This window comes from Aliiglaciecola lipolytica (assembly GCF_018860635.1).
Taxonomy (GTDB): domain Bacteria; phylum Pseudomonadota; class Gammaproteobacteria; order Enterobacterales; family Alteromonadaceae; genus Aliiglaciecola; species Aliiglaciecola lipolytica_A.
Window position 1 is genome coordinate 313 of record NZ_JAHKPT010000028.1, and the last position, 47334, is coordinate 47646.

The following is a 47334-nucleotide window of genomic DNA, read 5'->3' on the forward strand; positions in this document are numbered from 1 at the left end:
GTTTCTCTTGTAGGCGGTTGCTTTAGCCCCGCGCTATCATCCGACCTAAATATTTCCATGGGATAAATCCCATGCTACATTGTTATGTTTGCGAACATACTTTAAAAGGAAACCTACTATGCGATCCGCTTACCTAATCGGCTTGTTTCTTACGCTTTTTGCAACACAGCTGTTTGCCTTAGACCGAACTTTAATCGCGGAATCCCCTGAAGATGTAACTCCCTTATTAAATGGCCAAACTATTCCCAATGTGACACTGCGCACTGCGACTGGTGCGCCGGTTAGTTTGCAGGCGATGATTATGCAAAAACCGACGATTATATTGTTCTATCGTGGGGGATGGTGTCCCTATTGCAGCCGTCAATTAGCAGAGCTCAAAGATATCGAGCAACCTTTGGTTGATTTAGGTTATCAAATATTAGCAATATCGCCCGAATCACCAACACGTTTACAAGAGCAAAAACTAGAAACTGAATTTGCCGTGCAGTTGTTATCAGACGAAAGTTTACAGGCCATCAAAGGGGTTGGAATTGGTTTTTATGTACCTGCGGAAACAAAATCTAGATACAAAGAGAAAAACAACATAGTGTTAACCGAAGATGCGGACAGTGAACGGGCGGTATTGCCGGCTCCTTCAGTGTTTATTACCGACAAAACAGGCTTAATCAAATTCAACTATGTTAATCCAAACTTTAAAGTAAGACCTTCTGCAGAGCTGCTTTTACAAGCAGCCAAACTAAGTTTGTAATTACTTACTTAAGTTGTGAGCCCTTTCAAACAATTAAAATTGAACAGGGCTCAGTTATTCTCTAATTTGAACTTTTGACACTGAATGTCTCTTCGTTGAGGATCCGAACTTCACGTTGAGGGAATGGTATTTCAATGCCATTTTCTCTAAGGGTTTCAAAGATTATTAACATCAAATCCCCGCCAACGCGATTTTTGCCATCATCAATGCCCTCCATCCAGAATTCCACAAACATGTTTACCCCAGAGTCCCCGAAACTATCAATTTCACAATCTGGGCGTTCTTCAAATGGTACGTCCGGGCCGCTGATGACAGAAGGGTGTTCGGCCACCGCCACTTTAATAAACTCTACCATCGAGCGTATGTCTGTTGCGTATGGCACTGAAAAATCTACTCGATAACGCTGCTTAGGATCTTTATGAGTCCAATTGACCATTAAATTGGAAATGAATTTTTCATTGGGTACCAGAATGTCTTTGCCGTCGTAGGTTTCTAGAACCGTGTATCGCATTCTGAACTCACGGACGAATCCTTTACTGCCGTCATCCATTTCCACAAAATCGCCAACGGTTAACGAGCGATCTAGCAAAATGATAATGCCTGAAATAAAGTTCGAAGCGATGGATTGTAAACCTAAACCCAACCCTACACCGACGGCGCCACCAAACACGGCAAGCGCAGTTAGATTAATGCCCATCACATTTAACAATAACAGTGCAATAATGCAAAATACCGCGACCTCAAAGAGTTTCGAAAAAACTTCTCTAGTACGAATATCTATCGATTCTTGTTTACGAATGATGTCTTTGCCAAAGCTATTAGATGCGCGTCCAAGCCAAAATAGCACTGCACCGAAAATCAGCACTCTTACCACGCCGTATGCGGTGATATTAACGTTACCTAAGGTAAGAGATATGTCTTCCAGTGCAACAATAACAGTGCTAAGTGAGCCGGTTAAATGCAGCAGTAAAATCGGTAATCCCACCCACTTGAATAGTTTCGCGGCGATAGTATTTACAACCAACACGCGAATCATTGAGTAATAGAAAAGTAAAACCGCAATGGTCAAGGCTGTATCCAAAAGCCATGTTGAAAAGCCTGCATTGTGGACTGTTTCGATAATCACTTTTAAGGTAATCAATGCAATCAATGGATAAACCAAATAACCCACTCGATAGGCGAGTTTACGCATAGGGTGAGCGCTTGAGTCTGGTTCGTAGTGAGTTAGTCCTACCGCATTTCGTATTTTGCGAGCCAACCAAAAAGCCAATAAGTAGACAAACAGCACTATGGAAACTTGAGCATAAGTATTTGGGTTGGTTAAAGTGCTAAGAATAACTAACCATAATTGATCAGCTTGGGTGGAAATGGTTTCTAGGTTCATATCAATTCACATTTTCAAATTTCTAAACTTACTATGAACCAATACCGTCAATTCGTATAGTTGGTTCGGAATAATTGCACTAAGTATAGACTTGGTTTTTATCCAATTTCAGGTCGGTGTTCATGTTAAAAGCAATCTTAAGCGTGAAACTTCGTGTATTTTAGATAGGTTAAAAGCCTTTAAATATCAGCGGGCAGGGGCTTTGTCCAAGGTTTTGTATTTTTAGCCTTCAGAATAGTTGTATTCTGCTGGCTGTAAGGCAAAATAACAGGTTGTTTCGTTCTGAATAAAAAGGCTCAGATGCAATCTCTGGCAATAACAAAATTAACCGAATTAAAAGGTGTAGGCAGCAAAGTTGCTGAAAAGCTCGAAAAAATTGGGTTAGTTACCATTCAGGACATGCTGTTCCATTTGCCCCTTCGTTACGAAGATCGCACGCGTATCTACCCCATTGGCGATTTGCAGCCCTTTTTGCACACAAGCATTGAAGGGGAAGTAATGTCTTGTGATGTGCAATTTGGCCGAAAACGGATGTTGGTGGTGCGAGTAAGTGACAATACTGGCACCCTTACCTTACGCTTTTTCCATTTCTCGGCAGCACAAAAAAACAGTTTAGAAAAAGGCACCACGATTCGTGCTTTCGGCGAAGTGCGGGCAGGCAAATTCGGCTTAGAAATGATGCATCCTGAATATCGCGTTAAACGTGATGAATCCGTCAGCGAGTTGGAAGAATCACTTACTCCAGTGTATCCCACCACCGAAGGCGTAAAGCAAATCACTCTACGCAATCTTAGTGAGCAAGCTTTAACTAAACTGAAACAGGGTGGTCTAGCGGAACTGTTGCCTGATAATCTTTACGTGGCACAAATTAGCCTAGTCGATGCGCTATCGCTCGTCCATAGGCCGCCTCCCGATGTCGCCTTGTCGCTATTAGAGGAAGGCAAACATCCAGCTCAGCAACGCTTGATCATCGAAGAACTACTAGCTCACCATTTAAGCGTTTTAAAGGTTCGCCAACAAAGTAAGCGCCAACAAACTTTTTCGATTCCGATTTCTACAGCGTTAATCGACCAGTTTTTAGGAAACTTACCCTTTACTCCAACCAACGCACAATCCCGTGTGGTAGATGAAATTCAGCATGATATGCAACAAGACTCGCCAATGATGCGGTTAGTCCAGGGAGATGTGGGCTCTGGTAAAACATTGGTGGCGGCAATGGCAGCTTTGTCTGCTATAGGTGCAGGTTTCCAAGTGGTAATGATGGCACCCACTGAGCTGCTGGCAGAACAACATGCCAATAACTTTAGTGATTGGCTTTCACCGCTTAATATTCGAATTGGTTGGCTGGCCGGTAAGTTAAAAGGTAAAGCCAGAGAATCGGTATTAACTGAACTGAAAAATGGTCAGATTGATATGCTCATAGGTACTCATGCGGTTTTCCAAGAAGCGGTTGAGTATCATAAACTTGCCTTAGTTATTGTCGATGAACAACATAGATTTGGTGTGCACCAGCGTTTGGCGTTACGAGAGAAAGGCGAGCTACAGGGGGCGTTTCCCCATCAACTGATTATGACCGCAACCCCTATTCCACGAACCTTAGCGATGACAGCGTATGCGGATCTTGATACCTCGATAATTGATGAGCTACCCCCAGGGCGCACGCCAATCACCACAGTTGTGTTACCCGATACGCGGCGAGGTGAAGTGATTGAAAGAGTGCGCAACGCTGCAGTTAACCAGAAGCGTCAAACTTATTGGGTCTGTACTCTTATTGATGAGTCAGAAGTGTTGCAGTGTCAGGCCGCAGAAGACACAGCTATTGCCCTGCATACCGCTTTACCCGAATTAAAGGTAGGACTGGTTCATGGCCGCCTGAAATCGCAAGAAAAACAGCAAATCATGGAGCAATTTAAGCAAGGTGAATTGGACTTATTAGTGGCCACAACCGTAATAGAAGTGGGGGTCGATGTACCTAATGCTAGTTTAATGATTATTGAAAACCCCGAGCGGCTTGGCTTAGCACAATTACACCAGTTGCGAGGGCGAGTAGGGCGGGGCTCAGTGGAAAGTCATTGTGTGTTGATGTATCAAAGTCCATTGTCGAAAACCGCGAGCAAACGGTTAAAAGTGTTGCGTGAATCCCATGATGGTTTTTATATTGCGCAACAAGACCTTGAAATACGAGGGCCGGGGGAGTTGCTTGGTACTAAGCAAACTGGATTGGCGGATCTCAGAATTGCTGATTTAATTAGAGATGCCGAACTCATCCCTCAAGTTCAAAATATTGCTTCTCATATGTGGCAACATTATCCGTCAAAATCTCAAGCCATCATTAATCGCTGGCTAGGACATAAAGAGCGTTATGGCCATGCTTAAGCTAATATTAACTGAACCGGAAAATCCACAATTACAGGAACAAGCTGTTATTTGGCAAACAAACTGGGGATTGGAAATTGATAATCAGCAAACTCAGGGATTAGCGCTAGTATTAGATCAACACTATTTGGCCCTTAAACAGTTGGATGAACCCAAATTGGGCGCGGTGTTTGTAGACTTTGCATCTGATGTATTGACCTTCAGACGACAACAAACCAGTGTTAAAAAAGAATCCATAGCAAAGGCTGTGGGCATCAAAGGAAATGTTTTTCCGCGGATTTTAGATGCAACCGCTGGTTTAGGCCGAGATGCATTTATATTGGCAAGCTTTGGTTGCCACGTAGATATGATTGAACGATCCAAAGAAGTAGCTGCCTTATTAGAAGATGGTTTGCAGCGAGCTAAATCTCAACCACTGGTGAGTGATTGGCTACCGCAACGAATGACTCTTTTGCGCGGCACAGCGACGGAAATTATGGCGAGTTGGCAAAATACACAACCGGATGTGGTGTATTTGGACCCTATGTTTCCCCATCGCAAAAAATCGGCGCTAGTGAAAAAAGAAATGCGCTTGTTCCAAACGTTGCTGGGAGTCGATGAAGATGCGGATGACTTACTCGAACCTGCGCTAAAATTAGCAAAACAACGAGTTGTGGTAAAAAGGCCAGATACGGCTCCTTACCTAAATGATAAACAACCTAATATGTCGATTAAAGGCAAAAAGCTTCGCTTTGATGTCTATTTGACCAACCTATAGAATTAATTGGAGAACATTATGATTAGTAAAGGCAGTGAGTTACCAGAAGCAAATGTCACAGCAAGAATTAATGGTGAAATGAAAACATTCACAACCACAGACCTTTTCGCTGACAAAAAGGTTGTTTTGTTTGCTGTGCCTGGTGCATTCACACCAACTTGTTCACAAGCACATTTACCTGGTTATGTGACACTAGCCGATAAAATCAAAGCCAAAGGCGTCGACACTATTATTTGTTTATCAGTAAACGATGCCTTCGTGATGGAAGCTTGGGGTAAACAACACAATGCCGACGAGATTTTAATGTTAGCCGATGGCGATGGTAATTTTACCAGTGCAATCGGTATGAACATCGACACCGGCACATTTGGTGGCGTCCGTTCGTGTCGTTATAGCATGTTGGTCGAAGATGGCGTTATCAAAGTAGCAAATATTGAAGAACCAGGCACATTCGAAGTTAGTGATGCCGAGACAATGTTGAAGTCTCTGTAGGCCGGTGCTTTAACCCCGCGGTTCGGTATTTTTCCACGGCCTAAAGGCCGTGCAACAGGTGGACGTTCTTGCAGGCGGGTGCTTTAGCCCCGCGGTTCGGTATTTTTCCACGGCCTAAAGGCCGTGCTACGAGAATGTTTTTTGTAGGCGGGTGTTTTAACCCCGCGGTAGGTGGACGTTCTTGTAGGCGGGTGCTTTAACCCCGCGGTTCGGTATTTTTCCATGGCCTGAAGGCCATGCTACGGGAATGTTCTTGTAGGCGGGTGCTTTAGCCCCACGGTAGGTGGACGTTTTTGTAGGCGGGTGCTTTAGCGCCGCGCTCTAGCATTAAGCTTTCATGGCCTGAAGGCCATGCTACAGGTGGTTGTTCTTGTAGGCGGGTGTTTTAACCCCGCGCTCTAGCATTAAGCTTTCATGGCCTAAAGACCATGCTACGGGGGTATTGTCCTCTGCCGGATAAATCCCGTGCCACACCTTCTTGGAAACGATATAATGCCCCTCAACAATTTGCGTAGATATTTCTAATCGCTCAAATTTCATCACACACAAAAACAGAGTATATATTGAAACAACTTGATGTCATTGTCATCGGCGCGGGTGCTGCCGGTTTATTTTGTGCAGCTGAGGCCGCTAAGCGCGGTCGGAAGGTACAGGTACTGGATCACGCTAAACGTATTGGTGGCAAAATATTGATGTCAGGGGGGGGGCGTTGTAACTTCACAAACATGTATGCCAGCCCCGAAAACTTTCTTTCAGACAATCCCCATTATTGTAAATCAGCCCTAAGTCGTTACACCCAATGGGACTTCATTGGGTTGGTCGCTGAATACGGAATCGCTTATCACGAGAAAACTCTCGGGCAATTATTTTGTGATGATTCTGCCAAAGATATCCTCAATATGCTATTGCAAGAATGCGATAAGGCAGGGGCTGGGGTGACTAATCAATGTGAAATTCTCGATATTGATAAAACATCCGATGGATTTACTTTGCAAACCAGCAAAGGTGAATATAGGTGCGAGTCGCTGGTGGTGGCCACCGGTGGCTTATCTATGCCGAAATTAGGCGCATCACCATTCGGCTTCAAAATAGCTGAACAGTTTGGTTTAAGCGTAAAACCAACGCGGGCTGGACTGGTTCCTTTCACGTTACACGAGCAAGACAAAAGCGTATTAGCCGAGTTAAGTGGCATTTCTTTAGACGCGCGAGCAAGCTGCAATAATACTAGTTTTAACGAAAATATCTTATTCACCCATCGCGGTTTAAGCGGCCCAGCGGTGTTACAAATTTCATCGTTTTGGCATCCAGGTCAAGAGGTTGAGTTTGATTTGTTTCCCAACGGCGATTTACTCGAAGAATTGAACCAAAGCCAGCAACAGTCACCAGATAGTTTGTTAGCGACCGCGTTATCTAAGCACTTTCCAAAACGCTACGTACAGACGGCGTTACCCTATTTGGGATTACAAAATAAACCCCTTAAACAATTCCAAGGTAAGCAGCTTGAGCAAGTTTCCGCAGCCTTCCATCAATGGCAATTAAAACCCAATGGCACAGAGGGCTATCGAACAGCAGAAGTCACTTTGGGCGGCGTCGATACTAATCAACTATCGTCGAAAACCATGATGGCAAACGACATCGATGGCCTATTTTTTATCGGTGAAGTGGTCGATGTCACCGGTTGGCTTGGCGGCTATAATTTCCAATGGGCCTGGAGCAGCGCTTGGGTTGCTGGGCAAAATGTTTAAATTGTGGGCAGACAATAAAGTTTGTCCATAGACAATAAAGTTTGTCCACACTACTTAATATATACAATAAAGTTTGTCCTTTCATCTGGCTTACTCTATTCTACGATTAGTCATTAATTATTTAGCCGTGGCTTTTTTATGGCAAGACGCAAGTTAGAAACATTTCCTGACTACAATCGAGCATTGAAAAACAAATATGGGATTGGTGAGGGTGAATTTTATAAACCGTGGCTAAGAGTTCAAGATGTAACATCTAAAGGTGTGCGTTCTCAGATTCCAGGTATTAAATCGAAGCGAAAGCATCATTTCATGTCGTTGATCGAAACTGAGTTGTTTTATTTAGCTGAATTTAGTGATTCGGTTGTCGATATTAGGGAGCAATTCCCTCTTCTCCCCATTAATTTATCAATAAAAATTGCTAAATCATTAGATATTAAACATCCGGCACATCCTGTAAGTAAAGAACCCATAGTAATCACTACCGATTTATTACTGACTCGAAAAATTAATAACGCAATCGTTTATGAAGCATTTTCAGTTAAACCTGAGGGTGACTCAGGTGATCTTCGGGTTATTGAAAAAATTGAAATAGAGCGCCTTTGGTGGGAACTATTGGGTGTTAAGTTCCACTATTACACTGGTAGCCAAGATACTGCTATTCAAAGTAAAAACATCAAATGGGCGACTCACAGTATACGTTCAGATATACCAACCTTTTCAGATAACTATATATCGGCAGGTTTACAGCTTATTCCGATAGGCAAGGTGTTTATTAAAGATATTTGCAATGACTTTATGAAGCATTTGGAGATTAAACCTGAAAATGCGTTAGAGCTATTAAGAAGCTTAATTGGTTATAAATATATAAGCGTCAATTTATCTAACCAATTAGAGCGTGATGATATTATTGAAATTTATTCGAAAGCTGATTTTAATCAAGGTGTCGCGCTTGGAAATTCTTAGGAATAGCATTTGGGACATAAAAAGCTTTGATGGTGTCGAGTCTGGCTTATGGCGAATATTGTTAGCAGACGAAGCCCATAATTTTACTATCATGTATCCTATTAATGATTCTAAAAAGGAAAAACGGCCTATTTTGGTCGATTTCGATGCCTTCAAACATGCCATAAGTGAGCATTACATTTTCAAAGGCAGTTTCAAATTACCTGTATATATGTTGAAGGATGACTCAGAAATTAGTGAGCAACATATTAAAATCAGGGATGAAAACTATGCGTTAATCAAAGAGTTAGTTGATGATCAAGATCTTCTTATTAAGCTGTCTACGGTTAGGCGAGTAAATAGTGTTGGTCGCCACGCTGACAAGGTGGGTGCAGGTGTGAGAAAGATCCACCGATTACTCAAACAATTTTACAAGTATGGGCAAACCCGAAATGCTCTTCTACCTGCGTATAGTGCCTGTGGAGGACTTGGTAAAACAAAGATTGTGAAGACTACACCTTTAGGTTCGCCCAAAAAAGCAAGAACGCTAACGGTAGAGAGAACAAATAATTTCATCGTAACAGATGTTGATAAGAGTAAGTTCCGTAAGATTCTCAAAAAACATTATTTCAAAGCCCATGGCAAACCTCTTTCAGATACTTACAAAGAGATGCTACGAACTTACTATTCAGATGAAATAAAAATGGCAAATGCACTAGGAAGCGTTCCTTACGTGCCTAGTTTGAGGCAGTTAAGTTATTGGAAGCGGAAACTCTTTAGTGACGCAGAATCAATTAGATTGACAACCACTGAGCGAGATTATTTGCTTAATCGAAGGGGGGTGATGGGAAGCGCAAGCACGAAGTGGTCAGTACCTGGAGATTGTTTTGAAATTGACGCAACAGTTGCTGATGCTCATATCGTCTCAGAATGGTCACCAAATCTGATTCTCGGTCGCCCTACTATTTACTCAATTGTAGATAGAGCAAGCGGGGCAATATGTGGAATAAACGTATCTTTGTTCTATGCGTCATGGAGAGCAGCCCGTCAAGCACTTGCTAACGCTTTCCTACCTAAAGTGTCTTACTGCAAAGAGTTTGGCATTGATATTCAAGATAGCGATTGGCCGATTCATCATATTCCACTCACACTAATGTGTGACAATGGAGAAATGATAGGCCTCCAGCCGCAAAAGCTTGTTGTCCCCTTAACTGAACTGCAATTATCACCACCCTATCGACCTGATTTTAAGTCATTTGTAGAGAATCGCTTCGGGCTTCTCAACAAGGAATTGATTCATGATCTATTAGGAACAACGCGTGGTGGCAAAGTGGTACGCGGAGATAAAGATCCTCGAAAGGATGCGATTTATACCCTTAAAGATTTCACTAAACTACTTATAAACGCTGTCCTTGAGCTTAATAGATCAAAATACGATAGATTGGCTGAATCGAGTCCTCTACTTATAAAACATAATCTAACACCGAACCCAATTAATTTTTGGAAAATAAATGTTCTAAATCATAAACATTCATTACAAATTGCGAATGAGAGTGAGGTCATTAGTCGGATGTATCCGCCGGCGAAGTCAACAATGACCGAGCGAGGCATTGAATTTAATGGACTTTATTACTCTTGTGAACGAGTAATTAAGGACAATTTGGCCGCAATTGCTAGGACAAACGGGAGTTGGAAGCTTGATGCCCGTATCAATGAAAATACGACAAATTATATGTATGTCAGGTTCAACAAAAATGATGACTTTGTTAAGTGTAATCTCCTCCCACGAAGCAATATGTTCGAGAGCAAGCCAATGTATGAAGTGGAAGTATTCCAAGATTGGCGTGAGCAGAAAGATGCTGAAACACCGATAACTGTAGAATCTATTGATAGCAGCACGATGCGTAAAGAAAAGGAAAAATCAGCAAAAGCTACGACTCCCGAAAAACCAGCGCCCTTTTCCCAACGCGTTAAAAATATCCGCGAAAATAGAAAAAATGAAATTAATAGCACGAGTAATGTGATTGATGACAGCAGACCTACAGAACCATTATCGCCTGAATCTGTAGCAATTGATTCGGCGAAAAAGAAAACAGTGTTTTTACCTCGCAGACCAAAAGGGAAGTAAACAGTGCGTACAGAACAAGCAACTTACCACGAAGCAATTCTTCCTGAATACAGGGGTAATCCATGGATAGAGGCACTACCTAGAAAAGTAAGTGCCGATGAGATAATGGATAAATTTAGTAATTACCCCGATCTTGATATTCATATTCGAGAAAACCCCGATCCATTGATTAGAGCTGAATATACAATCCGTTTAAAGGCGCTTCGCCAACCGCTTCCACTTTATGCTGAGGTTTTCAGAGCTATGGAAACTGCGCTAAAAGATGGCTATTCGGCTAAAAATCCATTTACACCAACAACTGCACAATATCTTCATTTTGCATCCGATGAGCGACCCAAAATTGAACCTAAAACAGGTTATTTTGAACCGAAAGCAGAAGGGTTGACCTTAGTTGGCGATAGCGGTGTGGGCAAATCTAGCATGCTTGAGCAAGTGCTCAACTATTTCCCAAATGTAATAATGCATAACGATTACAATGGCAAAAAAATGGAGTATCAACGCCAGATTGTGTGGATTAAAGTTGATTGCCCTCACAATTCAAGTGTACGCGACCTATGTGAAGAAATACTTTCTTGCATTGACGATATTGTCCAAGAGGGAAAAACAAAACCTGCAACAACTATAGGAGCATTAACCAGACAAATAGAGCAAAAAATTAAGGTGAACTTCTTAGGCATGCTTGTTATCGATGAAATGCAAAGGCTTACTTTAAAAAGAACAGGGGGAGAGAACAATCTTCTTAATTTTATACATACCCTTGTAAACAAGTTGGGTATACCGATGTTCTTCTGCGCAAATCCGCCATTTGACGATACTTTAGCGCGAACACTCAAAGCTGCTAGACGAGCAGAAGGTGGCGGTTATTTTATAATGAAGCAACTTACTAGGAACAGTCAGGAATGGGAATATTTTATACAAGAACTATGGGATTTGCATTGGACTGATATTACAACTGAGCTGACTGAGGAGTTAGACAATACAATTTTTGAGCTTTCTGTTGGTAACCTTGACATGGCTCATCGTATATACAGAGATGCGCAAAGGCTGGTCATAGGCTCGGGTGACGAGCGTATTACAGTAGGAGTTCTGCAACAAGCGGCGCTTAGTGCTCTTGGCTTATCGTCTAAAACAAAAGAAGTGATAAATTTGCGCGATGAAATCACAATGCCTCGCCGTAACCGCCGTGTTGCCAATCAAACAATTGTCACTGAGGTTAAAGATACCTCAATTACATCTGCTCCTATTGCAGACGTAACAAGGCCGCAGCATCCTGAATTCTCAGCGAAGCTATTAGAATTAACTGCCTGTATCGATCTTCTATCTCGCATTGAGGATCCAGACTTATTAAGACGGGGAGTGGACGAGGAGGATGCCAATGAATATTTTCGTGGTATTGGCATCCTTTGCGACGATCCACTAAAGCAACTTGCATGATGCGTGGTTTAAGAGCCTTGATCAATGTGGGTGCCAATTGCCTTACCAGATGAATCTTTTTATAGCAGGATAGTACGAAGTCTTACGCTAACTGGCATGCCAGTAGATAAATTTTTGAATACTTACTTCAATAGGAAGCGGGTTTCTATTCACCCGTATCTAACCGTTGGGATAGGTTCCATTGCAAGCCTATCGCGAAATGAGGTTGAATGTGTAATCAATCAACAAACCTTGATAAAGCTTTTTAAGTACTACCAACCAAAACGATCACAGGAGATTAATAATGCATTGATGGCTGGCAATTGTAATGCTGTACTTCGAGCTTGCAACTTGGCTAGTTTTAAGGAAACAGAAATTTTAACGGTTAAGTATTGTCCATTATGCGCTAAAAAAGATATGTATGAACATGGTGTAAGTTATTGGCATATTTCTCATCAGATACCAGGGGTTGAGTCATGCAGTGAGCATCCTGTCAGGTTAAACAGACTAGTGTTACCAGCAAGAATATATGTCGCGCCATCCTTCCTACCACCTCATAACATGCCTGCTGACAGCTCAAATAAAATAACCTCAGATTTTGCAAGGTTTGCCAATACATTTATTTTCAATGAGTTAGCATATTCAGACTTTTTTGATTTAACAGAACTCAGGGAATCACTATATAAATCTGGCTATTTACTTACGTCTGGAACGATTAAAAATAAAAAATTAACGACTGACTTAAAAAGTTTAGCTGCTAAATTGGCGTTACCGAATGACATGCTCATACCTCTTCAAACAGCGAAAACAAATTATGTTTATCATCTGGTGAATGGAAAGTTCGCTCAACACCCTTTCAAGCACCTACTTATCTCGTTCATGTTGTCAGCGAACTCAGAGAAAAATGATAGAGCTACGTTAAATATAAAAGCAAAAGAGAGCTACCAAACAGAGTGTCTTGAATTGCTAAAAAAGGGAATGCCTATACTGCAAATTCATCGTAAAACTGGTAAGAGTAGGTGTTATATCAAACAACTAGCATTGTTGAATAACATAGAGATAAAAAAAATCCCGCGCACCATTGACGAATTTGCTATCAAAAAAGTTTTGGATTTGGCATATAAAGGTTTTCATCGTGAGTATATTGCAAATAGCTTAGGTATTTCCGTTGGGAGTGTTGAGCAGATTATTTCTTGTGATCCTGGCTTGGTTGAAAAGAGAAAATGTTATAAATTTGAGTCTAAGCGCAGACGATGCAGGCTAGAAATTAGACGTTGTATAGGTCGCTACCCCACTGCAATCAAACAAGAAATAAAAAACCAGTGTTATACAGCGTTTCATTGGTTGTATCGTAATGACAAATATTGGCTTAATAATTCGTTGCCACCCCCTCAAAAAAATAAGTTTCATCGGATAATTGATTGGGCTGAACGAGATATTACCTTAGCTAAGAGAGTTGCCGACATATTAGTTAAAACTGATGACAACATATCTCTAAGCAAGCTTGATAAGCAAATCGGCGGACATGGGTGGCTACTGAAGAGTAAAGGAAAGTTGCCTTTAACAATGAATATGATCAACAAATTCATGACTAATAACTGAGAATATAATTACATGAAGCAATTGCAAGGAGACGAATCGGTACAGAGTTTCATTTTCAGGGTGTTAATGTTAAACGGCGAAAGTGACTTCGCTGGTGTGTTAAATAGAATGGGAGAGTGGCGAGCCTTCCCTTTTGTTGCGACGATGCATTCTCATCTGTTCAGGCATTATGATCCAGAATATCTACTTAGTGTTTTACAAAGGTCAGCCATAGCAAACCCTGTCGCGGGAATGTTTTCGAACCCTTTATCACACTTTGAGTTAGTGCCAACTGTATTTAGAAATGGTGTTGAAAATTACAGTCAACAAACTCAAAATAATTTTCTCAAAGTTAACTTCTGTGTTGATTGCATCGCAGATGACCTCAAGAATTGTGGGTTTGGTTTCTTCCGAGCAGAGTGGTTAAACCAAAAATATTGCCACCATCATAAAAAAGCTCTTTTCAACTTAACAGGCAAAAGTCAAAGCGTTGCCGCATCTAATATCCAAAAAGCTCTGCGTGGTGAAATTCCGACTAAATGTGAGCAGTATGATTGTTATGGTGATCAAACTTCGTTGGGTACTGATGTTGTTGAAAATGATGTCAAGTTCGCTCCATGTCTTCAAAAAAGGCTACTTCATTGGTTGAGAAAAAATTGTATGCAATTAGAAGGAGAAACGAATGACACAGAAAGAATAACCTCGATCTTGATGAAAAAGACCGGCATGTATGCTCAAGTTGATGAAGTCCAATTAGAAAACGTTTGTAATATCGTTAAAGATAATCATCCTAATGTATTTAAAGCCTTTGTTAATGAGCAATCTGAAGAGATATATACTTCATTTAAATTTGATAGCCATTTATTTAAGAATAAGTTAAAGGTTATAAAAGAACGAAATTGTTCAATCTGCAAGCTGCATCGAGAAGGTTATCAATGTTCAGAAAGTAAGATCATCAGTGTGGCAATGAAAGAGACAAACTATAAGCTTCTTCATGAAAATCCTTGTGATTATTACTTAACAAACAAGAGACCATACTGGAATGATTACCCATTAGGTGGAAGCAACGCTATAAAAGACGATGTATGGAGTGTATTTAACAAGATAAAAGAAGTTAATTAGACGCTATCACTTTTTCGAGTCGTTTGAGTATGGTTCAGTTCGATCATTGTAGCTAACTGCGACACTCGATGGACTGCGTACTCCTGCCACACTTTGTGCAACGTTAACATCATATGTTTGAAGAACGTGTGTAATTAGCCCCCTGCGGCCACTATTTGATGTCGCACTTGAAACACCAGCCCAATCTCGAAGTATCAGAGCCATATGCTCTTGAAGCGTATTTGGTGAATAAGAACCGCCTTTTTGGGTCACGAAAAGTGGATCTGTTGACTTTAAAAATGGCTGATTAATTAGTCTCATCTCAACGTATGTCTTTAATGCGTTTACGAGAGGTTCTTCAATAAGAGGAAGCAGCCTTGGTGTCGTAGAATTTTGATTCTTTGTTGGATAGAAATCGATAGGGTTGATCTTTTTATCTGCCTTGACCAATGATACAACTTTTTCTAATGCATTTTCGAACTCACTAACGGTGAAGGTCAAATTCTTTTTAACATATTTACTTCGCGATCGATTTTTTGGCGTTTCTCTGGGAGCAATATAAACCTCTTTTCGCAAAGTGAACGATTGCCTAGCCTCCCTGTCATTTCCCTCTAGCATAGAAACATCATCTATTGTTAATGCAGCCAGTTCCTGAGCTTTTAAACCTAAATGCCTACTCATCTTCATAATTGCTGTATTTTTTTCAGCATGCCTATTGTTCATGATCACACTAAAAACCTTCTCCCACTCTTTAGATGTGAGGATACTTGCTCTGCCTTTTATAGCCATTTAATAAATTTCATCCATCACGGGCAAGCCATTTTATTAGTGATAATTTTTAATATGATAAGAAACAACTCATTTATCATAATAAAGCTGCTTCGGTAACTCAAGTATGCATGTCGTGCCTCAAAAAAAGATGGGTATTTGATCATTCAGCAATACTTTGCTAAAGGTGCTGCTATCTCTAACTTCAAAGCACGAACCTATTCAATTTGGTACTTATAGACGTACTAAAAAGCGCCATGCTTTAAAAACTAACAGGTCGTTCTAGGCAGTAAACTGCCGTTGTGGTTTTTACTAACGACTTCGATTATGACCGTTAAAGATACAGTCGGAAACGATGACTTCTACAACAAATTTATAAAAAAGTGCACATACGATCACCAATCTTGACTGACACGTTTTGTCATTTTCATATCGTCCTTCAAACTTAATCTAACTGGCAAAAATTCCGTATTACGGCCATACCCTTCCTTATTGATAAATAAAAAAATCAGTTGCGTAGGCCTTCAAATTTTAATTTTGTTGTACAAAAAATAGGAATAATAGCGGCTTCCACTTGTCTGCTGTGAACCTGATACACTGAATTTTCTAATCACTGCTCTAAACAAAAATTATGTTTAAGTTGAGAGTCAAAAAGGTTTTTTCTTCGTTTCACTTATTGTCTCAATAATATACTCGACACCTACTTCTGCGTCTTCGGGGATAGATTCAAAGCCAACAAAGAACAGAGCAACGCCAAATTGATGTCTTCTAGGTCGTCCTGCATTGCCTATCACCCTTCTGTAGTTTGCTATCTTCTGGTCAATTATCGCTCCATCTTCAGTTAGAATAGAAACGAGTATATGCCCGTCCGGTAAGCCAAAAATATTGGGCGCGTTCAACCGGCCAGAAACACGCCATCCATTCTCAGTCGCGGATACCCAAACGCTGGTGATCCGCCATTTTTCATTCGGCACATTCTTCACCTCTATCAGTCTTGCTGGCGAAGCGCATCCCGTTATAAAAGGGTCAGTAGAGCCAAAATGGCTAGTCGTAATATAGTGTATTTGGTAAACATAAAGTCTATACCTCATGTTGAATTGCGTTGTGTTTTTTAAAGATAAAGAGCACCGTATCTTCTGCGATACGGTGCCTAACAATCACACTTTGGTTGATTTCGAATGCATCATCCGATACAAAATAGGCAAAACGACCAATGTTAGAATGGTGGACGAGATGATCCCGCCAATCACCACCGTTGCAAGCGGTCTTTGCACTTCAGCGCCAGTTCCGACATTCAGTGCCATGGGGATGAAACCTAAGCTTGCTACCAGTGCTGTCATCAAAACCGGACGCAATCTTGTGATAGCTCCGTCAACGATTGAGTTAATCAAGTCACCTGTTTCTAGTACTCGCTGTTTAATAAATGACAACATCACTAAGCCGTTTAGTACCGCAATACCAGAGAGCGCAATAAACCCGACTCCGGCAGATATCGACAGTGGCATATCACGCATCCAGAGCGCAAAAACACCTCCTGTTAAGGCCAATGGCACACCGGTGAAGATGATCAAGGCATCACGAAATGAGCCAAACACAACCACTAGTAACACAAGTATCAGAAAAAGCGTGGCAGGCACCACGATAGACAGTCGCTGACTGGCACTTTCAAGCTGCTCAAACGTGCCGCCATAATCCAGCCAGTAGCCTGCTGGCAGTGAAACCTGTTCGGTTATTTTGATTTTGGCTTCGTCAACAAAACTCCCTAAGTCGCGTTCTCTGACATTGGCGGTAACCACGACTCTGCGCTTACCGTTTTCTCGACTGATTTGATTGGGAACAGACGAGTAACCCAGCGTAGCGACTTCTGATAACGGCACAAATTCCCCATCGGATGTAATGATAGGAGTGCTGCCAATGGCATCTAAATCTGTGCGGATACCTTCATCAAATCGCACAAGTAACTCGAATCGTCTATCTCCCTCAAAAATTAAGCCAGCGGTATTACCCCCGATAGCTGACGCCAACCACTCCTGCAAATCGGCGACGTCCAATCCATAACGTGCCAACTCGACAGGCTTAGGGTTGATAGTGAAGATAGGGATATCATCGACCTGCTCAAGTCGTGCATCCGCCACGCCGTCTATTGATTGCAAAACCGTTAAGATGTCGTTTGCAGAGGCAACAAGCGTGGTTAAATCATCTCCGAAGACTTTTATACCAAGGTCAGCCCTTACTCCACTTATCAACTCGTTAAAGCGCATTTGGATAGGTTGGGTAAACTCATAGTTATTGCCTGTCACCGCTTGTAAGTCTCGCTCAAGGGTTTCCACGAATTCAGCTTTTGATAGGTCAGGATCAGGCCATTGCGCTCGTGGTTTTAGCATCACAAAGGTATCGGTTACGTTGGGCGGCATCGCATCGGTAGCTACTTCTGCGGTACCGGTTTTCGCAAATACTGTGAGTACCTGTTCGTATTCCATCAAGGTAGATTCAAGGTTTTTTTGCATTGCGACGGCTTGTTCGATACCTGTGCCCGGTATTCGCATGGCGTGCAGTGCGATGTCTCCTTCGTCAAGCTGGGGAACAAACTCAGAGCCTAGTCGCGTTGCTAACCATAAGCTGCCTACTACTAGCACGACTGAGCCGACAAGCACTATCCAGCGTAATTTCAGTGCAAGGTGAATGATGGGGCGATAGGCGGATTTGGCTGCAACAATAATGAAGCTTTCTTTTTCACTGACTTTACCGCCCATAAACATCGCGACTGCCGCTGGTACAATAGTAATAGAGAACAGCATCGCTGCTATGAGCGCCATGATGACCGTTGCCGCCATTGGCTGAAACATCTTGCCCTCAACGCCTGTCAATGAGAACAGCGGGATATACACCACAGTGATAATCAATACACCAAACAAGCTAGGACGAATGACTTCGTTGGTCGCTTGAAAAACCAGTTCTAGCCGCTCTTTTAGTGGCAAGACTCCACCTGTGCGTTTCTGAGACTCGGCTAACCGCCTGATACAGTTCTCTACGATGATCACCGCACCATCGACAATTAATCCAAAATCCAAAGCCCCAAGGCTCATCAGATTGGCAGACACACCGGTATTAACCATCCCTGTGATGGTCGCCAACATCGCTAGCGGAATAACTGCCGCAGTGATGAGCGCGGCGCGAATATTGCCAAGCAATATAAACAAGATCACTATGACTAATAACGCCCCTTCTACTAAATTCTTCTGAACCGTGTCGATAGCTTTATCGACCAGTAGGGTACGGTCGTAGACTGGCTCAATGACAATACCATCAGGTAAGCTGGATTGAATGTCCTTCACCTTTTTGGCAACGGATTGGGCAACGGCTCGTGAGTTTTCGCCGACTAACATCATTGCGGTACCTAAAACGGTCTCTTCACCCTCCTGTGTTGCTGCACCCGTTCTCAGCTCTTTACCAATAGCTACACTGCCAATGTCTTTCACAGCAATGGGAACAGTATTAATGCGTTTTATTACCACATTTTCTATATCGCTAAGTGTCTGTAGTTGACCTTGTGAGCGCACCAGTATTTGTTGCCCATTTCGCTCAACAAACCCCGCCCCCTGATTCGTGTTGTTTCGCTCCAGCGCACGATGGATATCACTTAGACTAATGTCAAAATTCAACATCTTCTGTGGTTCAGGATTCACATGATATTGTTTTACGTACCCACCAATGGCGTTGACTTCAGTGATCCCCTTAACCAGTGCGAGCTGCGGTTTTACGATCCAGTCGTGTATCTCGCGAAGCGCCATTGCATCGTACGGCTCACCGTTTTTTTGCATGGCATTTTGCTTGGCTCGCAAGGTATACATATAGATTTCGCCCAACCCAGTAGCGATAGGTCCCATTTCAGGCTCTAACCCTTCAGGTAGCTGACTTTTGATTGCACCTAATCGGGTATTGATAAGATTACGCGCAAAATACAGATCAGTACCTTCATCAAATACCGCTGTTACCTGAGATAGCCCGTAGCGAGATAAAGAGCGGGTGTAGGACAGATCAGGCAATCCCGCCAGTGCTGTTTCTACTACGAATGTGATCCGCTGCTCGGTTTCCAAAGGCGAATAGCCCGATGCTTGTGTATTGATTTGCACTTGCACGTTGGTGATATCGGGTACTGCATCAATAGGTAATTTTTGATAACTGAATATCCCCATGCCCAACACAAGGAAGATCAACATCAGCATTAAACCTCGTCGCTCTATGGACAAACGTAAAATGGATTCAATCATGTGTTCGTCCCCCAATAACAGAGACGCCTGACCAAGTAGATAGCATTGAGTTATTAATGATCATGACCGGCCTCCGACTTTTCTAAATCGGCTTTAAACAAGTAGCTGTTCTGACTGACAATCACATCTGCAATGTGCAGACCTGATAACACTTCAATATTGTGGTTATCTTGTTGACCTAAGGTAACGGGCACGGGACGGTATTCGTCACCTTCTTTGACAAACACAACAGAAGCCCCCTCAAACTCTTGAATCGACGTTTTAGGCACCATCATGGCGACATCAAGGGTGTTGATTGTGACAAGGCCTTTGATAGCTGCGCCAACCGGCCACTGACCTGAGGTGTTAGCTATTTTGGCATACGCCAAGACATAAGGCTTTTCATCGGGTGAGGGTAAGATATGTTGGATAGTGGTGTCTAACGCTGCCCCTGACAGGCTAAGCTGAGCGGGTTGCTGCTCTGCTATATCTGATAGCTGTTGTGGGAAAATTTTAAGCTGTGCCCACACGTCATCATAGTTTGCGATTGAAAATAACACTTGGCCATTTGATAACTCACCTTCATTGGCATGTCTGGCAATCACGGTGCCTGAAAACGGCGCGGCAACAGGATAGCTTTTCAGGCTTTCATTAGATTCAACGACTGCCAGTGTCTCGCCTTTTTTAACTTTGTTACCTAAATTTGCATTGACCTTGGTCACCATACCGTCGAATCGTGCACGCACATGACTCAGTGAAGCAGGGTCGGTCACGATATTTCCGTAGACAGTGGTGGTGATATTGAGACTACCCGTTTGCACACTTTGCGTCATTACGCCCATTTTTTGCGCCATGCTATCTGCCATGAATACGCGTTCATCCTTATGGGCTTCCTCTTTACCATGTTCGCCTTCTGATGCTTGAATTGTGGTGCTTGAAAACAATCCCAACGCACTGCAAACAATGAAAACTAACAGAGTGTTTTGCTTCTTAATTAATATATTTTTGTTCATTTTGTTTTTCTCGAAAAAGAGCTGTTGATCGTATCCACAAGAGGCTGTGCAGTCAGTGATTCGATATCTGCACCACGCTGATGAGCTTGCTTCGCTGATTGAATTAAGGCTTGTTTGGCATTGAGTAGTTCTTGACGTGTACTCACCCATTCAAGGTAGCTGAATCGACCGTTGATATAGGCTTGTTCTACTAATTCCAGCGCTTGAACTAAGGGTGGGATAATAGAGTTTTGCAGTGTCTGTACATTGAGCAGCGCATTGTTTCTGACCATCAAGGCCATATTTAGCTGATGGTATAGGCTTTGCGTCGCTGACTCTTTTTGTTGTTCCAGTTGTGTCTGAATTGCCCGCTGCTTTTCGTACTCGCCAAGATTTCGGTCACCGGCAAACAGTGGCATACTCACGCCTGCTACAAAGGCTGTTTCATCTATGCCATTCATGCGCCTGATACCGGCCGTCCAGCTTAAATCCGATTGATTAGCTGCTTGAGTAAGACGGACTTGGGATGCCTGCAATCTCGATGCTTGTGCATAGATCTCAAGATTGGGACTGTCCATTAAGGTGGTAAAAAGCGCGGTTAACGAAGGAGACGATTGCAGCACAAATAAGTCACCCTCCACATCAGTAAAAGAGGGATCTTTTTCCCCCCACATAATAGCCAGACTATTTATCATGGCTTGCTTAGTTTGCTGTGCCGTAACCACATCCAGTCTAGCTCTTGCTAAAGCTGCTTCAGCGCGTTTCTGTTCAAATGCAGGGGAAGCACCTGCATCCACGCGTTTTGTGACTGCTTGATAGGTATATCGAGCAAGTGTTTCTGCATCTTTTTGCGCGTCAATTAACGCTTGTTGCGCCAGTACATCGATGTAGCGACGTGTCACTTCAGCCAGTACATCTAAGGTGTGCACTTGTTTTTGCGCTTCGACTAAGGTGGATTGCGCCTTAGCAAACGCCTTACGTGAGTGGAGTTTATTGCCCAATTCAATGACCGACGACAATGTGAGAGTCAGCTCGGTGTCCTTAATGCCAGAGACCTCGCCTGTTCCTAAGAAGTTTTCCACTTCAATGCCTACGTTGAGGGCTGGTTTGAGAGAAGCAGTTTTAATTTCTCCCTCAATTGCTTGTTGCTTGTAAGTGAACTCATGCAATTCGGGCGAATTTGCTAATGTTCGCTGTATGGCGCTTTGCAAGGTCATTTCGCGATTGGTGATACTGTTTGTTTGTGCTACTACCACGGTGTGTGTTGTCAAAAGGACAAGCATCGTGGAAATCACCCAGGCGTGCACACGCACAGGGCGACTCAATGAAAAATGCATCATTGTTTTATTCCTAAATTATCAAAAATATATATCGCCAAGCAGTTGGCGAACGGTGTTTGATTAGTTCAGGGTTATGCTTTAGGTGGGCGTAGTAATTGCGTGACCGGTGCATCTATTACTTTTGATAAGTAATAGAAACCGTGATGGGTGGCAACAGAAGCAAGTTCAATTGCGGTGTTATTTCCAAGCCATTGGGCATGGGTTCCATGACAGTGACCACAATGGTGGCAATCAGCAGGATTGTGAGAAACATCTACGGGGGCGTTATCAGTATCGGGATGTTCGATAGATTTTAGTTGCACCTGCGGCTTTTCAGAAGCGATATTATCGCCTAACTGATGCTCGTGTATTTCGTTGAGATGTTGCGAGTCGATAGCATGAAAATCCAAGGACTTGGCGACAGCAGAAAACGACTGAAACAAAATCAGCGAAATCAACAGGTAGCTTGTCACCCTTACGCTAAACATATCTATCTACTCTCATCTTTTTCATATTAACAGGTAATCGAACTAAGACCAATCGACCAACCGAAACAAAGTATTTCAATCATTACATTACTCATCACGACAATCTTCATTGGCAAATTCAATTTCAATGGTAGTGTGCACAAAATCAAACTCATCAAGACCTTGGCGAAGTTCGCCTTTAAGTGATCTCAATTGAGAAACCGAAACATCTTGTTTCAACTCCACATGTGCCGTCATGACGCTATGTTCACCGTCCAAAGACCAGATATGAAAATGATGTATATCTGCCACATCATCGTTTGACATGAGCACTTTACGCACTTCCTCCATCTGCTTAGCATCGGGCGTGGCTTGCAAGAATAACAATAAGGTTTCTTTTAGATTTCTGACAACATTGAATAAAATGAATAATGTGAAGCCAATAGATAAAATGGGATCTAAAATTGGCCATGGCTTAAACATCAGCACAATCGATACGATCAGCACTGCCACCCAACCCAATACATCTTCAAGTAAATGCCAGTTTAAGATACGCTCGTTTAAGGAACTCCCTTCGCTAAGTTTATACGCAGCAAATCCATTAACGGCGATGCCAAAAATTGACAGGAGTAACATGCCTTCGACTTGCGGCATTTCGGGTGCAGAAAGTCTTGGGATAGCTTCGAATAAGATCCATATTGAGCCAGTCGTTAACACTAACCCGTTGATCAATGCACCAAGAAGTGAAAAGCGTTTATAGCCATAGGAAAATGTATTGGTTGCTTCTTTATCACTGAGTTTATTTAAGCCCCACGCGGTGCCAATGGATAAACTATCGCCCAAATCATGCACTGCGTCGGCCATAATAGCCGTGCTGTTTGTCAGCCACCCGCCGATAAATTCAATGATAGTGAACACGACATTCAAGAAAAATGCCCAGCCAATACGTTTTGATGCGCTGTTATCACTGTGACTGTGGTTATGATTATGCATGGTTGATTTTGTCCAATATCGCTTGATTTTCAGCACTGATTGGCAGTCGCTTAAAGGGGCTAATGTCAGTGCCACCTGTATTCCCTTTGGGTACAAGGCCGATAGCTGTTTTGGTTGCAGCACCAACTATTCTTATTACTTGTCCAAAAACGGCTCTCCAATCTTTATTTAGAAGACCATGTCGCAGCATTTTACAATGAATTAAACAATGATAATAAGTAGAGTGCTGCCCAATTACATGCGCATCCTCCAGCGCTGCAAATGCCTGCCTCTCATTATTGTTAGACATTGCATCTGAGTAATCTGTTAATTTGGAATCGATATGTGGCTTAACGGCTTTATTGAATGTCATAGTGAATCATCCCCTTTACCTTTAGCTAGTTTATTATTAAGTACTTCCTGCTTGGCGTCTTTCAGGATCATCCACGCTCCGCGCAGCACGACAATCGACACAATACATCCGATAACCAAATCCGGTACTCTGCTATCAAGCCATACCACTAAAACTCCGGCGATGATGACACCCATGTTGGCGATGACATCGTTGGCCGAAAAAATCCAGCTGGCTCGCATATGTACTTCGTCGTTTTTATGATTACGAATAATCATCAAGCAAGCGACGTTTGCAATTAGTGCAATGAACCCCATCCCTATCATTAATGATGAGATAGGCTCACTGCCCAAGAATAACCTTCTGGTAATATCAATGAGAATAATTACGCCCAACAATAGCTGAAAGTAACCACTGATTTGCGCAGCTTTGGCTTTGTGAAGTATAGATTTGCCCACAGCATAAATACCTATGCCGTATACAACCGCATCCGCTAGCATGTCCATAGAGTCTGCGATTAAAGCAGTAGAGTCAGCCAAAATACCCACGGTCATCTCAACGAAAAACATCGTCGCATTGATGCCGAGCAGCCAATACAGCACCCGTTTTTGTGATGCATCTTTGATTTCCACTTCACAGCCGCAACCACTCATTGTTCAACTCTTATTCCCAAAACTATAGGTACAGTGTAAAGTCTATACCTAGTATAGAGTCAACAACACAAAGGCACGTTTATGAAAATAGGTGAGCTATCAAAAAAAAGTGGGTGTTCTATTCAGACGATCCGTTTTTATGAAAAACAGGGTTTGTTTGAGGCTTGCAATCGCAGTGAAGGTAACTACAGAATTTACGACGCCTCATCGTTGAGAGCACTGCGATTCATTAAACAATGTCGCTCATTAGATTTGACCATAATAGAAATTAAACAGCTGTTGGATACAAAAAATAATCCCGATAAAAGTTGTTCTAGTGTGAACAATTTGATCCTTCAACATATGGTTGACGTTACACATCGCATTGCAGAGCTTGAGGAGCTAAAGCTTACCCTATCTGAGATGGCCTCGGCATGCACAGATGATAGAAAAGTTAAAGAATGTGGAGTATTGCAGTTGCTTGAAGAGTGAAACTCATATCTGCAAGTCTTGTAGTTTTACGTTTGCCTACGTTTTCATAAGGATATAGATTTGATAACTCGAAAGGCCGTCTCTATTCAGATTTTAGAGGATTCAACAATTGAAAATAGAAAAGGTAACCGCTACTTCGTTTTCTGCCTTAATTCTACATATGGCAAGTACCCATCAACATCGCACCATCATTTGAGTGTTAACTTACTCAGCATTTCCGATTGCCAGAAGTAATTAAGCGACGACCCATTCGCTCAATCGATATTGAGTTAACGAAAATAGCTATGACTGACGGTAATTGCCACAAACTCTCCATGCAATTTGAAGGTGTATGGCTCATTCTGCCGTAAACTTGTCATTCTCAAATTGGGTACTTTAACTCTCGTTAGGATTATACTTTTTTGAAGCTCTGAAGCAGTATTTATTAAAACAGGTTAACATTGGCTTTGGAAGTCTTTGAAATATCAATGGAGGATTCATGAAGAAAGAAATTCCAGCACCAATAATTGCTGTGCTTTCGGATAATTTGCACAATATCGAATCTCACGCGAGTTTAAACAATCTGTTCATGCATGCGGACGCGCCTGGCGACCCACCAGAAGGCTCAAAGCCTGTTAAGGTGCAGCAGTGGTTGCGACGTATAAATAAAGAGTCTAACTATCCTTTGATCATTCTGGGTAAGCTGATTGAACCGTACATTGAGTTGCTAGACGACGAAGATACGGATCAAGTATCTTGGGGTGTAAATGTTAGCGACCAAAAACAAGATCTCAAGGTAAAGCTTCGCAATACACTTGAGCGTTGTAACTTAACTTACCTTAGCGGCGGCATTATTTCTGATGGAAGCTCGGCACCAAGTCGATCATTATCAGATTTAATAAAAGGGAGAGATCTTCCTTCAATAGAGGCAGAGTTTGATCGAGCATTGTCAAAAGTAAATTCAGAACCAAGGGAAGCGGTTTCTGCGGCATGCAATATTCTTGAGTCCATTTTTAAAGTGTATATTACTGATGAAGGTCTACCTAAACCGCAAAAGCAAGATCTTCAAAACGTCTGGAAGGTCGTCAGGGCTGACTTGGGCTTCGATACAAAACTTGTCCAAGATGATGATCTCAAAAGAGTACTTTCCGGCATTTTATCTATCGTGGATGGCATTGGAGCTTTTAGAACTCATGCCAGTTCAGCCCATGGAGAAGGTAGAAGAGTTTATAAACTGAAACCTCGCCATGCACGTCTTGCAATACATTCTGCTCACACCATTGCCTTGTTCGTTCTTGAATCCTGGGATGATAAGCGTGAGCGTTAAATGTCAATTAACCACATTGTGGCGCAATCTTCCTATTAAATATGGCAGTTAGAATTATTCTTTGATATTTTGTCAATCATTTATTTTAAATTGCATAAAATACAATGGTTTACGTTATTTTATTGTTGACCGTTTAGCTACGATAAATTAATATTTGGCTACAAAACGCTCTTTGAAAAAACGTGGACTTACATTGCTAACTTTCTAATGTATGCATCAAGTCTGGCTACTTAAGTTCGATTCAGCTTAGTGGAAGAAAGTTAGACGGGAGAAGTCATGAGGCACAATGTAAGTCTTAAAATGGCATTAAAAAATATCAGTAACTGGATAGCAGATAAATCTCTTTACTACAGCCCAGAACACAGGAAATATTTATACGGATTCTATGCCGGTCTAGGGAATTTTGACTTATTTGAGTTGCCAAGCGAATATCAATGCTTGATTTCGAATAGCAATCTTAGGGATGGTAACTTACACGCTGTTGTCTTATCAATATTACCTATTAAACACACCACTACAGATGAGATAAAGCCTTATGAAACGTATATCCGTTGCGTTGTTAGCGCAAAACTATATGGATATCAGCATACCCCCTCTTTACTGTCTGCAATCCGATTTGCCTCTTTGCATCATGCAAGCCAGAAACGCAAGAGTACTGGCGAACCTTATCTAAACCACTTAATTGAAGTGACGCAAATCCTTCAGTTTTACGAATCAAGTAGCAATGAAAATACGCTAATAGCAGCAGTTTTACATGACATCTTGGAAGACACTGAGGTTACCAGTATTGGTGTTAACTATTTATTTGGGGATGAAGTTTCAAAGATAGTGTTAGAACTGACGTGTGATTCAGCAACCAATTCTGATGATAAAAAAATAGCACTACTAAATCAGGTTGCAACAGGTAGTAATGAAGCGCGAATAATCAAATTAGCAGACATAATATCCAATGTATCCTCGATTCCTACCTTATGGGCGCTTGACCGCAAGATAGGTTATATAGACTGGTGCAATAAAGTTGCCAAGGTATGTGCCTCATCATCTGAACGGTTATATGAATATTTTAAGTTGCAATTACAATCAGTAGAACAAAGTCCCGCAATACAAACGTTTCGTGATAATTAAATCATGTAGGCTGGAATTCCCCGACTTACATTGTCCGTTCCACATAAAATTTTTGTAAGTTTTTTGTCATGCTAGTTTATCTACCAATCTTACCCATTGCTTTCATGTAATCGTCTAATCCACCAATAGAGTCAATTATCCTGAATGGGTTACTTTGAGCAGCAACTTCTTCATGAGCTTCAGTTATACTGCACCAAGGGCAGAGGGGGGTGTCATTGATTAATGGTTCTGAACAAGACTGACAAGTTTGGTTAGTCGCGACAATTCGGTTATTTTCAAAAATGAAAGTATCGTTGCATTCATTATTCATATACGGTTTAGGATAACTTTTTCCTTTGAATAGTTGGTACCAGTCAAAACCATTTTCATCAGCTAGACTGAGACTGGACTCAATAGACTCTTGAGGAAAATTTGTACCAACGATGATTGAAGTAACAAATTCGGTGGGTATGAAAAGAATACTATTGCCAGCCACATTTTCAGTGATTTTCTTCATATCTACAAAACGACATTCACGCTCATAACTCCATTCATCATATTTGGAAAAATATGATTCTGTAAAAACAAACTGCTGAAGATCATATGAATATCTAGGCTTCAACAGAACCGCAGCTCTTTGAAGAATATTTTTTAAGTTTTCATGAGGGGCTTTGCGGTAACTAACATCCCAAATTGGGTTTCCCTCAAAGTGCTTTATCAGACCATCTAAATCAAATTCGAGAACAAAGCCTGAATGGTTGTTTGCATAATGTGCCCACATTGGTGAGACGACCGGTGATTTAGAAAAACATGTCGTCGGGTTTTGTGGGATCCCTCCAACAATATCTTTATAGAAAGCTAACTGTTCAGAGGGAGTGTTTAAATCCATTCCCAAAAATAGTTCGAATGGGTCGTTGTAGTCGCATGGTAAAGAGCACTTTACCCCACAGTATTCTTCTCTGCTGAAAACTAAATTAATGACATCATGACTGAAGTACTTGTATATTTTCCCCATAAACCGACTACCTTAAATAAAATTAGCTTTTTTTGAATATTATTTATCTAGTGCAAAGCATCAGTTAACTTACGTAACAATAATGTACGCACCGTTTGTCAACCCTAGACTAATTTCTAATGTGTTCAAACCTATTTGTCAGTTTACTGAGTAATGCAGAGTTAAAAACATTATCATGCTCGTACAGGAAAGAATTTAAAATAAAGAAGATGATTGAAACAGCATTCTAAGTAAATATAGCGGACAAACTTTGTTATTACAAAAAGCACTTAAGCGTTAAACTTTTTTATTACAATATTAATTTAAACGCCAAACTTTATTATAATATTATGGGCATTAAGAGTCAGACTTTTTTATAACAACACAAAATCATATTCCAAGATCCACTGAATGCGTTTGTGCAAATCTAATTGGCTTTATCTGCAACCTTAAATGGTTGGTTAATTAGGGTTTTTTCAAATTCAGGTTTGGCGACAGGTTTACTGTATACATAGCCTTGAATGTAGTCACAGTCAAAATCTCTTAATATTTTAACTTGGCGTTCATCTTCAACCCCTTCAGCGACGACCTCAATTTGCATCTTTTTACATAGCTCTATAACACTTTGAACCATCTCACTTACGTCTGAATTTATCCCCAAATCGTCAATTAGAATTTTGTCTAGTTTGAGCACATCAACAGGTAATTTTGTTAAGTAGGCAAACGAAGTATAGCCAGAGCCAAAATCGTCAATTGCGATATTTACCCCTAGTTTTTTTAATTTCCAAAGTATTTCGCTGGTTTGCGTTAAATCATCGATAATACATCCTTCAGTGATTTCAAGTTCCAAGCTAGCAGGGTTCAATCCGGTCTTGCCTAGCAAATATGTTAACTCTTCTACTAATCTATTGTTCTGAAGTTGGCGGGGAGATACATTGATCGCTAATTTGATATTATTGCCATATTGTTTTTGCAGGCCAATCAACTGATTGATGCTGTTTTTTAATAGCCAACTTCCGATTTTTTCAATTTGACCATCTAGCTCGCTAAGGCTAATAAACTCAACCGGAGACACCCAGCCTAAAGATGAGTGCTGCCAGCGCATTAATACTTCAGCCGTTTCGACCATGCCATCAGATAACCGTACTTTCGGCTGAAAATACAAACTGAACTGGTCACTATTTATTGCTTGTTGGATACTATTTTGAATGGTTTTTTTACGCTTCTTTTTCGCCACATAAATGGCATCTAATTTCACTACACATGGTTTTTGACCGTGATGTTTGCTCTCGTGGAAGTCTTGCTCCGGAAGATTTCTGATGGAGTGCAATAACTGTTGCGTATCCATATCAGAGAAGGGGGCTAAAGCATAAGATAAATTGCACTGTAGTTTAGGAATATTAAGGTCATTTTGAGAACAAGCCGACAAAGCTCCACTCAATAAAGTTATTTTGTTATGCAGTTCAGTATCGCACTCGGACTCGGGAATAATAATCAGCACTTGGTCGACATCTACTTCAAATATCTCACAGTTATTTGGTAAACAGGCCTGTATATTATTAATTACCGACTCTAAGCCTAAAAGTTGTTGTTCTCCTCTTTTAGCCCAATATTGGTCATGCAAGGAAATATCAGAAATAATCACCGAAGCTAGCGCAAATTGGGCTTCTTGATCGAGTAAAAACTTAATGGTGCTATCTAATCTTATACGATCTGGTTTGATGTATTGTGCGTTTAGTTTCTCTTTAGACATTTTAAGCAAACGCTGATGGTATTCTTTAAACGCTTGTTCAACATTCTCTATTAGCAACTGATTATTCCAAGGTTTGGTTAGGAATTTATAAGCCGCTCCAGAGTTCATTACATCTACAGCAGCATCAAAGTCTGCATAGCCAGTTAAAATCATCGAAATGATGTTGGGAAAACATTGTTTGATATTTTTAACCAAGGTACCGCCATCAATATCCGGCATCCGAAAGTCAGACAAAACCACTTGAAAATCATGTTGAGTGAGTAACTCTAAACCTTCTTTGGCGCTGGTGGCGGTGAAGACCTGGTACTTTGTGCGTCTAAACGTGCGGCTAATGGCTTTTAGGTTACTCTCTTCGTCGTCTATAACAAGAAGATTGCAAAGCTCCGCAGGCGTTTCTGAAAGGTATCTTTGAAGTGCTGTAGACATAATAGTTGGCCCTAAATAACGGTTAAAAGGTATATTTTGTTTCTAATCTGAATCGCACACTTTGCTCGGGTGTCCCCACTAAGCGTTGCGTCCGAGATATACGACCACCTACCCATAAATTTTTACTTACCTTATGGCGTATACGTAAATCCCAACCCTTAAAGTTGCTTGTAGCAAAACGACTTGACGCGTTTTGTGCAAACTCTGTTACCACTGAAAACCGTTCAACGTGTAAATATCTTAGTTGGGTTAAATAGTTTCCATTAGTTTTCAAATCACCCTGTTTTAACTCAATGGCATAACTCAATTTTTGCTTAGAAAACGCGTCTCCAAGTTCTATTGGCGTGTCTTTAATCGACCAGCCAATATCGGTTCCTAACTGCCAATTCCCTTGTTTTATTTTCATCGATAAACGTACAAATTGATTATCGAATAGTGTGTCTTTTTTGGCATACAACGCACCTGTCTGGCCACGATAATCGACAAACCATGGAGATACAGTTAATTTCCCTAAATCAGTTGAAAATACGCTCTGATATTGAAAAATAGACATGTGGCCAACGGTGCCACTTGCGCCATCGAGAGGTTTGAAGCTAGTGAATTTCAAATTCTGCCCAGCTCCAAGGTCATAATCTAAATGAACACCAATAGGATTTAAGTGCCTGTCCCAAAACAGATCGGTAACTTGATTGGTTTTCCAAGGAATTTTCCCTGCAAACATGGTTAGACTGTCAAACTTTGCCTTCGCAAAAGCGCGTGATATGTAAATGTCTTTGTCGCCAGCGGGTTGGTCGGTGATTTGATATAACGTAAAGGCCGGAACATTCTGCTTGTTTTTTAATCCTGTGCGCGCTTGTGCCGTAAATGACCACACATCATTCAATTGACTAGTGACGCCAATCGCAGCAATTACTCTTACTCTTTTACGTGGTGTTAAATTAATTTGGTCCGTTTCATTTTCGTATCTGAGCAATACGCTGCCATCAAGCTCTGTTTCTGTTGCTTGCACGCTTTGTATGCTCAGCACACAGACAGCGATTAGTACATGCAATTTATTCATTATATACGTTACCTCTGAGGACCTAAATTCTCTGCGTTGTGCAAAGCTAAATTAACTATATTCATATCAGTGACGTAAATGTAGCAAATGTCACAAATGTCGTGTATTATACTTTAGTCATGTATGTCTTGTTTGTCTTATGTGATATAACTATAAAACTAATTCAGGAAAAGCGTTTATGACGAAAGTTAAATCTCTTACTACAGGTGACATTGCTGAATATTGCGATGTCAATTTACGTACGGTGATACGTTGGATAGATAAGGGAAGTTTGAAAGGTTATAAGTTACCGGGAAGAGGCAACAATAGGGTGACAGTGGATAATTTTGTACTCTTTTTAAGAGAAAACAATATGCCAGTGCCACCAGGACTTTTACCCAATAACAAAACCGTTCTGATTGTTGACGATGATAAAGATATGGGCAATGCGATAAAACGCGTACTCAAAAAAGCGGGTTTTGAGTGTGATACCGCCACTAATGGTTTTTTAGCGGGCAGTAAACTGATGCAACACAAACCTAGCATGATGACGCTTGATCTGACCATGCCTGGTTTAAATGGTTTCGAGCTTTTGAAGCATTTACGCGCAGAAGAACAGTTTCGTGATTTGAAAATATTGGTGATATCAGCATTGAATCAAGACAGCCTTGATGAAGCCCTTGCATTAGGTGCTAACGCAGTACTTTCCAAGCCATTCGAAAACGATGAATTATTGAAATTAGTAAACGAAATGACCCAGTAGTGATATTCAAAAGTGAGGTGTTCTAATGTATAAGTTATTATTTTTTATAGGTTTTTTTATTGGTTTTCCAAGTGCTGTAATTGCACAACAGAGCACCCTAACCTTCGCCGTGGTACCGCAGCAGTCGGCCAAACGCTTAGCAACTTTATGGACTCCTATACTGCAACATATTAACGACCAAACCGATCTCAATATTGTATTCACTACGGCAAAAGATATTCCTACCTTTGAAAAACGTCTTGAATCCGGTGAATACGATATCGCCTATATGAATCCTTATCACTATGTTGTTTATAACCAAAGCTCTGGTTACAACGCCTTAGCGAAACAAAGCAATAAAACCATCCAAGGCGTCCTAGTTGCTCATGCTGATGGTAAGGTTAAGAATATCCAAGATCTGGCAGGTAGCCAATTAGCTTTCCCGGCTCCAGCAGCATTCGCCGCAAGTTTATTGCCGCAAGCAGAGCTTAATAATCTAGGTTTGGAATATACTCCCAAGTACGTGGGCTCCCATGACTCAGTTTATCTGAATGTGTCTAGAGGTTTTTTTCCAGCTGGCGGCGGGATTCAACGCACACTTAACAACATGGACGAAAATACTCAATCTACCCTAGTAACTATCTGGAAGAGTGCTAGATACACTTGCCATGCTATTGCCACCCATCCAAACGTGGATGCAGCCACAAGAGATAAGATTCTAGCCGTTCTCTTGAACATGAATAACAGTGAACAGGGAAAGGCGTTACTAAAAAGTATTAATTTCAATGGTTTTGATGGCGCACAAAATAGTGATTGGGATGATGTAAGAGCACTTAATATCGATGCGCTAATGACTAGCAAACCAGCAACAGCTTTGGCTAATTAATGAATCTTTCCTTACGCAATAAAACGATAGTAAGCATTGCGGCCATCGAGGCTGTGTTATTGATTGCTTTGATATTTACTGCCGTCAATTTTATGCGTAATACTTTAAATGATAATTTAGCGACCCGTTCATCAACTGTTACCTCGCTGTTCGCAAGTACTATAAAACACGCAGTGTTAACCTATGACCTCGCATCTTTAGAGACCTATAGCGCCGAATTATTGGAAAATCCAGATATCCTTTATGTAAGGGTCATAAACAGTGAAAACCAAGTTTTGGCCCAAGCTGGTGATACACAGTTGCTATCTCGTGAGTTTGTCGAAGATGCACAAGTCAAAGACGTAAATGATGGTGTGTTTGATAGTTTTGCCGCAATCACTGAATCTGAGCACATTTATGGTCGCGTCGAGCTTGGCTTAGATAATTCTAATATTCGCACCTCAGTAGACATGATTAAAAATTGGACTACTGGTATCGCCATCGTAGAAATGGCGCTAGTGGCTTTGTTTTCCTTTGTATTGGGAAACTATTTAACCAAACAATTGGCAACTCTACGAACTGCTGCACGAGAAATTTCAACCAATATAGAAAGTGGCTCTTTTAATCAGGCTCAATTACCAGTGAATGGCAATGACGAATTAGCCGAAGTCACTCGCGCTTTCAATAAACTCGCGACTACCTTGGAATATGAGAATGCACGCACTGAAGCTTACCAGCAGGAGCTTGAACTGCTTAATAGCACATTGGAGCAAAAAGTAGAGCAACGCACTACCTTATTAAACCAACGAAATCATCAACTGGAACAGATAAATCAGGAGCTACATGCCACGCAGAAACAGCTGACGCAATCTGCAAAAATGGCTTCCATCGGACAACTTGCTGCAGGCGTAGCCCATGAAATTAATAATCCCATTGGTTTTGTTAAAAGTAATTTAAGTTCCCTTCAACAATATGTTGATGTCTATCGTCAAATCAGTACACAAGTGGCAACTGTTTTTGCGAACGATACATCCCAATCTGTAGAGCCCTCTAAACAAAAATTAATTGATATTGTAAATAATGAAGATTTAGATTTTATCAATGAAGATGCGAAAGACATTCTTAGCGAGTCTGTTGATGGTTTAGATAGGATCACCAATATCGTCAAAGATCTAAAACAATTTTCTCGGGCAGACACAGAGGAAAAGAGTTGGTTAGATATTAACGATTGTATCGAGACCACCCTTAAAATGGTCGGCAATGAGCTTAAATATCATTGTGAAATTCATAAAGATCTCGGCGAGTTACCCAAGATAAAGATGAATTTTGGAAAAATTAGCCAGGTACTCACCAATTTATTAATCAATGCAGGGCAGGCGATAGGTGAGAAAGGACAAATCACTATTTCCACTAAAGTACAAAACCAAGATGTTGTTATATCGGTTAAAGACAATGGATCTGGTATCGCGCCTGATAACTTAAGTAAGTTGTTTGATCCGTTTTTCAGTACTAAAGATGTGGGCAAGGGAACAGGTTTAGGTTTGTCTATTTCCTACGGCATTATTCAAGAACACGGTGGTGAAATTAGCGTAACCAGTAAACTGAACAAAGGCAGTTGTTTTACCGTAACCCTGCCGATTCAAAACGATAGCGAAGATCTCAAGAGCAACCATAATGAGTGAAAAAAATGTTGAAACAGAAATACCAATGACAGTCCTTTGCGTTGATGATGAAGTAAATATTCTTAAGTCAATGAAGCGCTTGCTGCATAGACAAAACTATCAGTTGCTACTTGCTGAAAGTGGCACTCAAGCACTAGAGATAATGGAACAAAATAAGATCGACCTCGTTATATCAGATATGAAAATGCCGGGCATGTCTGGTGCACAGTTATTGGAAAAAGTAGCAATAACAGAACCGGATTGTCATCGCATTCTACTAACCGGTTATTCCGATATGGAATCAACCATAGATGCGGTAAACAAAGGCAAGATCCACCGCTATTTACAAAAACCTTGGAATAACGAAGAGGTTATTCAAACTATCGAAGAAGGCTTGGAAAAAGTCAGATTAAAGAATGAAAATAGTCATTTACAGAAGTTAGTAAAAAAACAAAACTCGCTGCTTAAAAAGCTCAATCAAAACTTAGAAGACAAAGTTAAGTTGCGTACTAAACAAATACACGTAGCGATGCAGCGAATTGAGCATAACAACAGTGCCACCCAAAAAGTACTATACAATTTAATCAGTATTAACCCTAACTTAAACGGTGGTTTTGCGAATAGTGTTAGCTTACTTGCCAAACGCATAGCGGAAAAATTATCATTACCCAAACAACAGATTAATACCATATCTTATGCCGCATTGCTGTGTGAAATTGGCTTATTAGGGCTAGATACAGCCCTATATAGCAAACCCTTCAAAGAGCTCAATTACAACCAGCAGCAGGAATACCTAGAACAAATTAAAGTGGCTCAGTTGGTACTTGCTCCTGCAACCCATCTACAAGATGTAGCAGATATAATTACCTGCCAATTTGAAACATTGAACGGTTCTGGTCCCAAGAAATTAGTGGATGCACAAATCCCTTTAGGCGCAAAAATCTTGGCGGTAGCCAGAGACTATTGGCGTTATAAGATGGGCCGCATCAATCCAGTAAAATTGGACGATACTACTTTTCCGATCGAAATGACTAAACTGAAAGGGACTCATTACGATCCGCAAATACTGGATATTTTGTTGGATAACGAAGATATTGTTTCAGATGAGTTTGTCGAAAACGTTATTACTACTCAGGAGCTCGAGCCTGGGATGACATTGAAGTACAACATTTTGAATGACAAACATATTCTGGTGTTGCCAGAAGGACATGTTTTTAATCAAGCGACGATTTTGAAGCTAACCCAATTTGAAAAAAGCCAAGCCAAACCGATCTCATTGATTGTAGAAGATGATAGGGTTGAGGCTTAGTTAATCACTGGAAACGTGATATTGAAGGTGGTGCCCACATTTAACTCAGAATCAACAGTAACCTGTGCGCCGTGAGCTTCTAAAATTGCATAAGATACGGATAGCCCTAAGCCGGTGCCCACACCTACAGGTTTAGTGGTGAAAAAAGGCGTAAATAGTTGATTTACCGTTTCCTCATCCATACCGCTGCCAGTGTCTTTGATGCGGATTACCACAGCGTCGTTGATTTTGGTGTAGTCAATTGTGAGTAAACCGCCGTCCTCCATTGCGTGAGCAGCGTTGACAAATAAATTCACAAAAACTTGCTGCAATTGGCCGGAGTTACCTAAAATCAAAGGGCAATCAGTAGACATGTGATTATCAATTTTGTGCTGGTATTTAAACATATTTCCAGCAATTTTAAGAGCGGATTGAATACAGTCGTTTAACGATGTCTCAACTAAAGCTTCATCTCCTGAGTGAGAAAACCCTTTCAAGTTATCGACGATTTCTTTCACTCTGTCTAAGCCTTCAATATTTGATTGTAGTAGATCTTCGGAGTCTTCTTCGATGTAGTCTAGGTCAACCTTTTTACATATGTCTTCAAACCGAGAAATATCCAATGTTTTGTTTTTTTCGAAGCTGGCTTGCATCTGCGTATTGAGTTGTTTGTAATCATTTAAGTAATCTTGCAGCACTTCTAAATTTGAGCGTATAAAAGCGATAGGGTTATTAATTTCGTGGGCTACGCCAGCGGCTAACTGCCCTAAAGATGCCATTTTTTCTGACTGAATAAGTTGACGGCGAGCTTTTTCGAGCTTACTTAAGGAATCTTGCAACTGCACGTTACGTTTCAATATCCGAATATCCGTTAAGCGTCTTCGAATACCGCTGACTAAGTGCTCTTTTGAGGTGTTTAATACCGGTAGAAAATCTTCCGCAATGCCTTCATCTTCGCTTAAAAACGCTAACCACCCCACTTTAGAGCCAGACCAAGCAAAGTTCGTATAGAAAATTGAATTGATAGGTCGGTTTTGGTCAAGCTCGCTGTTGTCAACTAGTGAAACCAACCATGAGTCCATAATTGTTGACTCACAAAGGGGTAATAAAGAAACTGCTAATTCTTTAGCTTTGCTGTTTTCCTGCCAACCTTGTTCTAACGACCATACTTTTTTGTTCTTGTCAGATAGGTCTTGGCCATTTTCGCTAATAATTAAAAGTCCATAACTTGCGGAACAAAATTCACCTGTCAACATCACGATATTGGATATCATGTCGTTGAGCGGTATTTCAGATGCTACATCGCTGGAGGTGCGCGCTAGATACTCCAATTCCAGTTGCTTTTGTTTAGAGTCGGCCAGAGCGCCCTTCAACGACTGATTGGCTTCGTATATGTCCAAAGAGTATTTTTCTAGCTGGTTCTCAGCTAATTGCCGTGCCTTTTTTTCTCTCAAGGCCTTGCGTTCAAGAACGGAAACTCTTTTTTCCAATTCTTCTTTGGATAGTGTCAAACTTTCACCACCTCTAACACGCAGCGTTGATCACCTTGATGTTCACATTCTGTTTGTGAGACCGCAATTTTTTGTCCAGTGTGTTCCGCTAGGCCGTACACAATGCCTTCACAGAAATAACATAACTTGCGCGGAGACTGGTAGTGAAAGGATAGGGTAGTCGGTGTTTCAGATAGAAATTCAAACTCAGGTAATAAGGCATCTGGATTGAGTTTTTTGACTTCTACGTGGATAAAGTCTTGCACCGCGTGTAAAAATTCAAAAACGTCTTTAAAATCATGAGCACCAGCTGGCGCGGCGTTAAATAATTCCTTGAAAACCCATTTTCCGAATGCGAATTGAGCGTCTTTAGCTGAGATGTTTTGTTTTTCTACCACAAGTCCAACTAGGGTAAATAACTCCTGATCGTCATAAGTGCCTACTGTTGTATAAATGCCTTCACTTGGTAAATTCGCTTCATCCAGTAAGGTGTCCCAAAACTCCTCACCCCACAGCTCTTCGATAAACTCATTAAACTTTACAAAAACAATACCTTTCACGGCCATTCCTTCTATCTATCAAATTTAAGCATGTCTTTATTAAACATAGGCGTATCAAAGCTAGATTGAAAACCTTTTCCACTTTTATATCAATGCTGCTTTAGTCGCACTGACTAGTCTTTCTTCCGTTACAGGGCGCATTTCGATTAACATATTGTGGCACTTTACTCTGCATATATTAAATAATAGTCATTAATTTAATGAATAGACTATAGTCATTATTACGACCAAATAGTAATTTTGGTTAGCATTTTTGGTAATGATCAATTTAATTTCTTGGTTGACAATGAAATTCGGGTTAGTTACTTTAATTTAACATATACACCAGCAGTTGCGCGTGCATGTTGACGTTAATTGGATTGTTAAGATCTCTGGTTATCAGCTACACAACGTAATAATTGCAAGATTTCATTCTGGTATAAACAAACATTTACTCTTGGAGAACAACTTATGTCAATGACAGGTAAAGTAGCTATTGTAGCTGGTGGTGGTCGAGATATTGGCGCTGCCTGTGCAGTAGAATTAGCATCGAGAGGTGCGAGCGTTTTGTTAACCTATCATGCCAGTGCCACAACAGCACAAGAAACGGTGGCTAAAATTACTGCCGCTGGTGGCAAAGCGGTCGCTGTGCAAGCCGATTTAACCGAGCAAAGCAGTGTTGATGCGACCGTAAAAGCTGCATTATCAGAATTTGGCGCTATCGACTGCTTAGTCCACGTTTCTGGTGGCTTGGTTGAGCGCAAAAAAATAACCGAAATGGATTTAGCTCACTGGAAAAAAGTACTAGATGTGAACCTAACTTCGCTGTTTTTAATGTCGCAAGCTGTAATCCCGCATATGAAACCGGGCAGCTCTATCGTCACTTTCTCTTCTCAAGCTGCTCGTGACGGTGGTGGCGGTGGTGCTATCCCTTATGCAACGTCTAAGGGCGCTGTATCAACCTTTACCCGTGGTTTAGCCAAAGAGCTAGGTCCTAATATTCGGGTTAATTCGGTTTGCCCTGGGATGATTTCAACTGGCTTCCATGACACTTTCACTCCAGATGCAGTGCGAACTAATGTGGCTGGGGCGACTTGTATCAAACGTGAGGGAACTTCAGAAGAAGTGGCTAAATTAGTTGGATTTTTAGCTGATGATGACTCTTCGTATATGACGGGAAATAATGTTGACATAAACGGCGGGTTACTTTTCTCATAATAAAACAATAGCTTATCAAACTAGTTTGAAAAGTCTGGGTTAAGTGACAGGGCTATTTTGATAAGTTAGGTAGTGAATTTCAGGGTCTCTTTTAATGGGGCCCTTTTTTTGTAATTAAACTCTTTTAAAAACAACGGGCTACCATTTGGTATTACCAATAATGGCGCTATTGGTAATAATAAATGTTAATGTGTGGTTGACACAATGTTGTTGAATTGGTTACATTGTCTATTCGATATTCATTACTTTAATTATTGCAATTCAAAGCCTAAGCTTAGTTGACGCACAAGTAATAGTGTCAGTAACAAATAAATCATGTATGGTTTCCACTACATACAATGCCAACCAGAGCTCATCGTATTAATAATACTGAAAGGGTTCTACTTATTTTTAAAAATGGAATTAGGTCGTGTTGAATGTTTGCTAAAAAATTCTCTTTTCCTCGTATCGTCGCTCTTACCATGGTTGTTTCAGTTGTGGGTTGTAGCGCATCTTCTCAAAATGCTGACACTAGCAAAAACTCAACTAGCCAATCAGCTTCTGCTGAAATGCTCAAAACCGCAGATGGTATTTTGATTAACAACCAACAGCAGTTTTTAGAAGCAGCGGCGTCATTACAACCTGGCGATACCTTAATTCTCGCTGACAAAGAATGGAAAGATTTTGAAATTCTTTTAAAAGGTAAAGGCACAGCTGAAAAACCAATTACCCTAAAAGCCCAAACCAAAGGCAAAGTCATTTTAACCGGACTTTCTAACTTACGTTTATCTGGTGAATATTTGGTTGTTGAAGGACTCGTATTTAAAGACGGATACAGCCCCACTGGTGAAGTGATTTCGTTCAGAGAAGACGCTAACACCTTAGCTTATAATTCACGGGTAACCGAAGTCGTTATTGATGGATTTAGCAACACGGACAAATTTAATGCGGATAAATGGGTTGTTTTATACGGCAAGAATAACCGTTTTGACCACAGCCATTTAGAAGGTAAAAACAATGCTGGTGTGACCATGGCGGTTAGACTGAATACAGAAGATAGCCAACAGAACCATCACCGCATAGATCATAACTACTTCGGTCCACGTCCAATCCTTGGCTCTAACGGTGGCGAAACACTGCGTATTGGTACCAGTAAGTACTCTTTAACAGACTCTTTCACAGTGGTTGAAAATAATTACTTTGAACGTTGTAACGGTGAAGTGGAAATCATTTCTAATAAATCTGGTAAAAACCAATTCCTTAATAACGTATTTTTAGAAAGCCGCGGAACCTTAACTCTACGTCATGGTAACGGTAACGTAGTCGAAGGCAACGTATTCTTCGGTAATGGCAAAGACCATACTGGTGGTATTCGTGTCATCAACGCTGACCAAACCATTCGCAACAACTATATGGAAGGGTTAACAGGAATTCGTTTTGGTGGTGGCTTTACTATTCTAAACGGCGTGCCTAATTCAACTATTAACCGCTATCATCAAGTTAAAAACGCGACAATCGAAAACAACACTATTGTTAACGTCGACAACATTAACTTGGCTGGCGGCAGTGACAGTGAGCGTACTGCAACACCAATTGACAGCAGCTTTTCAAATAATTTGATCATCAATGCTGACGGCAGTAATCCTTTTAAAATATTTGATGATGTTTCAGGTATTACCTTTGCCAACAACATTGCCAGCCAGTCTCCACAAGAAGAGATTGCTTCAGGTTTCACAATACACAAAAGTGATTTGGTCAGAGGCGATAATGGTCTTCTTCAAAGTGCCAGCGCACAGCAAGCCAATGTTGGTGCTGCAGCGTCACTTAAGCCTATTGCTAAAGATGAAACCGGTGTAAGTTGGTATCCTAAAGCCGACGCACCTGTTGAGTTTGATTCTGCAGGTGTGGTGAATGTTTCTTCAGCCGAAGAGCTTATGAAAACAATCGGTGAAGTAGCAGACGGCAGCGTCATAATGCTTGCGCCAGGTAACTATGATCTAAACAAACAACTACAAGTGAAGTCTGTGGTAACCCTTAAAGCCGCTACTCCACGTTCCGTTACTCTTTATCCAATGCGCTCTTTGACTTTTGAAATAGAAGATGGCGGCAGCTTGAAATTAGATGGACTGAATATTTCAGGCGTTAAAACTCCAGACAATGCAGGTAATGTGTTAATTAGAAATACCAAATTACCCACCCTGCATAATTACAAATTGACCATCAACAATACGCATATCACCGATTTAAATGTGAACCACTCGGCCCATGTGTTTGACTCTGGTTATCGCAGCATGGCCGAAAATATTGAGATTACTGATAGTGTTTTCAAAAATATCACGGGTGATGTTCTACGCTTAGACAAAGAACAAGATGATTTGGGCATTTATAATGCGGAATACGTCACTATCAAAAATTCTAGTTTTGTGAACATTGAAGGTGCGGTTGCGAAAGTCTATCGTGGCGGTACAGATGAAAGTACTTTTGGTCCACATTTTAGAATGACCAACAGCACAGTTGAAAATGTTGGTGGCGGCAAACGTAATAAATCTGCTTCTGCTATCTTCCTTTTAGGTGTTCAACAGACTCTATTAGAGGGAAATCAGTTTACGCAAAGCAAGGTCATCACTATCGATCATACTGTTGGCGAGCCGCGTACCCAGATATTGAACAATACATTTACTAAAACACTTTTACCGGTAGTGACAGAAACCTTTGCTAAGGGTCCTTCTACTGCGGTTATGAAAGGTAATGTTTCTAAGTGAAGCAATAAAACCAAGACAGCGAAACCGTGCTCACCTAGTCTTATAAAGAATATGTGAGCACGGCATTATGCAAGGGTTTCGAGATTAATGAAGGTTCTAAAAGTTAACCAACAAACGTAATCATAAACGTAAAGAATAATATTATTAGCATCAGGTATAGGTAAACATAAACATGAAGAATTTAAGATGGTGGGTTATTGCTCTCGTTGCTCTGGCAACGGTAGTGAACTATATCGACAGACAATCCTTGAGCGTACTCTGGCCATTCATGGGTAAGGAAATTTATCCTGAAAAAACTGATGCAGAGTTGAAAGAAGTCTACGGTATTATCAGTATTGTTTTCTTATTCTCGTACGCGTTTGGACAAGCGTTATTTGGTAAGATTTTCGATTGGGTCGGAACCCGAATGGGTTTCGTACTGTCCATCGGAATCTGGTCTTTGGCGACGATTATGCACGCCTTTGCCCAAGGTATCTTAACCTTTAGTATCTTTAGATCGATTTTAGGTATTTCTGAGGCAGGTAACTGGCCCGGCGCTGCTAAAGCGAATGCGGAATGGTTTCCAACCCGTGAAAGAGCGCTAGCTCAAGGGATATTCAACTCAGGCGCAGCAATCGGCGGGATAGTTTCAATTCCGTTAATCGCCTACCTTGCATTGTTTTTCAGTTGGAAAGCAATATTTGTGATTGTAGGTTGTACCGGACTACTTTGGCTTATTCCTTGGTTGATTGTTGTTAAATCTCCTCCTGGATCTCACCCTTGGATCACTGAAGAAGAGCGCGAATACATACTGACTGGTCAGAAAAATGAAGTGAAATGTGAAAATGGCATCAGCGCGCCAGAGTACACACCAACTACAGGTCAACTGTTATCTCATAAACAAAGTTGGGGCGTAATTATTGCTACCGCAGCAATCGACCCAATCTGGTGGTTGTTTATTGTTTGGATTCCTACCTATTTGGTTGAAGTCTATCAAATGGATGTTAAGGGCTTGGCGATTTACGGTTGGGTTCCTTATGTTGGTGCGATGCTAGGCGCATGGTTTGGTGGCCTACTTGCTCAAAATCGTCTTAAAGCCGGCTGGACAGTAAATAAAACCAGAAAACTGGTTATCACTATGGGTTGCTTAATCATGCTGCCTGCATTGTTAATGCTGTCTGACCCAGGTGGAGAAGTTGCTGCTGTACTTATTATGGCGACCATCTTGTTCGGTTTCCAAACCTCTATTGGTAATGTTCAAACACTGCCAAGTGATTTGTTTGGCGGAAAATCTGTTGGTACTTTATCGGGCTTTGCTGGGATGGCCGCTAAGTTGGCTGCCGGTGTGTTGATTTATCTAGTGCCCTCATTAACTGCCGACGGTAACTACACAGTGGTATTTGTGATTGGTGCTGCGTTAGCGATACTAGCAATGGCAAGTATTTGGATATTGTGTCCTAAAATAGAGCCTGTAGAAGCCAAATAGTGCTGTGGGTTTGTTAAAGATGTGGGGGAGTTCAATGTTAAGTTTACGCAGTATTTGTTGTAGTTCTCTGATCGGCCTAGCTGTTTCAGCTGCGCCTTTCGGTTATGCAAATCAAGCAACTCAAGCAAACAACCAAAGCTATATACCTGAGTCTCACCGGGCCCTTGCTGACGGTGTTTTGCTAGGTAACTTTGACTCTCTCGATCCAACTAAAAAGCCAAGTGAAAACTTTGATTTGTTAGATTGGACACTGACACTACCTACCGACCTTAATAAAGATAAAAAAGCCGATATCATATACGAAAGACCATTAAGCGGCGGCTTTGAGCTAAAACCGCTTTTTTATACAGCAGATGATGGTGGGATGGTTTTTGCCTGTCCCAATGTAGGCGCTAAAACCTCCAAAAACACCAAGTACGCTCGAACTGAACTTCGTGAAATGTTAAGGCGTGGAAATACTCGTATTAAAACCCAAGGCATAACTGAAAATAACTGGGTATTCGATGCAGCTCATGGCTCGGTCAAAAGGAAAGCGGGTGCCATTGAGGGGAGCTTAGAAGCGACCTTAGCGGTGAACCGCGTGTCAACCACCGGCGATGAGAAAAAGCTAGGGCGGGTTATCATTGGCCAAATCCATGCCACTGATGATGAACCTATTCGACTCTATTATCGCAAGCTGCCTAATAATTCTAAAGGTTCGGTGTACTTTGCTCATGAAATTAATGGTGGAGATGATGAGTGGATAAACCTAATTGGTACGCGCTCACACACCCTAGCTAATCCGGAAGATGGCATCGAATTAAACGAAAAGTTTAGTTATAAGATCACGGTCGAAAACAATATTCTTTTCGTCACTTTGATTCGCCAAGGCAAACCCAATATCACCAAATCATTTGATATGAGTGACAGCGGCTACCACAAAAATAACCAATACATGTATTTTAAAGCCGGTGTTTATAATCAAAACAACGGCGGCGAACCCAAAGATTACGTGCAAGCCACTTTTTATCATCTAGACAATCAGCACTAGTAGCATGGCCTTCAGGCCGTGGAATCCATCACATCACCCACGGGGTTAAAACACCCGCCTACAGGTGGAATCTGTACATCATGGTAAACGCGGGTTGTAGCATGGCCATTAGGCCATGGAATCTATCTAATCCCCCGCGGGGCTAAAACACCCGCCTACAGGGGGGAATGGGACGCATCATGGTAAACGCGGGTTGTAGCATGGCCTTCAGGCCATGGAATCCATCGAACCACACGCGCGGGGTTAAAACACCCGCCTACAGGGTGGAATCCGATACATCATGGTAAACGCGGGTTGTAGCATGGCCTTTAGGCCATGGAATCCATCGAACCACACGCGCGGGGTTAAAACACCCGCCTACAGGTTGGAATCCGATACATCATGGTAAACGCAGGGTGTAGCGTGGCCTTTAGGCCATGGAACCCATCAAATCACCCGCGGGGTTAAAACACCCGCCTACAGGTGGAATCCGATACATCATGGTAAACGCAGGGTGTAGCATGGCCTTTAGGCCATGGAATCCATCGAACCACCCGCGGGGCTAAAACACCCGCCTACAGGGGGGAATGGGACGCATCATGGTAAACGCGGGTTGTAGCATGGCCTTTAGGCCATGGAATCCATCAAATCATCCACGGGGTTAAAACACCCGCCTACAGGTGAAATCCGATACATCATGGTAAACGCGGGTTGTAGCACGGGCTTCAGGCCATGGAATCCATCAAATCATCCACGGGGTTAAAACACCCCCACTATTTTACGCTTTACTCGCTGGCGCTATAACCTGTGTGACTATTCTTAATTTCGTAAAAGGTGGCCTGGGCGTATTCATCAGGATCACTTGAATTATTCAGGTGATAAACCCCGACTTTGAAATAATGATACTGGCCGTCTTGGTCGTACAAGCTTTCGCTCATATCGTAATTGGCAACCACATCACTTTTTCCTTCACGGCTTATTGTCACCGTCAGCAAATTAACGTTAACACTAATCTGATAACTAAACTTCTCGTCCAATGCGATCCCATCTGAAGGATTACTCGCTGAATTGCTTCTCGAACCTATCATCTCAACATAGGTTTCAATATTATCACCGTCGCTGTCTTTAACACGACTCTCGTGAGCAAAGTAGACAGAACCGAGATTATTGCCCGGCAGTTTTCGATAATATAAACGCACAGGCTCATCATCGTTAGCATGGATCTGACCAATCACTACCCGTCCAATTTGATAATCTTCGCCTGTGGTTGTGACTTTATTAACCGCTAACGAAACTCGCAGGTCTCCGTCTACGCCGCCAGCATTAGCTTGACCTTGTGAGGAAGCACTGGCAAAAACCCAGTTATTTTTGTTTACACCTTGAGTGCTAATTGATGTGTTACCGCGGCGTAACATTTCTCGCAATTCTACCCGCACATAACTTGTGTTTTGCGAGGTTTTAAAGCCGTAACTTGGTGAACGCATGACTATGCCATTGTCAGCAGAAGCATAAAAATACTCGGAATTGGTGTAACCCGCAGCTAGTTCAGTCTCAAAAATGGAGTCTGAAGTTCCGCTGTTATCCTCATCAGTTGGTACACTTAAATACCAATCTAATAAGTCGATACCCACTTCATTGGGGAAAATATCTGCAAACTCGCCATTTGCCTCTTTGCAGCTATGGACTTGTATCTCGACAATACTGTTGAATGTGTTTTCACTGTTTCCATCAGCAATAATCTTGATGTAGCGAGCATCAGACTCGACCAAGTTGACCAACTCAAAGCCGCTGTGCTTGCCACTTGATTCTGCGTCGTTAAGCACACTAGTCCAACTGGCATTTTGAAGTGAAGTATCCGCCGAGGTTTCTACCGAAAAGTAGGCATTACGTTCATTGCCTTTGTACCACTTAATCGTTAAAGCCCCGACTACTTTGCTACTACCAAGATCTAGTATTAACTCTTTATTTGAGCCATTACTTGTCCATCTTGATTCAGGAGTGGTCAATCCATCAACCGCATTTGCAGGTGGATATCCACTTTCAAAACTACCATCATCACTAGCAGCAGTAATAGCGTATATCTCGTTTACACAGACCTCTGGTGTAGGCTCAACAACCACTGGAGGAATGACTGGTGGCGTTGCGGTACTTCCACTACTTCCGCCACAAGCACTGATCCCAATCGACAACATCATGACTATCAAGGCATGGACCTTTTGGCTTTGATTGTGGCTATGTAACCGCTTTCGAAACATACGTTTCCCCTACAAAATGTAAAATTAATGTTACTTCAATAAAAGGATTATATGCGTAAAAATTAGTTACTCCAAGAATAATGTAAGACCAATTTGAGTTTTTGGTTATATTTGTTTGGTTAACCAGAATCCGACGTCTCTAAGGGGATTTATCGCCTTTGTAGCATGGCCTTCAGGCCATGGAATCTATCTAATCACTTGCGGGGCTAAAGCACCCGCCTACAGGGTTGAATCCATCAAATCACACGCGCGGGATTAAAACACCCGCCTACGGGGGGAATGCAATACATCATGGTAAACGCGGGGTTGTAGCATGGCCTTTAGGTCATGGAACCCATCTAATCACTCGCGGGGTTAAAGCACCCGCCTACAGGGTTGAATCCATCAAATCACACGCGCGGGATTAAAACACCCGCCTACGGGGGGAATGCAATACATCATGGTAAACGCGGGGTTGTAGCATGGCCTTTAGGCCATGGAATCTATCTAATCACGCGCGGGGTTAAAACACCCGCCTACAGGGTTGAA

Annotated in this window: 37 protein-coding genes; 21 read left to right on the forward strand and 16 right to left on the reverse strand. The window is 41.5% G+C overall.

Annotation, left to right across the window (positions count from 1 at the left end):
- Nucleotides 1–118 precede the first annotated feature (118 nt).
- Nucleotides 119–748, forward strand: coding sequence for a peroxiredoxin-like family protein (locus KO530_RS15960; protein ID WP_216049457.1), 630 nt, complete (start codon nt 119–121; stop codon nt 746–748).
- Nucleotides 749–809: 61 nt separating this feature from the next.
- On the opposite strand, the gene KO530_RS15965 is transcribed toward KO530_RS15960, so the two are convergent.
- Complete coding sequence (locus KO530_RS15965) at nt 810–2132, reverse strand: mechanosensitive ion channel family protein (protein WP_216049458.1); 1323 nt, start codon at nt 2130–2132, stop codon at nt 810–812.
- A 300-nt stretch (nt 2133–2432) separates the two neighbouring features.
- Between KO530_RS15965 and recG the strand changes: the two genes are divergently transcribed.
- From recG to KO530_RS16010, 9 genes are all read left to right on the forward strand, one after another.
- Entirely contained in the window at nt 2433–4508 is a 2076-nt protein-coding gene (gene recG, locus KO530_RS15970; protein ID WP_216049459.1) for an ATP-dependent DNA helicase RecG, read from the forward strand.
- On the forward strand, nt 4501–5265 hold the full coding sequence (locus KO530_RS15975; protein WP_216049460.1) for a class I SAM-dependent methyltransferase: 765 nt from the start codon (nt 4501–4503) through the stop codon (nt 5263–5265). The genes recG and KO530_RS15975 overlap by 8 nt, the downstream gene beginning before the upstream one ends.
- A gap of 18 nt (nt 5266–5283) precedes the next feature.
- The gene (locus KO530_RS15980) at nt 5284–5757 is read left to right on the forward strand and encodes a peroxiredoxin (RefSeq protein WP_216049461.1); all 474 of its coding nucleotides are present in this window, start codon (nt 5284–5286) and stop codon (nt 5755–5757) included.
- 563 nt (nt 5758–6320) lie between these two features.
- Nucleotides 6321–7502: an NAD(P)/FAD-dependent oxidoreductase gene (locus tag KO530_RS15985; protein WP_216049462.1), complete on the forward strand. Its 1182-nt coding sequence runs from the start codon at nt 6321–6323 to the stop codon at nt 7500–7502.
- A gap of 138 nt (nt 7503–7640) precedes the next feature.
- A complete protein-coding gene (locus KO530_RS15990) occupies nt 7641–8465 on the forward strand; it encodes a TnsA endonuclease N-terminal domain-containing protein (protein ID WP_208805174.1) in 825 nt (274 codons plus the stop codon).
- Nucleotides 8443–10572 carry a transposase gene (locus tag KO530_RS15995; RefSeq protein ID WP_354667881.1) on the forward strand — a complete coding sequence of 710 codons (2130 nt, stop codon included), beginning with the start codon at nt 8443–8445 and terminating at the stop codon, nt 10570–10572. The genes KO530_RS15990 and KO530_RS15995 overlap by 23 nt, the downstream gene beginning before the upstream one ends.
- Before the next feature lie 3 nt (nt 10573–10575).
- Nucleotides 10576–12006, forward strand: coding sequence for an ATP-binding protein (locus tag KO530_RS16000; RefSeq protein ID WP_216049464.1), 1431 nt, complete (start codon nt 10576–10578; stop codon nt 12004–12006).
- A gap of 24 nt (nt 12007–12030) precedes the next feature.
- Nucleotides 12031–13587, forward strand: a complete 1557-nt coding sequence (locus KO530_RS16005; RefSeq protein ID WP_216049465.1) for a TnsD family Tn7-like transposition protein — start codon at nt 12031–12033, stop codon at nt 13585–13587.
- A 12-nt stretch (nt 13588–13599) separates the two neighbouring features.
- Nucleotides 13600–14688, forward strand: a complete 1089-nt coding sequence (locus KO530_RS16010; protein ID WP_216049466.1) for a TniQ family protein — start codon at nt 13600–13602, stop codon at nt 14686–14688.
- A gap of 6 nt (nt 14689–14694) precedes the next feature.
- Here KO530_RS16010 and KO530_RS16015 read toward each other — a convergent pair whose 3' ends face one another.
- The 9 genes from KO530_RS16015 to KO530_RS16055 all read right to left on the reverse strand — a co-directional run bounded on the left by KO530_RS16015 (nt 14695) and on the right by KO530_RS16055 (nt 24440).
- Nucleotides 14695–15456: a hypothetical protein gene (locus KO530_RS16015; RefSeq protein WP_216049467.1), complete on the reverse strand. Its 762-nt coding sequence runs from the start codon at nt 15454–15456 to the stop codon at nt 14695–14697.
- Between the two features lie 626 nt (nt 15457–16082).
- Entirely contained in the window at nt 16083–16526 is a 444-nt protein-coding gene (locus tag KO530_RS16020; protein ID WP_216049468.1) for a hypothetical protein, read from the reverse strand.
- Between the two features lie 66 nt (nt 16527–16592).
- Nucleotides 16593–19706: an efflux RND transporter permease subunit gene (locus KO530_RS16025; protein ID WP_216049469.1), complete on the reverse strand. Its 3114-nt coding sequence runs from the start codon at nt 19704–19706 to the stop codon at nt 16593–16595.
- Between the two features lie 53 nt (nt 19707–19759).
- Nucleotides 19760–20698, reverse strand: coding sequence for an efflux RND transporter periplasmic adaptor subunit (locus KO530_RS16030; protein WP_216049470.1), 939 nt, complete (start codon nt 20696–20698; stop codon nt 19760–19762).
- A complete protein-coding gene (locus KO530_RS16035; protein ID WP_216049471.1) occupies nt 20695–22017 on the reverse strand; it encodes a TolC family protein in 1323 nt (440 codons plus the stop codon). The genes KO530_RS16030 and KO530_RS16035 overlap by 4 nt, the downstream gene beginning before the upstream one ends.
- A gap of 71 nt (nt 22018–22088) precedes the next feature.
- Nucleotides 22089–22484 (reverse strand): hypothetical protein, encoded by a 396-nt coding sequence (locus KO530_RS16040; protein ID WP_216049472.1) that lies wholly within the window; start codon nt 22482–22484, stop codon nt 22089–22091.
- An 87-nt stretch (nt 22485–22571) separates the two neighbouring features.
- Entirely contained in the window at nt 22572–23456 is an 885-nt protein-coding gene (locus KO530_RS16045) for a cation diffusion facilitator family transporter (RefSeq protein WP_216049473.1), read from the reverse strand.
- Nucleotides 23449–23808 (reverse strand): DUF3703 domain-containing protein, encoded by a 360-nt coding sequence (locus KO530_RS16050; protein WP_216049474.1) that lies wholly within the window; start codon nt 23806–23808, stop codon nt 23449–23451. The genes KO530_RS16045 and KO530_RS16050 overlap by 8 nt, the downstream gene beginning before the upstream one ends.
- The gene (locus KO530_RS16055) at nt 23805–24440 is read right to left on the reverse strand and encodes a cation transporter (protein WP_216049475.1); all 636 of its coding nucleotides are present in this window, start codon (nt 24438–24440) and stop codon (nt 23805–23807) included. Before KO530_RS16055 ends, KO530_RS16050 begins: the two co-directional genes overlap by 4 nt.
- Nucleotides 24441–24521: 81 nt before the next feature.
- Here KO530_RS16055 and cadR point away from each other — a divergent pair, with 81 nt between their 5' ends.
- From cadR to KO530_RS16070, 3 genes are all read left to right on the forward strand, one after another.
- Entirely contained in the window at nt 24522–24911 is a 390-nt protein-coding gene (gene cadR, locus KO530_RS16060; RefSeq protein WP_216049476.1) for a Cd(II)/Pb(II)-responsive transcriptional regulator, read from the forward strand.
- 478 nt (nt 24912–25389) lie between these two features.
- Entirely contained in the window at nt 25390–26217 is an 828-nt protein-coding gene (locus KO530_RS16065; protein ID WP_216049477.1) for an abortive infection family protein, read from the forward strand.
- Nucleotides 26218–26493: 276 nt separating this feature from the next.
- Nucleotides 26494–27342, forward strand: a complete 849-nt coding sequence (locus tag KO530_RS16070; RefSeq protein ID WP_006993274.1) for an HD domain-containing protein — start codon at nt 26494–26496, stop codon at nt 27340–27342.
- A 76-nt stretch (nt 27343–27418) separates the two neighbouring features.
- On the opposite strand, the gene KO530_RS16075 is transcribed toward KO530_RS16070, so the two are convergent.
- The 3 genes from KO530_RS16075 to KO530_RS16085 form a co-directional block, all read right to left on the reverse strand.
- Nucleotides 27419–28336: a DUF2971 domain-containing protein gene (locus KO530_RS16075; protein WP_006993275.1), complete on the reverse strand. Its 918-nt coding sequence runs from the start codon at nt 28334–28336 to the stop codon at nt 27419–27421.
- Nucleotides 28337–28742: 406 nt separating this feature from the next.
- A complete protein-coding gene (locus KO530_RS16080; protein ID WP_216049478.1) occupies nt 28743–30494 on the reverse strand; it encodes an EAL domain-containing response regulator in 1752 nt (583 codons plus the stop codon).
- A 22-nt stretch (nt 30495–30516) separates the two neighbouring features.
- Nucleotides 30517–31554 carry a putative porin gene (locus KO530_RS16085; RefSeq protein ID WP_216049479.1) on the reverse strand — a complete coding sequence of 346 codons (1038 nt, stop codon included), beginning with the start codon at nt 31552–31554 and terminating at the stop codon, nt 30517–30519.
- Between the two features lie 178 nt (nt 31555–31732).
- Between KO530_RS16085 and KO530_RS16090 the strand changes: the two genes are divergently transcribed.
- Genes KO530_RS16090 through KO530_RS16105 form a run of 4 tightly spaced genes read left to right on the forward strand, consistent with a single transcriptional unit; the run spans nt 31733 to nt 36110 of the window.
- On the forward strand, nt 31733–32296 hold the full coding sequence (locus KO530_RS16090) for a response regulator (protein WP_216049480.1): 564 nt from the start codon (nt 31733–31735) through the stop codon (nt 32294–32296).
- Nucleotides 32297–32321: 25 nt separating this feature from the next.
- A complete protein-coding gene (locus KO530_RS16095; RefSeq protein WP_216049481.1) occupies nt 32322–33161 on the forward strand; it encodes a phosphate/phosphite/phosphonate ABC transporter substrate-binding protein in 840 nt (279 codons plus the stop codon).
- Entirely contained in the window at nt 33161–34822 is a 1662-nt protein-coding gene (locus tag KO530_RS16100) for an ATP-binding protein (protein WP_216049482.1), read from the forward strand. The genes KO530_RS16095 and KO530_RS16100 overlap by 1 nt, the downstream gene beginning before the upstream one ends.
- Nucleotides 34815–36110: a response regulator gene (locus KO530_RS16105; protein ID WP_216049483.1), complete on the forward strand. Its 1296-nt coding sequence runs from the start codon at nt 34815–34817 to the stop codon at nt 36108–36110. Before KO530_RS16100 ends, KO530_RS16105 begins: the two co-directional genes overlap by 8 nt.
- Here the strand turns inward: KO530_RS16105 and KO530_RS16110 are convergent.
- The gene (locus KO530_RS16110; RefSeq protein WP_216049484.1) at nt 36107–37600 is read right to left on the reverse strand and encodes a sensor histidine kinase; all 1494 of its coding nucleotides are present in this window, start codon (nt 37598–37600) and stop codon (nt 36107–36109) included. The genes KO530_RS16105 and KO530_RS16110 overlap by 4 nt on opposite strands.
- Nucleotides 37597–38145: a heme NO-binding domain-containing protein gene (locus tag KO530_RS16115; RefSeq protein WP_252729327.1), complete on the reverse strand. Its 549-nt coding sequence runs from the start codon at nt 38143–38145 to the stop codon at nt 37597–37599. Before KO530_RS16115 ends, KO530_RS16110 begins: the two co-directional genes overlap by 4 nt.
- Nucleotides 38146–38589: 444 nt before the next feature.
- Between KO530_RS16115 and KO530_RS16120 the strand changes: the two genes are divergently transcribed.
- The 4 genes from KO530_RS16120 (at nt 38590) to KO530_RS16135 (ending at nt 44572) form a co-directional block, all read left to right on the forward strand.
- Entirely contained in the window at nt 38590–39336 is a 747-nt protein-coding gene (locus tag KO530_RS16120) for an SDR family NAD(P)-dependent oxidoreductase (protein WP_216049486.1), read from the forward strand.
- Between the two features lie 416 nt (nt 39337–39752).
- Nucleotides 39753–42077, forward strand: coding sequence for a chondroitinase-B domain-containing protein (locus tag KO530_RS16125; protein WP_216049487.1), 2325 nt, complete (start codon nt 39753–39755; stop codon nt 42075–42077).
- A 172-nt stretch (nt 42078–42249) separates the two neighbouring features.
- Nucleotides 42250–43542 carry an MFS transporter gene (locus KO530_RS16130; RefSeq protein WP_216049488.1) on the forward strand — a complete coding sequence of 431 codons (1293 nt, stop codon included), beginning with the start codon at nt 42250–42252 and terminating at the stop codon, nt 43540–43542.
- A 34-nt stretch (nt 43543–43576) separates the two neighbouring features.
- Nucleotides 43577–44572: a polysaccharide lyase family 7 protein gene (locus KO530_RS16135; protein ID WP_216049489.1), complete on the forward strand. Its 996-nt coding sequence runs from the start codon at nt 43577–43579 to the stop codon at nt 44570–44572.
- Nucleotides 44573–45336: 764 nt separating this feature from the next.
- On the opposite strand, the gene KO530_RS16140 is transcribed toward KO530_RS16135, so the two are convergent.
- Nucleotides 45337–46806, reverse strand: coding sequence for a polysaccharide lyase family 7 protein (locus KO530_RS16140; RefSeq protein WP_216049490.1), 1470 nt, complete (start codon nt 46804–46806; stop codon nt 45337–45339).
- Between the last annotated feature and the right edge of the window lie 528 nt (nt 46807–47334).

Bases quoted from the DNA above. Each gene is read 5' to 3' on its own strand.
- KO530_RS15960 (WP_216049457.1), top strand. From the start codon at position 119: ATGCGATCCGCTTACCTAATCGGCTTGTTTCTTACGCTTTTTGCAACA.
- KO530_RS15965 (WP_216049458.1), bottom strand. From the start codon at position 2,132: ATGAACCTAGAAACCATTTCCACCCAAGCTGATCAATTATGGTTAGTT.
- recG (WP_216049459.1), top strand. From the start codon at position 2,433: ATGCAATCTCTGGCAATAACAAAATTAACCGAATTAAAAGGTGTAGGC.
- KO530_RS15975 (WP_216049460.1), top strand. From the start codon at position 4,501: ATGCTTAAGCTAATATTAACTGAACCGGAAAATCCACAATTACAGGAA.
- KO530_RS15980 (WP_216049461.1), top strand. From the start codon at position 5,284: ATGATTAGTAAAGGCAGTGAGTTACCAGAAGCAAATGTCACAGCAAGA.
- KO530_RS15990 (WP_208805174.1), top strand. From the start codon at position 7,641: ATGGCAAGACGCAAGTTAGAAACATTTCCTGACTACAATCGAGCATTG.
- KO530_RS16005 (WP_216049465.1), top strand. From the start codon at position 12,031: ATGTGGGTGCCAATTGCCTTACCAGATGAATCTTTTTATAGCAGGATA.
- KO530_RS16010 (WP_216049466.1), top strand. From the start codon at position 13,600: ATGAAGCAATTGCAAGGAGACGAATCGGTACAGAGTTTCATTTTCAGG.
- KO530_RS16015 (WP_216049467.1), bottom strand. From the start codon at position 15,456: ATGGCTATAAAAGGCAGAGCAAGTATCCTCACATCTAAAGAGTGGGAG.
- KO530_RS16020 (WP_216049468.1), bottom strand. From the start codon at position 16,526: ATGAGGTATAGACTTTATGTTTACCAAATACACTATATTACGACTAGC.
- KO530_RS16025 (WP_216049469.1), bottom strand. From the start codon at position 19,706: ATGATTGAATCCATTTTACGTTTGTCCATAGAGCGACGAGGTTTAATG.
- KO530_RS16030 (WP_216049470.1), bottom strand. From the start codon at position 20,698: ATGAACAAAAATATATTAATTAAGAAGCAAAACACTCTGTTAGTTTTC.
- KO530_RS16035 (WP_216049471.1), bottom strand. From the start codon at position 22,017: ATGATGCATTTTTCATTGAGTCGCCCTGTGCGTGTGCACGCCTGGGTG.
- KO530_RS16040 (WP_216049472.1), bottom strand. From the start codon at position 22,484: ATGTTTAGCGTAAGGGTGACAAGCTACCTGTTGATTTCGCTGATTTTG.
- KO530_RS16045 (WP_216049473.1), bottom strand. From the start codon at position 23,456: ATGCATAATCATAACCACAGTCACAGTGATAACAGCGCATCAAAACGT.
- KO530_RS16050 (WP_216049474.1), bottom strand. From the start codon at position 23,808: ATGACATTCAATAAAGCCGTTAAGCCACATATCGATTCCAAATTAACA.
- KO530_RS16055 (WP_216049475.1), bottom strand. From the start codon at position 24,440: ATGAGTGGTTGCGGCTGTGAAGTGGAAATCAAAGATGCATCACAAAAA.
- cadR (WP_216049476.1), top strand. From the start codon at position 24,522: ATGAAAATAGGTGAGCTATCAAAAAAAAGTGGGTGTTCTATTCAGACG.
- KO530_RS16065 (WP_216049477.1), top strand. From the start codon at position 25,390: ATGAAGAAAGAAATTCCAGCACCAATAATTGCTGTGCTTTCGGATAAT.
- KO530_RS16070 (WP_006993274.1), top strand. From the start codon at position 26,494: ATGAGGCACAATGTAAGTCTTAAAATGGCATTAAAAAATATCAGTAAC.
- KO530_RS16075 (WP_006993275.1), bottom strand. From the start codon at position 28,336: ATGGGGAAAATATACAAGTACTTCAGTCATGATGTCATTAATTTAGTT.
- KO530_RS16080 (WP_216049478.1), bottom strand. From the start codon at position 30,494: ATGTCTACAGCACTTCAAAGATACCTTTCAGAAACGCCTGCGGAGCTT.
- KO530_RS16085 (WP_216049479.1), bottom strand. From the start codon at position 31,554: ATGAATAAATTGCATGTACTAATCGCTGTCTGTGTGCTGAGCATACAA.
- KO530_RS16090 (WP_216049480.1), top strand. From the start codon at position 31,733: ATGACGAAAGTTAAATCTCTTACTACAGGTGACATTGCTGAATATTGC.
- KO530_RS16095 (WP_216049481.1), top strand. From the start codon at position 32,322: ATGTATAAGTTATTATTTTTTATAGGTTTTTTTATTGGTTTTCCAAGT.
- KO530_RS16100 (WP_216049482.1), top strand. From the start codon at position 33,161: ATGAATCTTTCCTTACGCAATAAAACGATAGTAAGCATTGCGGCCATC.
- KO530_RS16105 (WP_216049483.1), top strand. From the start codon at position 34,815: ATGAGTGAAAAAAATGTTGAAACAGAAATACCAATGACAGTCCTTTGC.
- KO530_RS16115 (WP_252729327.1), bottom strand. From the start codon at position 38,145: ATGGCCGTGAAAGGTATTGTTTTTGTAAAGTTTAATGAGTTTATCGAA.
- KO530_RS16120 (WP_216049486.1), top strand. From the start codon at position 38,590: ATGTCAATGACAGGTAAAGTAGCTATTGTAGCTGGTGGTGGTCGAGAT.
- KO530_RS16125 (WP_216049487.1), top strand. From the start codon at position 39,753: ATGTTTGCTAAAAAATTCTCTTTTCCTCGTATCGTCGCTCTTACCATG.
- KO530_RS16130 (WP_216049488.1), top strand. From the start codon at position 42,250: ATGAAGAATTTAAGATGGTGGGTTATTGCTCTCGTTGCTCTGGCAACG.
- KO530_RS16135 (WP_216049489.1), top strand. From the start codon at position 43,577: ATGTTAAGTTTACGCAGTATTTGTTGTAGTTCTCTGATCGGCCTAGCT.
- KO530_RS16140 (WP_216049490.1), bottom strand. From the start codon at position 46,806: ATGTTTCGAAAGCGGTTACATAGCCACAATCAAAGCCAAAAGGTCCAT.